Raw genomic sequence first — 55209 nt, 5'->3', positions numbered from 1 at the left:
CCTCGTCGAGCTGGAGGTCCGCGAGTTGCTGACCAAGCACGGCTACCCGGGCGAGGAGGTGCCCGTGGTCCGCGTCTCCGGGCTGCGCGCGCTCGAGGGCGACCCGGCGTGGACCCAGGCGATCGTGGACCTGCTCGACGCGGTGGACACCTACGTGCCCATGCCCGAGCGGCACCTGGACGCGCCGTTCCTGCTGCCGGTGGAGAACGTGCTCACCATCACCGGCCGCGGCACGGTCGTCACCGGCGCCGTCGAGCGCGGCACGGTGCGCGTCGGGGACCGGGTGCAGGTGCTCGGCGCCGACGTCGAGACGGTCGTCACCGGTCTGGAGACCTTCGGCAAGCCGATGGACTCCGCGCAGGCCGGCGACAACGTCGCGCTGCTGCTGCGCGGCGTCGCGCGCGACGCGGTGCGCCGCGGGCACGTCGTCGCCGCGCCGGGCAGCGTCGTGCCGCGGCGGCGGTTCACCGCCGAGGTGTACGTGCTGTCCGCCGCCGAGGGCGGCCGGCGTACGGCCGTCTCGACGGGCTACCGGCCGCAGTTCTACATCAGGACCGCGGACGTCGTCGGCGACGTCGACCTCGGCGCGACGGGCGTCGCCAGGCCGGGCGACACCGTCGCGATGACGGTCGAACTGGGCCGCGAGGTGCCGCTGGAAGTGGGGCTCGGCTTCGCGATCCGCGAGGGCGGGCGCACGGTCGGCGCGGGCACCGTCACCGGGCTGGACTGACCCGGCGCGGGCCGGGCCCGGCCCGCCGCCCGCCTTCCGTACCCGCGCATCCGCGCATCCGGGTACGGAAGGCGGGCCTCCTCCGCCACAATGGCCGGTGTGGAGGAGCCCGTCCCCGTCGTCGCCGCCGTGGACGGCGGCACCGCGAGGCTGCTGCCGGACGTCGACCGCCCCCGCGCGTACCTGCTCACGGTCGAGGGCGCCCCGCAGTCGTATGTGGACCTCGACGACGCCACGCACCTGGAGTTCGAGTACGCGCGCCGCCTCGCGCACGTCGTGGACCTCGGCTTCCCGCCCGGCCGCCCGCTGGACGCCGTGCACCTCGGCGGCGGCGCGCTGACCCTGCCCCGGTACGTGGCGGCGACGCGCCCCGGTTCCCGGCAGGAGGTCGCCGAATCCGACCGCGGGGTGATCGCCCTGGTCGCCGGGCATCTGCCGCTGCCGGAGGACTGCGGCGTCACCGTACGGCCCCTCGACGCCCGCGCCGCGCTGGAACAGCGCCCGGCGGCGAGCTGCGACCTGGTCATCGCCGACGTCTACGGCGGTGCGCGGGTGCCCGCGCACGTCGCGTCGCTGGAGTTCGTCTCCGCCGCCGCCCGCGCGCTGCGCCCGGACGGGCTGTACGTCGCGAACCTCGCCGACAGCGCGCCGTTCCGCTTCCTCGGCTCCCAACTGGCCACCGCCGCGGCCGTCTTCCCCGAGCTCTGCCTGATCGCCGAGCCGTCGGTGCTGCGCGGCCGCCGCTTCGGCAACATCCTGGTGGTGGCGGCGGAGCACGGCGCCAAGGCCGGTCGCGGGCTGCCGCTCGCGGAGCTGGCCCGGCGCACCGCGGCCGACCCGTTCCCCGCCCGCGTCGAGTACGGGCCGGCGCTGCGGCGGCTGATGGCGGGCGCTCAGCCGGTCGGGGACGCCGACGCCGTGCCGTCGCCCGAGCCGCCGGACGGCGCCTTCACGATCGGCTGATCCACCGGCTGCTCCCCGTCCGCGGCGCCGCCCGTACCGTTCCCGGCGTCCGTGCCGCCGCCGCGGTCCGTGCCCGCGGATCCGGCCGCCGCCTGTTCCGTACGCCGCCGCAACTGCCGTACGTCCGGCACCGACAGCACCGCCGCGGTGAGCGCGACCACCAGCGCCGCGCAGCCCCACAGCGCCGCCGACCGGCCCACGAGGTCCTGCACCGGCCCGGCGAGCGCGGTGGTGACCGGGATGAGCGCGATCGAGCCCAGCCAGTCGTACGACGAGACCCGCGACAGCTTGTCCTCGGGGATCTCCTGGTGCAGCGCCATCATCCACGCCACCGCGAAGACCTCGATGCACGCGCCGGAGACGAACATCACCGCCGCGAGCCACGCCACCGGCAGCGGCACCGCCAGCGCAGCGGGCGGCAGCGCGAACGGGAAGACGCACAGAACCCCGGCGAGCAGCACCCGCCGCGGCTTCCAGCGGGTCATCACCAGCGCCCCGGCCAGCGTCCCGGCGGCGAAGGCGCCCATCGCCAGGCCCCACGGCTCCGCGCCGCCCAGGTGCTCGCGGGCCACCAGCGGCCCGTAGACCGCCTCCGCGGCGGCCACCACGGCGTTGACGACCGCGAACTGCAGCACGATCGACCACAGCCAGGGCCGCCCCGTCACCTCCCGCCAGCCGACCTTCAGATCCGCGACGATGCTGCCGCCGGGCCGCCGCTCGGGGATGCCGCTGACGTCGAGGAAAGCCCGCAGCGCCGCGGCGACGGCGAACGCGGCCGCGTCCACGGCCAGCACCCACCCCGGCCCCACGGCGGCGACCATGGCGCCGCCGAGCGCGGCCCCGCCGATGCCGGCGCCGTTGATGCCGACGCGGAAGAGCGCGAAGGCGCGGCCCGCCTGCTCGCCGGTGACCGAGGAGAGCACCATGCCCTCGGCGGCGGGGGCGAAGAACGCGTGCCCCGTACCGCCGACCGCCGACAGCAGCACCATCTGCCAGACCTGCGCCTGGTCGGTGATCACCAGCGCCGCGAAGACGCCCTGCGAGGTGCAGTTCACGGTGTTCGCGACGACCATGACGCGGTGCCGCGGGATCCGGTCGGCGACCGCGCCGCCGAGGAGCACGAAGACGATCAGCGCGGTCGTCCGCGCCGCCGCCACCAGGCCGACGTCGGTGGCGGAGCCGCCGGCTTCGAGGACCGCGAACGCCGAGGCGATCAGCGCGCCGGAGGCGCCGAGGTTCGTGATCACCGCGGCGAGGGAGAGCAGCGTGTAGTTGCGCCCGGCCCAGCGGCGGCGCGGCCCAGGAGCGGAGGCGGCGGAGGCCCGTACGGGATCCGGCGGGGAATCGGCGTCGGGCGCGGGGGGACGGGTCACCCGCGGACTATGCCGGGCCCGCCGCCGCGCCGCAACCGGAATTCGCCGCGGTCAGCCCTCCAGCGGGCGCAGGCTGTCCATGATCTTGGCGATGGTGTCCTCGGGCACCTCGTCGTCCACGCCCGTGTCGGTGTAGAGCACCCAGGTGGCGAACTCGCCGTTGACGTCGGTGTAGGTGAACGCGACGACCTTGCCGTCCGCCGAGCACTTGGTCTCGCGCGGCACGCCGGTGACGGTCGCGGTGGCCATGTGCCCCTTCAGGCCGTGCTTGCTGGAGAACGCCACCGGCTCGGTCTGCTTGACGGTCGCCTTCTTGCTGGTGTTGAAGGCGGCCTCGGCCCAGGCGCCGGCCTCGTTCTCGACGGCCTCCTTGGTGTTCTTCGCGCCGATGCCGCCCTTGGTGCCGGCGCCCGCGCGGCTGGCGTACTTGCAGATGCCGTCCTTGTAGAGCGCGGCCCCCGTCATCGACACCAGCGGTCCCGAGTCGTCCTCGAAGCCGATGGTCATGGTCGGGGACTGCACCTCCCACTCCGGCGGCACGTCGTAGACGTTGTGGCGCTTGGCGTTGTAGACGGCCTTCCAGCCGGAGACGACCGGTTCGATCTTCTGGTCGTCGGCGACGCCGCGCGGGTTGTCGGGGTCGTCCTGCAGTACGGGCTTCTCCGACGGGGACGGCGAGGCCGACGCGGAGGGCGAACCGCCGCCGCCACCGGGACTCGCCTTGCCTCCGCCGCCGTCGTCCTCGTTGAGGAGCACCACGCCTGTCACGGCCGCCGCGGCGATCACGGCCACGGCGCCGATTATGGCGACGGCGACGCGGGGGGTCGTGCCGCTCTTGCCGGGCACCGGCGCACCGGGCTGCGTGCTCTGGCCCCACTGCTCCTGCTGGTGCTGCTGCTGTCCGTCGTAGCCCTGCGGGCCGTGCGGGGCGGGCTGTTGCTGATACGGGTTCGGCTGCTGGTGCTGCTCGCCCCCGGGCTGCTGTCCTGGCCACATGCGGAACAACATAGCTGGCGACGGGGAGTGGCCACACTTATTACCCGTTGGTAACGTGGCCGCATGTCAGACACCATGCCGCCGCTGGGCGAGCTCCTTCAGGCATCGGTTCCCATGGTCCGCACGCTCGGCCTGATCTACGACGAGATCACGCCGGAGTCCGCCACCCTCCGCTTCCCCGACCGGCCCGAGTACCGCAACCACGTCGGCGGCCCCCACGCCGGCGCGATGTTCACCCTGGCCGAGTCGGCGACAGGCGCCGTCGTACTCGCCGCGTTCGGCGACCAGATGGAGCGGGCCGTGCCGCTGCCGGTGCGGGCCGAGATCGACTTCCTGAAGGTCGCCAGGGGCGACGTCACCGCCAAGGCGCGGCTGGGCCGGCCGATTGCCGAGGTCGTGGCCGAACTCGACGCCGGGAAGCGGCCGGAGTTCCCCGTCGAGGTCGACATCGTCCGCGGGGACGGCGCCGTGAGCGGGCGGATGACGGTGCTGTGGACGCTGCGCCCCCACGACTGAGGGCCGCGGTCGCGGCCCCGGCCGCCGCGGGTGCCGAACGCACCGGCGGCCGGGGACCTCGCGGCTCAGCCGCCCAGGGACTCGCGGTGCACCTGCGTCAGGGCCACGTAACCCGCGCCGTTGAGGCGGATGTGCTCGCGCTCCTCGTCCGTCAGCGGCCGCTTCACCTTCGCCGGCACTCCGGCGACCAGCGAACCCGGCGGCACCTCCATGCCCTGCGGCACCAGCGCCTGCGCGGCCACCAGCGAACCGGAGCCGATCACGGCCCCGTTGAGCAGCGTCGCGCCCATGCCGACGAGCACGTCGTCGCCGACGGTGCAGCCGTGCACCACCGCGTTGTGGCCGACGGTCACGCGCTCGCCGATGACCACGGGAAAGCCCGGGTCGGCGTGGACCGTGCAGTTGTCCTGCACGTTGCTGCCCGCGCCCAGGGAGATCGACTCGCAGTCGCCGCGCAGCACGGCGTTGTACCAGACGCTGGCCTCCGCGCCGAGGGTCACGTCCCCGACCACCACCGCGGTCGCGGCCACGTACGCCTTCGGGTCCACCGCGGGCTCCCGCCCGCCCACCGCCGCGATCAGCGGCTCCGGCCGTCCTGACATGTCGTCCGCTCCCGGTGCTCGCGGCGGCCCGCGCCGCCCGCCGTCATACGTCCTGGTGAGCCGCCGGCGGCCCGTCGCCGTCCGGGGCCGCGGCCGCGCTCGCTCAGAGCGTAGGCGAGAGACGGGAGGGGTACGGTGACCGGGTGCCGAACCCGCAGCGCGACTCCGTGACGAGCAGGCTGCTCTCGCGCGCCGTGCACCGCGGCTGGCGGTGGGTGCGGAGCACCGGCGCGGTGAGCGCGGCGCGCCCCGGCCCGTACCGCTTCCGGCGGCTCGGCGCCGGCACGGTCCTCGCCTTCCCGCAGGGCACGATCTTCGGCGAGCGGCGGATCGAGCTGGGCGCGCACTGCATCATCGGCGAGCAGGTGACGCTCACCGTCGGCCTCGCGCCGGACGCCCCGCTCGGCCCGGACACCGCCGTACGGCTCGGCGACGGCGTCGTGCTGGGCCGGGGCAGCCATGTGATCGCCGACCTGCCCGTCACCATCGGCGACGACGTCTTCTGCGGCCCGTACGTGTACGTCACCTCGACGAACCACAGTTATGACGACCCGCACGAGCCGGTCGGCAAGCAGTGGCCGCGCTCCGCGCCGGTGGAGATCGGCGCGGGCAGTTGGCTGGGCGCGGGCGCGCTGATCCTGCCCGGCGCCCGGCTCGGCCGCAACGTGGTCGTCGCCGCCGGGTCCGTGGTGCGCGGCGAGGTGCCGGACCATGCGGTCGTCGCCGGCGCGCCCGCCCGGATCGTACGCCGCTGGAACCCCGAGTCCGGCTGGCACCCGCCGCTGCGCCCCGCGCCACCGGGCACCCTGGAGACCGCGACATGACCGCGACCGGCCGGCACCCGGGGAGGGGCGCCGTATGAGCACGGACCGCAAGCTGTGGATCGTCCTGGTCGTCGTGCTGTCCCTGCACGCCTTCGGGCTGCTGCTCTACACGATCCGCAACCACTTCTGAGCCGCGCCCGGCGGCGCGAAGCGCCTCAGCCCGACGCCAGCAGCACCGTCCCGGCCAGCGCCAGACCCGCGCCCGCCGCCTGCACGGCGCGCAGCTTCTCCCGCAGCACGCCCCGCGCCGCCAGCGCCGTGACCACCGGATACAGCGACGACAGCACCGCCGCCAGGGTCACCGGGCCGTGCTGCGCGGCTATCGCATACGTCCCGTTGGCCGCGACGTCCGCCAGGCCCACGAACACCAGCCCCGGCGCCGCCGCCCGTATCGTGTCCCAGCCGCCCTCCGGCAGCGCCGCGCCGCCCCGGCGCACCGCCGCGTACAGCGCGGCCCCGCCCACCACCACGTTCACCGCGCGCTGCACGAACAGCGCGAGGAAGAGCCCGGTGACCGTCGTGGACGCCTCGGCGATGAAGGCGAAGACCGCCCCGAAACCCGCCGCCGCGCCCAGCGTCAGCAGCAGCGTCCGCCGCGCCACCGGGGCACCCCGCACCGGACCGGACGCCAGCACCACACCGGCCAGCGCGAGGGCGCCGCCCGCGTACTGCACCGGGCCCGGCCGCTCCCCGTACGCCACGAGGCCCACGCCGAACGGCACCAGCACGGCCATCGAGGCGAGCGGCGAGACCACGCCCATCGGCCCGCGGGCCAGCGCGCTGTAGAAGCAGATCATCGCGACCGGCCCGGCGACGCCGGCCGCGACCGCGAACCACAGCAGTGGACCGGCCTCGCTCCAGGCGCCGGTCGCCACCACCACGCCGCCCAGCACCACCGTCGCGGCGATCTGCGAGAGCACGACCACGGTGAGGGCGGGCGTGCGCCGGCTCAGCACCCCGCCGCCGAAGTCGGCCAGCCCGTAGAGGATGCTGGTGGCCAAGGCGAAGAGTGCCGTCACGACGAAGCCCCCCGAGTACACTGTGATGAACGCTGTGGTTCTCTGCAGTGTAGTTCAGTGCACTGGACGACCGCATCAAAAATATTGGACGGAGTTGGACGGAGCCTTGGCGGATTTCGACGTCCTCACCCACGCGCTCGCCAGGAACCTCAAGCACTGGCGCAACGAGCGCGGCTTCACCCTGGACTCGCTGGCCGGCCGCTCCGGCGTCAGCCGCGGGATGATCATCCAGATAGAGCAGGCGCGTACGAACCCCAGCGTCGGCACAACGGTCAAACTCGCCGACGCCCTCGGCATCAGCATCACGACGCTGCTGGACTACGAGCACGGCCCCGAGGTGCAGCTCGTGCCGCCGCACCGGGCCGTGCGGATGTGGACGACGAAGGCCGGCAGCGCCAGCCGGCTGCTCGTCGGGACGCAGAGCCCCGGCCCGTTCGAGATGTGGTCCTGGCGGCTCATGCCCGGCGACGGCAGCGGCTCCGACCCGCACCCCGCGGGCACCACCGAGCTGCTGCACGTGACCGCGGGGGAGCTGACGCTCGTCGTCGCCGGCACCGCGCACCTGGTGCCCGCCGGCACGTCCGCGAGCTTCGAGGCGAGCGCCCCGCACGCGTACCGGAACGAGGGCCGGGACCCGGTGGAGCTGGTGATGGCGGTCTCGGTACCGCCCGCGCGCTGAGGCGGGTTAAGGTCACGGACATGCGCGCACCCATCGGAGCCTTCGACGACGCCGCCCCCGCCACCGAGCGCCTCGACCTGCTCGCCGGCCCCGTCGCGGCCGCCCTGCGCGGCTGGCAGGGCGCCGTCCCCGCCGCCGAACTGGTGCACGTCGACTCCGACCCCGAGCTCGCCGATACGGCCGTCTTCTGCGAGGCGTACGGGCAGGAGCTGCTGGAGCAGTCCGCGAACTGCGTCGTCGTCGCCGGGAAGCGCGGCGGGAACGTCACCCTCGCCGCCTGCGTCGTGCTCTCCACCACCCGCGTCGACGTCAACGGCACCGTGCGGCGCCATCTCGGCGTGCGCAAGGCGTCGTTCGCGCCCGCCGGCACCGCCACCGCGGAGACCGGCATGGAGTACGGCGGCATCACGCCGGTCGGGCTGCCGGAGAGCTGGCCGATCCTCGTGGACGCCCGGGTCGCGGACGCGCCGCACCTGGTCGTCGGCAGCGGCCGGCGGCGCGGCAAGCTCATCGTGCCCGGCAAGGCGCTGGCCGGACTGCCGGGCGCCGTGGTCCTCGACGGACTCGGCGCCTGACCCGTCCCCCGGCCTCCGCTCAGCCGAGCAGGGGGATCTCGATGGCCGGGCAGCGGTTCATCACCATGTCCAGACCGGCCGCGCGCACCCGTTCGTACGCGCCCTCGTCGATCACGTCGAGCTGGAACCAGACCGCCTTCGCGCCGACCGCGACCGCTTCGTCGGCCACGCCGCCGGCCAGGTCGCTGTTGACGAAGACGTCGACCACGTCGACGGGGAAGGGAATGTCCGCGAGTGAGGCGTACCCCTGCTCGCCGTGCACCGTCTCCGCCTTCGGGTGCACCGGGACGATGCGCTTGCCGAAGCGCTGGAGGACCCGGGACACGCCATAGGCCGCGCGTGAGGGGTTGCCGGACAGACCGACCACCGCCCAGGTGTCGCCGGTCGAGGTCAGAATCCTGCGGATGGTCTCCTGGTCTGCGTACATGATCCTCACAACGACGCGGGCCCGGCCCGGATTCCCGCGGGCGGCCGGGCGTGGGGACGGCGGGAGCGCGGCTAGGGTGGCGGGATGCGCGAGGGGTACCTGACCGTCGCCCGGGCGGGCGTGCACGAGACCGAGGTGAACCGCTCCCGGTTCGTCTGCACCCTCGCCCCCGCGGCCACAGAGGCCGAGGCGCAGGCCGTCCTCGCCCGGGTGCGCGCCGCGTACCCCGACGCCACGCACCACTGCTTCGCGTACGTCATCGGCGCCGACGCCGGCGTGCAGAAGTCCGGCGACGACGGCGAACCCGGCGGCACCGCCGGGCTGCCCATGGTGCAACTGCTGCTCCGCCGCGAACTGCGCTACGTCGTCGCCGTCGTCGCCCGCTACTTCGGCGGCACCAAGCTCGGCGCCGGCGGCCTCATCCGCGCCTACGGCGGCGCGGTCGGCGCCGCCGTGGACGCGCTCGGCACCGTGACGCGGCTGCGGATGCGGCTGGTCACCGTCACCGTCGACCACGGGCGGGCCGGCAAGGTACTCGGCCACCTGCACGCCGCGGGGCGCGACGTACGGGGCGTGGCGTACGGCGAGAGCGTCGCGATCGAGGTCGCCGTGCCCGCCGCGGAACTGGACGCCTTCCGCTCCTGGCTGGCCGACGCCACCGCGGGGAGCGCCGAACTCCGGCCCGGCGACGAGGTGTACGGCACCGGGTGAGACGCCTGTGCAGAGCCGGGTTGTCGTACCCCGCCGCTACAGTCGGGCCTCATGCGCTTCCTGCACACCTCGGACTGGCACCTGGGCCGCTCGTTCCACCGGGTGAGCCTGCTCGACGCCCAAGCCGCGTTCCTCGACCACCTCGTCGCGGTGGTGGCCGAGCGCGGGGCCGAGGCCGTCTTCGTCGCCGGGGACGTCTACGACCGCGCGGTGCCGCCGCTGGCCGCCGTGGAGCTGTTCGACCGGGCGCTGCACCGGCTGGGGGCGCTCGGCGTGCCCGTCGTCATGATCTCCGGGAACCACGACTCGGCGCGCCGGCTCGGCGTCGGCGCCGGGCTGCTGGACCGCGCGGGCGTCCATCTGCGCACCGACCCCGCGGGCGTCGGCGAGCCCGTCGTGCTGCGGGACGCCGCGGGGGACGTCGCGTGCTACGGGCTGCCGTATCTCGAACCGGCGCTGGTACGGGAGGAGTTCGCCACCCCCCGCGGCGGGCACACAGCCGTCCTCTCCGCCGCCATGGACCGGGTGCGCGCCGACCTCGCCGCCCGCCCGGCCGGCACCCGCTCCGTCGTCCTCGCGCACGCCTTCGTCACCGGCGGCCAGGTCTCCGACAGCGAACGGGACATCACCGTCGGCGGCGTCGCCTCCGTGCCCGCCTCGGTCTTCGCCGGCGTCGACTACGTCGCGCTGGGCCACCTGCACGGCTGCCAGACCCTCGCCGAGCGCGTGCGCTACTCGGGCTCCCCGCTCGCGTACTCCTTCTCCGAAGCCGCCCACCGCAAGTCGACGTGGCTGGTGGACCTCGACGCCGCCGGCGCCGTCACCGCCGAGCGCATCGACGCGCCCGTGCCCCGGCCGCTGGCGCGGCTGCACGGCCGGCTGGCGGACCTGCTCGCCGACCCGGCCCTCACGCCGCTCGAAAGTGCCTGGGTCGAGGCCACGCTCACCGACACCGCCCGCCCGCACGAGCCGATGGCGCGCCTCGCGGAGCGCTTCCCGCACGTCGTCAGCCTCGCCTTCGCCCCCGAGTCCGCGGACGGCACGGCCGCCGACGCGTCCTACGCCGACCGGCTCAAGGGCCGCGACGACCGCCAGATCGCGGAGGACTTCGTGGCCCACGTCAGACCCGGCGCGATCGCGACGGCCGACGAACGGGCCGTGCTGCACGCCGCGTTCGATGCCGTGCGCGCCGCCGACGCACGCGAGGAGACCGCCAGGTGAGGCTCCACCGGCTCACCGTCGCCGCCTTCGGCCCCTTCGCCGGCACGCAGGAAGTCGACTTCGACGCCCTGTCGGGCGCCGGCATCTTCCTGCTCCAGGGCGCCACCGGCGCCGGCAAGACCTCCGTCCTCGACGCCGTCTGCTACGCGCTCTACGGCGGCGTGCCCGGCGTCCGCCAGGGCGGCACCCTGCGCAGCCACCACGCCGAGCCGCACACCCCGACCGAGGTCGCGCTCGACTTCACCCTCGCCGGCCGCCGCCTGGAGGTCACCCGCAGGCCCGCTCAGCCCCGCCCCAAGCGCAACGGCACCGGCGTCACCACGGAGCGGGCCACCAGCCTGCTGCGCGAGCACGACCCGGCGGCCGGCGAGTGGCGCGGCCTCAGCCGCTCGCACCAGGAGATCGGCGAGGAGATCGGCCGCCTGCTGGGCATGACCCGCGAGCAGTTCTGCCAGGTCGTCCTCCTCCCGCAGGGCGACTTCGCGCGCTTCCTGCGCGCCGACGCGGAAGCCCGCGCGAAGCTGCTCGGCCGCCTCTTCGACACCGGCCGCTTCGCCGCCGTCGAGGACCACCTCGCCGAGCTGCGCCGCCGCTCCCAGGAGGCGGTACGCGACGGCGACGAGCGGCTGCTGCACCTCGCCCACCGCATCCGGCAGGCCGGCGGCCCGGCCACTGCCGGCGACCCGGAAGACTGGTCGCCCGACGATGCCAAGCCGGGCGAGGCCGGCCTCGCCGACGGCGTGCTCGGCTACGCCGCCGTCGCGCGCGCCACCGCCCGCGAGCTGGCGGACGCCGCGGAGTTGCGCTTGCGCACCGCCGAGTCCGCCCACGCGGCGGCCGAGAGCCACCTTCAGGACGTACGCGAACTCGCCCGGCTGCAGCGGCTGCACGCCGACGCCCGGCAGCGGCAGCAGGCCCTCGCCGAACGGCGGCAGGAGCGCGCGGCGCTCGGCGAGAAGCTGCGCCGCGCCCGTGACGCCGCGGCCGTGGCGCCCGCCCTGGAGCTGCGCGACCGGACCGCCGCCGCGGCCCGCCAGGCCGCCGCGGCCGAGGAGGCGGCCCGCGCCGCGCTGCCCGGCACCGTCGCCGGCGGCGGCCCGGACCAGCTCGACGCGCACGAGGCGCGCACCCGGCAGGAGCTGGGCGCCCTCGACGCCGCCCGCGCCGCCGCGGCCCGCAGCGCCGCGATCGCCCGCGAACTCGCCGCGCTGGACGAGGAGTCCCGCGCCGACGAGGACGTGCTGCGCGAGGCCGCGGGCTGGCTCGACGACTGGGATACCCTGCGCGGCGGCCTCCAGCGCCGCGTCGACGAGGCCCAGGGCGCGGCCACCCGCGCGGAACAGCTCGCCGCGGAACACGAGGGCGCGCGCCGCCGCCTCGACGCCGCGGAGCGCCGCGACGAGCTGGCCGGAAGGACCGATGAGGCCCGGCGCGCGCACCTCGACGCGGGCGAGCGCGCCGGGCAGGCGCACGAGACCTGGCTGGAGCTGAAGGAGCGGCGCCTCGACGGCATGGCGGCCGAGCTGGCCGCCCGGCTGGCCGACGGCGAGCCCTGCCCCGTCTGCGGCTCCGCCGCGCACCCCGCGCCCGCCACCGTGGACGGCGCCCACGTCGGCGAGCGCGAGGAGAACGAGGCGCTGGCCGCGTACCGGGCCGCCGAGCGCGTCCGCGAAGAGGCCGCCCGCAGGCTCGACTCGCTGCGCCAGGCCCGCGACGCCGCCGCCGAGGCGGCGGGCGAGGAGAGCAGGGAGGCGCTGGCCGCCGCCGTCGCGCGGCTGGCCGGGGAGCTGAGCCGGGCCCGGGAGCTGGCCGCCGGCGCGCTCGCCGTACGCGAGCAACTGGACCAGGCGCACGAGGAGCACGCCCGCCGGGTGCGCGGCCGGCAGCAGGCCGAGAGCCGCGCCGCCGCCCGCGCCTCCCGCGCCGACGCGCTCACCGCCGAACGGGCCGCGCGCGACGCCGAGGTGCGCGCCGCCCGCGGCGGCGCCGCCGGCGTCGAGGAGCGCGCGGAACAGCTCACCTCGCTGGCCGACCGGCTCGCCGTCGCCGCCCGCGCCGCCCGAGAGGCCGCGGCCGCCGCCGAGCGCGGCAAGGACGCCGACGCGCGCGTCGCCGACGCCGCCTACCGCGCCCGCTTCGAGACCCCCGAGGAGGCCGCCGCGGCGCTCCTCGACCCGGCCGCGCTGCGGGACGTGGAGGCGCGGCTGGAGGCGTGGCAGGCCGAGGAGGCGGCCGTCGCCGAGGCGCTGGCCGAGCCGCGCGCCGCCGCCGCTGCCGCCCGGCCACCCGCCGCGGTCGGCGCCGCCGAGGAGGCGTTCGCGGCCGCCGCCGCCCGGCTGCGTACCGCCGCCACCGCCGGGGACACCGCGCGCGAGCGGTGCGACGCCCTCGCCGGGCTCTCCGCCGAGGCGGCCGACCGGGTGCGCCGGCTGGCACCGTTGCGTACGGAGCACCACCGGGTGGCCCGCCTGGCTGCGCTCACGGCCGGCACGTCCGCGGAGAACGAGCGGAAGATGCGGCTGGAGTCGTACGTGCTGGCCGCCCGGCTCGAACAGGTCGCCGCCGCCGCGACGGCCCGGCTGGCGCGGATGTCCTCCGGCCGGTTCACGCTGGTGCACTCCGACGAGCGCGCCCACGGCCGGGGGCGCCACGGCCTCGGGCTGCACGTCGTGGACGCCTGGACCGGCACCGAGCGGGACACCGCCACGCTCTCCGGCGGCGAGTCGTTCTTCGCCTCCCTCGCCCTCGCCCTCGGCCTGTCCGACGTGGTGGCGGAGGAGGCGGGCGGCGTCCGGCTCGACACGCTCTTCATCGACGAGGGCTTCGGCAGCCTGGACGAACAGACCCTGGACGAGGTGCTGGACGTCCTCGACGCGCTGCGCGAGCGGGACCGCACCGTGGGCATCGTCAGCCACGTGCCGGAGCTGCGGCGGCGCATCCCGGCGCAGTTGGAGGTCGTCAAGGGCCGCTCGGGCTCGTACGTACGGCACCGCACGGCCGCGGACCGCTGACGGGCGCCGCCCCGCCCCGTGCACGCGCCCCGGCGCCCGTACGGCCGCGACCCCGAGGGCCGCGGCCGTACGCCGTCCTACCGCCGCGTCACAGCGCCGACAGCTCGGCCTCCAGGTCGTCGAGACCGAGCGAGCCCTGCGACAGCGCGGCCATGTGCCACGCCTTCGCGTCGAAGTCCGCGCCGCGCGCCTTGCGCGCCGCGTCCCGGCCGCGCAGCCAGGCGCGTTCGCCGATCTTGTAGCCGATCGCCTGCCCCGGCATCGACAGGTAGCGCGTCAGCTCGCTCTCCACGAAGTCCGCGGGCCGCCCGCTGTGCATCCCGAAGAACTCCTGCGCCAGGGCCGGCGTCCACCGCTCGCCCGGGTGGAAGGGGGAGTGGTCCGGGATCGGCAGCTCCAGGTGCATGCCGATGTCGACGATCACGCGCGTGGAGCGCATCATCTGTGCGTCCAGGTAACCGAGCCGCTGTTCCGCGTCGGTGAGGAAGCCCAGCTCGTCCATGAGCCGCTCCGCGTACAGCGCCCAGCCCTCGCAGTTGGCGCTCACCCAGCCGAGCGTCGACTGGTAGCGGGAGAGCTGGTCCTTGACGTACACCCACTGCGCGAGCTGCAGATGGTGCCCGGGGACGCCCTCGTGGTACCAGGTGGAGACCAGGTCGTAGACCGGGAAGCGGGTCTCGCCCATCGTCGGCAGCCAGGTGCGCCCGGGGCGGGAGAAGTCCTCGGCGGGCGGCGTGTAGTACGGCGCGGCGGCGCCGCCGGGCGGGGCGATCCGCGACTCCACCCGCCGCACGGGACCGGCCAGGTCGAAGTGCGTGCCGTCGAGCGCCTCGATGGCCTCGTCCATGATCCCCTGCAGCCACTCGCGGACGGCGTCCTCGCCCTCGATGTGGGTGCCGTGCTCGTCCAGGTGCTTCAGCGCCTCCCAGGGGGTGGCGGCGCCGGGCAGGATCTTCGCGGCCTCGGTCTTCATCTCGCCGAGCAGCCGGTGGTATTCCGACCAGCCGTACGCGTACGACTCGTCCAGGTCGAGGTCCGCGCCGTTGAAGAAGCGCGACCAGCGGGCGTAGCGCTCGCGCCCGACGACGTCGGGCGAGCCGGCCGCTGCGGGCGCGTACACGTCGCGCATCCAGTCGCGCAGCGCGCTCACCGCGGCGGTGGCCTCGCCCGCGGCCGCGTCCAGTTCCCCGCGCAGCGACTCGGGCCCGGCGGCGGTCAGGTCGCCGAACCAGCCGCGCTCCCCGCCCGACCACTCGGTGAGCTGGCCGACGAACGTCGCCGTCGCCCGCGGCCCGCCGAACAGGCCCTTGTCCACGCCCGCGGCCAGCGACCGCCGGTAGCCGTCGAGTGCCGCCGGGACCGCGCGCAGCCGGGCGGCGATGTCCGACCAGTCGTCCTCGCCCGCGGTCGGCATCAGCGTGAAGCACTCGCGCATCAGGTGCACGGGGGAGTGGATGTTGCTGACGGCGCGCAGGCCCTCGTCCGCGTCGTGCACGGCGAGTTCGGCGCTCAGCCGCTCCCGCAGCAGCCGCGCGCAGCGCCGCTCCGCGTCGCTGTCCGCGCCGGGCTGCCGCTCCGCCTCGTCCAGGGCCGCAAGGGTGGCGCGGCCCAGCTCCGCCACGGCCTGTTGGCCGTCGGGGGAGAAGTCGGGGAGAGTCCGGGAGCTCTCCGGCACGCCGAGCATCGTGCCGCTGATGGGGTCGAGGTCGATCAGGTCGTCGACGTAGGCGTCCGCCACCTGCCGGGGCATTCGCTGGTTCGTGGAGTCGGGCATGCGGGCCATCCTCGTACACGGGGGCGGGCGCCGTCATCACCAAAACGGCCTCGTGCCCTACGGAGGCAGCAGCGGCCCGCACTCCCAGTGCTGGAAGACCAGCCGCGTCTCCACCCGGGCCACCTCCCGGCGCGAGGTGAACTCGTCCAGCACCAGCCGCTGCAGGTCCGCGGCGTCGCGTACGGCGACGTGCAGGAGGTAGTCGTCGGGCCCGGTGAGGTGGAAGAGCGCGCGGGACTCGGGCAGCGAGCGGACCCGCTCGACGAAGGGGCCGATCAGGTCGCGGCGGTGCGGGCGGACCTGCACCGACAGCAGCGCCTCCAGGCCGCGCCCGAGCCGCGCGGGGTCGATCGCGAGCCGGTGGCCGGTGATCACGCCGGCGCGGCGCAGCCGGGCCACGCGGTCCAGGCAGGTGGAGGGCGCGACGCCGACGGCGGCGGCCAGATCGCGGTTGCTGGTCCGGGCGTCGTTCTGCAGCACCCGCAGAATCTCCAGGTCCACCGGATCGAGAGCGGGTGAATCGGGCATCGGCCGAACGTAGCACGGGCATCGCCCGCCCGCGCCCGTACGAGCTTCAGCATCGGGGCATGGAGACCCCGACGCGTTCACTCGCCACCGAGGCCGTGCACGCCGGGCGCGAAGACCTCGCCGCCCTCGGCCTGCACGCCGCCCCGCTCGACCTGTCCACGACCTACCCGTCCCCGGACAGCAGGGGCGAGGCCGCCCGTATCGACGAGTTCGCCGCCACCGGCGCCCCGCTCGAAGGACCGCAGGTCTACGGCCGGCTCGGCAACCCCACCGTCGCCCGCTTCGAAGAGGCCCTGGCCCGGCTGGAAGGCACCGAGTCGGCCGTGGCGTTCGCCAGCGGGATGGCCGCGCTCAGCGCCTGCCTGCTGGTACGCGCCGGCCTCGGGCTGCGGCACGTCGTCGCCGTCCGGCCGCTCTACGGATGCAGCGACCACCTGCTCGACAGCGGGCTGCTCGGCACCGAGGTGACCTGGACCGACCCGGCCGGCGTCGCCGACGCCCTCCGGCCGGACACCGGTTTGGTGCTCGTCGAGACCCCCGCCAACCCCACGCTCGCCGAGACGGACCTGCGGGCCGTCGCGTACTCCTGCGGCTCGGTCCCGCTGCTCGTCGACAACACCTTCGCCACCCCCGTCCTGCAGCGCCCCGCCGAGCACGGCGCCCGGCTCGTGCTGCACAGCGCCACCAAGTACCTCGGCGGCCACGGCGACGTGATGGGCGGCGTCATCGCCTGCGGCGAGGAACTGGCCGGCGCCCTGCGCCGGATCCGCTTCGCCACCGGCGGCGTGCTGCACCCGCTCGCCGGTTACCTGCTGCTGCGCGGCCTGTCGACCCTTCCGGTACGGGTACGGGCCCAGTCCGCCACCGCCGCGGAACTCGCCCGCCGGCTCGCCGGCCACCCCGCGGTGACCCGGGTGCGCTACCCGCGGCTCGGCGGCGCGATGGTCGCCTTCGAGGTGCGCGGCGACCCGCACGCGGTCATCGGCGCCGTCCGGCTGATCACCCCGGCGGTGAGCCTCGGCAGCGTCGACACCCTCATCCAGCACCCGGGTTCGATCAGCCACCGCATCGTCGACCCGGCCGACCGCCGCTCGGGCGGCATCGGTGAGCGGCTGCTGCGGATGTCGGTCGGCCTCGAGGACGTGGACGACCTGTGGGCGGACCTCGGCGCGGCGCTCGACGCGGCCGGGGAGCCGGACCCGGCCGCGGAGGCGGGCCGCGCCGCCGTCAGCGCGGTCCGGCCGGACCCACCGGGGTGGTGAGCCGCTCGTCGAGGCGCGCGGTGACGACGAGCGTGGCGCCCTCGACCTGGTACTCCAGCGGGACGCCCGCCTTGCGCAGGGTGGCGTCCATGGCGGCGTCCAGCGACCGCGTCACCACGTACACGCTGCCGTAGCCCATGCCCGCGGCCGTCCTCAGCAGCCGGCGCAGCAGGTCGGTGCCGAGGCCGCGGCGCTGCCAGGCGTCCTCCACGAGCACCGCCAACTCGGCCTCGTCGTCGTCCCACAGCAGGTGCCCGAGAGCCACCAGCAGGCCGCCGGCCGTCTGCACCGCCAGCGTCCGGCCGAAGTGCGGGCTCAGCAGATGCCGCAGATAGCCGTCGGCCTCCTCGGGCGGGCCCTGGTAGCGCATGGCCAGGGTCCGCCGGGAGCAGCGCCGGTGCAGCGCCAGCGCGGCGTCGTGGTCCTCGGGCCCGGCCTCGCGGACCGTGAGGGGGCTGGCCGTCCGCGGCCCCGGCGCGTCCCGGCGGCGCGGCGGGCGCGCCCCCGGACGGCGGTCCGGCACGGGGTGGGCCCTGCCGTCCGCCCGGAGGACGGCGGCGATCGTGTACGGACCGGGCGCCGCGGACGCGCGCCGCGGGCCCTGCCCCCTCGGTGCGGTGTGATCGGCCATGAACTCCAGCTTTCCGGACGGGTATTGCGTGATCAAGAACGAGCTGTGACCGGATGGTAAAGGGTGAATCGGACCTATGAGGGCAGTTTTCAGCCGACGTTCGCGAGCCGCCGCAGCACCCGGCCGCAGCGCCGGGCGTACCCGCGCTGGAAGACGCCGAGGAGCGGTCCCATGGTTGCCACCCACCGCGCGGCCGGACGGCTGTACGCCGTGACGGTGAGCCAGACGACGCCGTCGTCCGCCCACTCCACGACGAACGCCTCCTCACCCGTCTCCGGGTGCCCCGGCAGCGTTCCGTACCCGAACCCGCCGCGCCGCTCGCCCCGTTCCGCCCACACCACGCGGCAGGGCGCGAGGATGCGCAGCGGGCGCCGGCCGAGGCCGACGACGAGCCGCACGCCGGGCGCGGCGCGCGGCCCCTCGGCGTCGATGGTGACCCCGACCGCCCGGTGCATCCGGAACGTCAGCACCGCCTCGGTCGCCGCCCGGTACGCCGCCGGTCCCGTGCCTATGCGGGTGCGTACGGCGAAGGAGTCGAAGCCCGCGGGACTGCGGCCGTCGCGGGTGGCGCCGACCGGGGCGTACGTGAGGTCGTCCACGCCCCGCAGCGTACGCGCCGGCCGGCGACGCAGCCGCCGCGGGGCGTCCGCGGACGTTCCGGCTACTGCCCGACGAGCCCCGGCTGCAGCACCTTCGTGAAGAGCACCGCGCCGCCCTCCTCGCGCAGCCGCACCGTCAGCTCGCGGCTGCCGCCGTCGATCAGCACCTCGCCGTAGAACTGGAAGCCCTGGCTCGGCGCCACGTTGCCCGTCTGCGGCGCCTTGAGGAAGACCCGCTCGGGTCCGAACGTGCCGTCGAGCGCGCTACCCGGGAAGGCGCCCGCGTGCAGCGGCCCGGTGACGAACTCCCAGAAGGGGGCGAAGTCCTTGAACCCCGCCCGCGCCGGGTCGTAGTGCTGCGCGGAGGTGTGGTGCACGTCCGCGGTCAGCCACACGGTGCCGGTGATCCGCCGCTGCTTGATGTGCCGCAGCAGCTCGGCGATCTGCAGCTCACGCCCCAGCGGCGCGCCGGGGTCGCCCTGCGCGACGGCCTCGACGTTCGTGCCGTCCGGCACGACCAGGCCCAGCGGCATGTCGGAGGCGATGACCTTCCACTCCGCGCGGGAGCGCTGCAGCTCCCGCTTGAGCCAGGCCAGTTGCTCGCGCCCGAGGATGCCGTGGACGTCGTCGGGGGCGAGCCCGTCGGAGTTGGCGTTGCGGTACGTGCGCATGTCCAGCACGAAGACGTCGAGCAGCGGCCCGTACGAGACCTTGCGGTAGACCCGCCCGGCGCCGTCGGAGCCCAGCGTGGGCACCGGGAAGTACTCGGCGAACGCGCGACGGGCGCGGGCCGCGAGCACGTCGGCGCGGCGCTCCGTGTAGCGCGCGTCGGTGAGGATCTCGCCCGGATACCAGTTGTTGACCACCTCGTGGTCGTCCCACTGCACCACGATCGGCACCTGCGCGTTGAAGCGGCGCACGTTCTCGTCGAGCAGGTTGTAGCGGAAGTTGCCGCGGTACTCCGCGAGCGTCTCGGCGACCTTCGACTTCTCCTCGGTGACCAGATTCCGCCACACCGTGCCGTCGGGCAGCGGAACTTCGGCGCTCAGCGGCCCGTCGGCGTATACGGTGTCGCCGCTGTGCAGGAAGAAGTCGGGGTCGAGGCCCTGCATCTCCGCATACACCCGGTAGCCGCCGCGGTCGGGGTTGATGCCCCAGCCCTGTCCCGCGACGTCGCCCGACCAGACGAAGCGCACGTCCCGGCGGCGCCCCGGGGCCGTACGGAACGTGCCCGCGACCGGCTCGCCGGAGCGGCGCGGGTCGTCCGCGTCCTCCAGCACCACGCGGTAGTGCACCTGCTCACCGGGCGGCAGCCCGTGCAGCCGTACGGTGCCGGTGTAGTCGGTGCCGGGACCGAGCAGCGGGCCGCGGCGGCGCTGCACCGTGCGGAACGAGTCCGTCGCGGAGGTCTCCACGACCATCCGCGCCGGGCGGTCGGCGCGCACCCACACGGTGCCGCCCTGGGCCGTCACGTCGCCCACCTGTACGCCCCACGCCGCCCCCGGCCGGCCGGCGAGCGCCTGCGCGGGCGCGCCGCCGGACAGCGTGGGCACCGCCAGCGCGGCGGAGGCCGCGAGGCCGCCGCGCAGCACCGACCGGCGCGCGGGGCCGCCGCTCGCTCTCTCTCCCGTGTTCACCTGGTCTCCCGTCGACGTGCGGATCTCGTGCGCCGTCAGACCTACCGGCGTGTGTTGCCCGTGGCACGAACGACAAGTGAACAACTGCCCCTGCGATGCGGGAAGTGCGCCGCGCGGGGGGAGGGCGTCCGGGAGCGGCCGGATTGGACAGGAGGGTGTTTCTTCAGGTGATATGGAGGGGTGGCTTACGGCACCGAGCTAGACGTCTTCGAGGAGCACCGATCCGTCCTGATGGGCGTGGCGTACCGCATGCTCGGCGCCTTCGCCGACGCCGAGGACGTGGTGCAGGACACGTGGCTGCGCTGGTCGGCCGCGGACCGCGACCAGGTCCGCGACGCGCGGGGCTACCTCGTGCGCATCACCACCCGCCTCTCCCTCGACCGGCTGCGCCAGACCCAGGCGCGGCGTGAGGCGTACGTCGGCTCCTGGCTGCCGGAGCCGCTGGCCACCGACCTGCTCGGGGACACGCCGCCGGACGGCTCGGAGCGGGCGCTGCTCGCCGAGTCGGTGACGCTGGCAATGCTCGTGGTGATGGAGTCGCTGTCGCCGCTGGAGCGGGCCGTCTTCGTGCTCCGGGAGGCGTTCGGCTTCCCGCACGCGGAGATCGGCGCGATGCTCGACCGCTCCGAGGAAGCCGTGCGCCAGCTCGCCGGCCGCGCCCGCCGGCACGTCACGCAGCGCAAGCCGCGCTACGACGTGGACACCGCAGCACAGCGCGACATCACGGAACGGTTCCTCCAAGCCGCCGCCGGCGGCGACCTGGAGGGGCTGATGGCGCTGCTGGCCCCGGACGTGGACGTGATCTCCGACGCCGGCGGCAAGGCGAAGGCGCCGCGCCGCGTCATCGAGGGCGCCGACAAGACGGCCCGCGTCTTCATCGGCACGTCGGGCGGCCGCTACGAAGTGCCGGAGCCGGAGCTGGTGTTCCGCGAGATCAACGGCCAGCCCGGGCTGCTGCTCCTGTCGAAGGGCGAGCCGGACACGGTCATGGTGCCGCAGTTCCGGGACGGCCTGATCGCCCGCGTCTACCTCATCCGCAACCCGGACAAGCTCCGCGGCGTCCGCACCTAGCCGCCTCCGCCTCGGCGGCGGAGGCAGCCGGGGCGGCCGGACGCGGGCCTAGAGACCGCCGGAGACCCGCAGTACCGCGCCCGTGGTGTACGACGCCTCCGCGGAGAGCAGCCACGCGACCGCGCCGGCGATCTCCTCGGGTTCTCCGGGGCGGCGCATGGGCACCCGCTCCGGGTTGCGCCACGGCCGCTCGGGGTCGCCCATCGCCGCGTGCATGTCGGTGACGGTCATCCCGGGCTGAACGGAGTTGACGCGTACCCCCTCGGGCCCCAGCTCCTTGGCCAGGCCGACCGTCATGGTGTCCACGGCGGCCTTGCTCGCCGCGTAGTGGACGTACTCCCCGGGGCTGCCGAGGGTGGCCGCGCCGGAGGAGATGGTGACGATCGCGCCGCCGCCGCCACCGTGCCGGGTGGACATCTCGCGCACCGCGCGCCGGGTGCAGGTGAACGTGCCCATGACGTTGACGTCGAGCACCCGGCGCATGACGTCGAGGGACGTCTCGTCGAACCGGCCCAGCGGCCCCGTGATCGCGGCGTTGTTCACCAGCGCGGTCACCGGCCCCAGGCGCTCGCGCGCGGTGTCGAACAGGGCGTCGACCTGCTCGGGGTCGCTGACGTCCGCCCGTACGGCCACGCACGCCACCCCTTCGGCCCGCGCCTCCGCCGCCACCCCCTCCGCGGCGGCCTCCGCCCGCTCGTACGCGAGCGCCACGCCGTGACCGGCGCGGGCCAGTCTCCGCACGATCGCCGCGCCGATGCCGCGGCTGCCCCCCGTGACCACCGTGACCTGGTCCATCGCTGCCTTTCCGCCGTCCGTCGGATCGCCGGACGGACCGTACCCCAGGGGCATTGGTCTTGACCAAGTCCGGGTGGCGTCCTACTGTCGGCGAGAGATACTGCAACAACCTTTCATAAACAACCGCGCATAAAGGCGGCCAGGCCGACGGGGATTGCGAGGATCAGGTGGGGACCACGCAGCCGGACACCGTGACCGAGCTGAAGTACTGGCATCTCAAAGGTGTGATCAGCGAGGCGCTGGAATCGGAGTTCTCGGTAGGGGAGATCCTGCCCAACGAGCGCGAGCTGGCGGCCCGCTTCGGCGTCGCCCGCGCGACCCTGCGGCAGGCGCTCGACCAGTTGGAGCTGGAGGGCCGGCTGCAGCGCAGGCGGGGCGTCGGGACGACCGTCGCGCCGCCGCGCGTCGGCGTGCCGGTGGGCTCCCCGCGCGAGATGTGGCCGGGCGAGGCCGACGACGGCTGGGAGGCCGTCGACGCCGCCGCGGTCGCGGCCCCCGCGGCCGTCGCGCGCATGCTCGGCACCGACGCGACGGAGCCGGTGCACCGGGTGCACCGCTCCCGCAGCCGCAACGGGCAGCCGGTCGCGGCCGAGCTGATCTACGTGCCCGGCGTCTCCGCGCCCGGCTTCAGCCGCGGCGACTCCTCCGTCGGCGCCGCCCGCGCCCGCGCCGTGCTCCACGAGCTGCACCGGCTGCCGCTGGAGGGCCAGGACCGCACCGTCGAGCTGGGCTCGGCGCGCGCGGAGGACGCCCGCGAGCTGGACCGGCTGCCGGGCGCCCCGGTGCTGGTGGTCACCACGCGCTACGTCTCCCGGGGGCGCACCGCCGCCGTCGCGGTCTCCACGTACCGCGCGGACACCTGCCGGCTCACCCTCGACGCGGACGCGGCGGTGCTGGCGAGCTGAGCCGCCTCCCGGAGCGTACGGACCGGGCGGGACGCCCCGCGCGGAGCAGGAAGCGGCGGCCGGACGGCCGGGCCGGGAGCGCACACCCCGTCCGGCCGGCGGCCCGCCGGCTCACCGCCGCGCCGTGACCGTGCTCTCCACGGCGAACAGCTCCTCGTCCAGGTGGTCGAGGGCCAGCCGCAGCGCGCCCGTGGCCACCGCCGCCTCGCCGAGCAGCGACAGCACGACCTCCGGGGGCCTCAGGCAGTAGCGGGCCAGCTCGGCGTGGAGCGGCTCCAGCACGTCGTCCACGCCCGCCGCCCAGCCGCCGATCACCACCAGCTCCGGGTCCAGCGCCAGCACCAGCGCGGCCACGTCGTGCACCAGCCGCTGCATGAACCGGTCCACGGCCCGGCGCGCCCGCTTGTCGCCGCCCTGCGCCAGCGAGAAGACCTCCGCCACCGCCGGCTCGTCCAGCGGGTGCAGCGGCTCCCCGGTGACGCTGAGGAGCTTCTCCGGCGTCGCCTCCCGGCCCAGCAGGTGCAGCGCCCCGATCTCGCCCGCCGCCCCGCCGAAGCCGCGGTGCAGCCGCCCGCCGATCAGCGACCCGGCGCCGGGGCTCAGTCCGGCGCGGACGAAGACCACGTCCGCCGAGTGCCGCGCGGCGCCCTTCCAGTGCTCGGCGACCGCGGCGGTGTTCGCGTCGTTCTCCACCAGCACCGGGCAGCGGAACGAACGCCCCAGCCGCTCGGCGAGGTTGAGGCCCGTCCAGCCGGGCAGCGCCGTGCTCAGCCGCACCGTGCCGTCCGCCTCCACGATGCCGGGGCTGCCGACGCCCACCGCGCGCAGCGTGCTGCGCGCCACGCCGTTCCTGCGCAGGACCTCCTGCACCACGGTCCGTACGTTCGCCAGCCGGTCGTCGGCCTCCGCGGCCTCGTCCACGGTGCGCAGCGCCGAGCCGCGCAGCCGGCCGTCGAGGTCGGAGAGGAGGACGGAGACCCGGTGCGGGCCGATCTCGATGCCCAGCAGATGGCCGGACTCGGCGTGGAAGCGGAACTTGCGGGCGGGCCGGCCCTGGCGCCGGGTCGTGCCCTCCTCGGCCGGGGCCTCCACCACCAGGCCGCTGGCGGCCAGGCCCTCCAGCACGCCGTCCAGGGTGGGCCGCGAGAGCCCGGTGGTCCGCACCAGTTCGGTCAGCGTCGCCGAGCCCGCGTCGCGCAGCGCGCGCAGGACGACGGCGGAGTTGATCCGCCGCAGCAGGGACGGATCCCCGCCGGTGAGCTGCGCCAACGTCAGCCTCCCTGAGCGTGCTTCCGGATAGCGGATCGTATCCGCTATCCGGCCGCGCCGGGAGCGACGAACCCCGACTCGTACGCCGTGATCACCGCCTGCGTCCGGTCCCGGGCTCCCAGCTTCGCCAGGAGCGCACTGACGTGCGATTTGACCGTCTCGGTGCCCAGCACCAGCTCCGCGGCGATCTCGGCGTTCGTCAGCCCGCGGGCGATCAGCCGCAGCACCTCGCCCTCCCGTTCGGTCAGCCGGGCCGCCGCCAGCGCCGCGCGCGCCTCCTCGTTGCCGTGCCCGGCGGCCAGCGACCGCAGCGCGGCCGGGAAGAGCAGCGACTCGCCCTCGGCGACCAGCCGCACCGCGTGCACGATCTCCGCCGGCCGGGCCCGCTTGAGCAGGAACCCGTCGGCGCCGGCGCGCAGCGCCCCGTACACGTACCGGTCCTCCTCGAAGGTGGTCACGACCAGGATCTTCGGCGGCTCGGGGAAGGCGCGGAGCACGGCGCGGGTGGCCTCGATGCCGTCCATGAGCGGCATCCGTACGTCCATCGCGATCACGTCCGGCGCCAGTCGCCGTACGAGGGGGATCACGGCCGCGCCGTCGGCGGCCTCGCCGGCCACCTCGATGTCCGGCTGCGCTTCGAGGATCGCCCGCAGCCCGGCGCGGACCAGGGCGTCGTCGTCGACGAGGAGGACGGAGACGGGCACGGCGTCAGCGTATCGGCAGGGTGACCCGCACCCGCCACTCGCCGTCGGACGGGCCCGCGACCGCCTCGCCGCCGAGCAGCGCGGCCCGTTCGCGGATCCCGCGCAGACCGCTGCCGCCCGGCCCGGGAGGCGCCGCCGCGGCGGACAGCCGGTTGCGTACGTGCAGTTCGAGACCGCCCGCCGAGGCCGCGATACGGACCCTGACCGGCACCGGGCCCGCGTGCCGCAGCACGTTCGTCAGGCACTCCTGCACGATGCGGTAGCCCTCCCGCGACACCGGCCCCGGCACCGACTCCAGCGGCCCCTCGATCTCCGCGCTGATCTCCGCCCCCGCGCCGCGCGCGGAGGCCACCAGCCGCTCCGCCTCGGCCAGCCCGGGCCGCCGGGACGGCGGCGCACCCTCCTGCCGCAGCAGCCGCAGCACCCGCTCCAGGTCCTCCAGCGCCTCCCGGCCGGTGTCCTCGATCGCGCCCAGCGCCCGCTCCGTGAACTCCGGCGACCCCGCCTCCCGCGCGGCCCCGGCCTGCACCACGGCGACGGTCAGCGCGTGCCCGATGGTGTCGTGCAGTTCGCGGGCGAGCCGGTTGTGCTCCAGCAGCCGTTCGGTGCGCTCCTCCAGCGCGGCCAGCCGCTCGGCGGCCGAGGGCCCGAGCAGCCGGGGCGCCAGCGCCGCGATCAGCACGCCGAACCCCCAGCCGGCCGCCAGCAGGGCCGGCACCACGACCGCGATGAGCAGCGGGTACGACCCGTGCCACTCGCCCGGCAGCGGCAGGACCTCCTCGTCGAACGAGGACCAGTGGTGCGCGGAGGTCAGTGCGACGGTCAGGAAGATGCCCTGGACGCCCACCACGGCGGCCAGCAGCCCCACCCACATCCGCAGCACCAGCCAGACGAACACCCGGCCCCGGTCGGCCCACGAGACGGCCGGCGTGCGTGCGAGCCCCGGGTCCGGCTGCGCCTCCGTGCCGTGCGGACCCGGGTACAGCAGGAGCCGGGCCTGCATCGTCTCCAGGAGCCGGGTGGCGGGGATGGTCGCCGCGACGGCGAGCAGCGGCACCGGGCCGAGGGCGAGGACGGCGTAGCTGACCACCGTCGGCACGTCCTCCACGCCCCACACGAAGGCGCCCAGCAGCGCCAGCGTCGCGGCGATGAACAGGTGCAGCCAGCGCGTGTACGTCACCGCCCGCAGCACCGGCCGCAGCGGGCGCAGGAGGTGTCGGGGAGAAGGTGGCACGCCGACCATCGTGCCAGCGGCCTCCGCCCCGCGGCTCCCCCGCGCGGGGGAGGGGCGACCCGCGCGCGGGGGAGGCCCCGGCGCCGTCCCGACCGGCAGCGTGGCCCGTATGACAGCAGCAACAGCCATCGAGGTCCGCGAACTGACCAAGGACTACGGGGACGTCCGCGCGCTCGACGCCGTGACCTTCACCGTCCGGCCCGGCCGGGTCACCGGCTTCCTCGGCCCCAACGGCGCCGGCAAGTCCACCGCCATGCGTCTCGTCCTCGGCCTGGACCGGGCCACCTCCGGCACCGCCACCGTCGGCGGCCGGCCGTACCCGGAGCTGGCCGAACCGCTCCGGCACGTCGGCGCCCTGCTCGACGCGCAGGCAGCCCACGGCTCCCGCACCGGCCGCGCCCACCTGCGCGCGCTGGCCGCGAGCAACGGCCTGCCGGACGCCCGCGTCGACGAGGTGCTGCGGCTGACCGGGATCGAGTCGGCCGCGGGCCGCCGGGTACGGACGTACTCGCTCGGCATGCGCCAGCGGCTCGGCATCGCCGGCGCGCTCCTCGGCGACCCGCCCGTGCTGCTGCTGGACGAGCCGTCGAACGGGCTCGATCCCGAGGGCATCGTGTGGATCCGGCGGCTGCTGCGCAGGCTCGCCGACGAGGGCCGCACCGTGCTCGTCTCCAGCCATCTGATGGGGGAGACCGCCGCGTTCGCCGACCACCTCGTGGTGCTCGGCCGCGGCCGGCTCCTCGCCGACGCGCCGCTCGCGGAGTTCGTCGAGGGCAGCTCCGGCGGCCTGGAGGAGGCGTACCTCCGGCTCACCGCCGGCGCGGCGGAGTTCACCAGCGAGACCCGGGAGGTCTGAACGATGACTGCCACCGCCGTGCTCCGCGCCGAGTGGATCAAGATCACGACGCTGCGCGGCACCGTGTGGTCGCTGGCGTGCGTGCTACTCGTCACCGCCGGCTTCGGCATCCTCGCCAGCGCCGCCCTCGGCGGCGCGGAGACCGTCGACGGCGACTTCGACCCGCTGTTCTCCGTCCTCACCGGGGTGGGCCCGGGGCAGATCGCCGCGATCGCCTTCGGCACGCTCGCCGTGTCGTCCGAGTACCAGAGCGGGCTGATCCGCGCCACGCTGGCCGCCGTGCCGCGGCGCGGGCTGCTCTACGCGGCCAAGCTCGCGCACGTCGGGGGGCTCACGTTCGCCGTCGCGCTGCCCACGACGCTGCTGTCGTTCTTCATCGGCGGCGCCGCGCTCGGCGACCGGGCCCTGGGCCCCGGCGACGACGGCGCGCTGCTCGGCGTCGTGGGCGGCGCCGTCTACCTCACGCTCATGGCGCTGCTCGCCGCGGGGCTCGCCGCCGTGCTCCGGAGCGGCATCGCGGTGCTGGGCATCCTGATCCCGTTCGTGCTGGTGGTGTCGATGGTGCTCGGCGTCGGTTCGTCGGCGGGAGTCGCGGACTACCTGCCGGACCGGGCCGGGCAGCAGGTGCTCTTCGCCGACCCGCCGGGCGGCCTCCAGCCGCTCGCCGGGCTGGCCGTCACGGCGCTCTGGGCGGGGGCGGCGGTGCTGGCCGGCTGGTGGACGCTGCGGCGGCGGGACGCGTAGCGCCGCGGTCGGCTACGGGGCCGGGGCGGGCGGCGTCACAGGATCCCCCCGGGCGCGTACCCCGCCGCCTCCGGATGCCGCTTGACGACCTCCTCGACCCGCGCCGCCACCGCCGCCACCTGCTCCTCGGCCGCGCCCGTGAACGACAGCCGGTCGGCCATCAGCGCCTCCAGCCGGTCCCGGTCCAGCGGGATGCGGGCGTCGGCGGCGAGCCGGTCGAGGAGTTCGTTGCGCTCGGCGCCGCGCTCGCGCATCGCCAGGGCCGCGGCGACCGCGTGCTCCTTGACGACCTCGTGCGCCTCCTCCCGGCCGACCCCGGCCCGTACCGCCGCCATCAGCACCTTGGTGGTGGCCAGAAACGGCAGATAGCGGTCCAGCTCGCGGGCGATCACCGCGGGGAAGGCGCCGAACTCGTCCAGCACCGTCAGGAACGTCTCCAGCAGCCCGTCGAGCGCGAAGAACGCGTCCGGCAGCGCCACGCGGCGCACCACCGAGCAGGACACGTCGCCCTCGTTCCAGGTGTCGCCGGCCAGCTCCGCGGTCATCGAGGCGTACCCGCGCAGGATGACCATGAGGCCGTTCACGCGCTCGCAGGAGCGGGTGTTCATCTTGTGCGGCATCGCGGACGAGCCGACCTGGCCCGGCTTGAAGCCCTCGGTGACCAGCTCGTGCCCGGCCATCAGCCGGATCGTCTTCGCCAGCGACGACGGCGCGGCGGCGACCTGCACCAGCGCCGCGACCACGTCGTAGTCCAGCGAGCGCGGGTAGACCTGGCCGACGGAGGTGAAGGCGCGGGCGAAGCCCAGGTGGCCGGCAACCCGGCGCTCCAGCTCCGCCAGCTTCGCGGCGCCCTCGGTGCCGCCGCCGAGGAGGTCGAGCATGTCCTGCGCGGTGCCGACGGGGCCCTTGATGCCGCGCAGCGGATAGCGCGCGAGCAGGTCCTCCACCCGGCCGTACGCGGTCAGCAGTTCGTCGGCGGCGGTGGCGAACCGCTTGCCCAGCGTGGTGGCCTGCGCGGCGACGTTGTGCGAGCGGCCGGCCATGACCAGCCCGGCGTGCTCGCCGGCCAGCCTGCCCAGCCGCGCCAGCACGGCGACCGCGCGGTCGCGTACCAGCTCCAGGGACTGCCGCACCTGGAGCTGCTCCACGTTCTCCGTGAGGTCGCGGGAGGTCATGCCCTTGTGGATCTGCTCGTGCCCGGCGAGGGCGTTGAACTCCTCGATACGGGCCTTCACATCGTGCCGCGTGACCTTCTCGCGCTCGGCGATCGAGGCGAGGTCGACGTCCTCCAGCACCCGCTCGTAGTCGGCGACCGCGCCCTCCGGCACCTCGATCCCCAGCTCCCGCTGGGCGCGCAGCACGGCGAGCCAGAGCTGCCGCTCCAGGACGACCTTGTGCTCGGGGGACCAGAGGGCGGCCAGCTCCGCGGAGGCGTAGCGGGCGGCCAGGACGTTGGGGATGCGCGGCTTGTTCACGTGGGGAGATTCTACGGGCCTGCCGGGCGGGGTGCGGACGGCGGCCGGTGCCGGTGCCGGTGTCAGGCGTCGTACGGCAGCAGCTCCGGGCGCTTCGGCGCGCGGCCGTCGCCGGAGGAGCGGCCGGTGAGCCGGCGGTGCACCCACGGCAGCAGGTGCGTACGGGCGAAGCGGGCGTCCGCGGTGCGGCGGGTGAACCACGGCGGCCGCGGCGCAGGGGGCGGCAGCGGGCCCGTCCAGTCGTACGCGGGGGTGCCGCCGAGCGTCTGCCAGACGGCCTCGCCGACCCGGCGGTGGCCCTCGGGCGTCAGGTGCAGCCGGTCCTCGTCCCACAGCCGTACGTCGCGCAGCACGTGGGCGCCGTACAGGTCGACGACCAGCGCGCCGTGCCGTGCGGCGAGGTCGTCGACGTGCGCGAAAAGCTGCTCCATCCGCGGCCTGACCCGCTCCAGCACCCGGCCGTCGCGCCCCGGGCTACGCATGAGCACGAGCTGCTTGCAGCTCGGCGCCAGCTTCGCCACCGCCTCTTCCAGCACGCCGCACACCCGGTCCATGTCGCAGCGCGGCCTGATGGCGTCGTTGAGGCCGCCGACGAGGGTGATGACGTCGGCCTCCATGGCGGCGGCCCGGTCGACCTGCTCGTCGAGGATCTGCCGGATGAGCTTGCCGCGGACGGCCAGGTTCGCGTACCGGAAGCCGGGCTGCGCCGCCACGAAGCGGGCCGCGAGGAGGTCCGCCCAGCCGCGGTAGGAGCCGTCGGGCCGCAGGTCGGACATGCCCTCGGTGAAGGAGTCGCCGACCGCGACGAAACTGGTGTAGCGCGCGTTCACGTCCGCCGATCCTACTCGCCGCCGCGGGCGTCGCCGCCGGTGCCCGTACCGCGGGTCACGACTCCCGGCCGACCAGCTCGCGGAGCACGTCCTCCATGGTCACCAGCCCCGTCACCCGGCCTTCCTCCCCGGTCACCGCGGCCAGGTGGGTGCGGCTGCGGCGCATGGCGGTCAGCACGTCGTCCAGCGGCGCGCTCGCCCGCACCCGGGCGATGCGGCGCATCGCCGTACGCGGGAACGGCGCCTCGCGGTCGGCGGTGCCGAGGGCGTCCTTGACGTGGAGGTAGCCGAGGATCCGGCCGCTGTCGTCGACCACCGGGAAGCGGGAGAAGCCGGAGGCGACGGAGAGCGCCTCCAGCGCCTCCGGGGTGACGCCGACGGGCGCGGTGACCACGTGCCCGGTGGGCACCACCACGTCGCCCACGGGGCGGCGGCCCAGCTCCAGGGTGTCGCGCAGCCGCTCGGCGGAGCGGTCGTCGAGCAGCGCGGCCTCCGCGGAGTCCGCCACCATGCGGGCCAGGTCGGCGTCGGAGAACGACGCGGCGACCTCGTCGCGGGTCTGCACGCGCAGCAGCCGGAGCAGCGCGTTGGCGAAGGCGTTGACGGTGAAGACGACGGGGCGCAGCGCGCGGGTGAGGGCGACCAGCGGCGGGCCGAGCAGCAGCGCGGAGCGCACCGGGTCGGCCAGCGCCACGTTCTTCGGCACCATCTCGCCGAGCAGCATGTGCAGGTACGTCGCCACGGCCAGCGCGATCGCGAAGGAGATCGGGTGCACCAGCCCGTGCGGCACCCCCACCGCGTTGAAGACCGGCTCCAGCAGATGGGCGATGGCCGGTTCGGCGACGACGCCGAGGACCAGCGTGCACAGGGTGATGCCGAGCTGGGCCGCCGCCATGAGCGTGGAGACGTGCTCGAGACCCCAGATCACGCGGCGCGCACGGCGGTCGCCCTCCTGGGCGTACGGCTCGATCTGGCTGCGCCGCACGGAGATGAGCGCGAACTCCGCGCCGACGAAGAAGGCGTTGAGCACCAGCGTCAGCAGGCCGATGATCAACTGGACGACGGTCATCCGGGCTCCCCCCTGCCAGCGGCCGGACGGCCGCCGCTGCCCCTACCGCCCGCGCCGGTGCCTTCGTCTCCGTCGTCGTCCGGCTCGGCGCCCGGTGGCGGGGCGTGCAGCAGCACGCGCGCGGCGCGGCGCCCGGCCGCGTCCACGACGTCCAGCCGCCAGCCCCCCACCTCCAGCGCGTCCCCGTCGACGGGGATGCGGCCCAGCTCGGTCGCGACCAGCCCGGCCAGCGTCTCGTACGGGCCCTCGGGCACCCGCAGTCCGATCTCCGCGAGCTGGTCGGGGCGCACCCCGCCGTCGGCGTCGAAGAGCATCCGGCCGTCCGGGCCCGCGCCACTGGGCAGCAGGTCGGGCGTCTCCAGCGGGTCGTGCTCGTCCCGCACCTGGCCGATGACCTCCTCCACGACGTCCTCCATGGTGACCACGCCGGCGGTGCCGCCGTACTCGTCGATCACCACCGCCATCGTGCGCTTCTCCGTCAGCCGGTCCATCAGATGGTCGACGGGCAGCGTCTCGGGCACCAGCACCGGCTCGCGCAGCAGCCGGGTCAGCGGGTGCTGGGCGCGGCGGTCGGCGGGGACGCCGAGGACGTCCTTGACGTGCACGTAGCCCAGGACGGTGTCCAGGTTGCCGCGGTAGACGGGGAAGCGGGACAGACCGGTGGCGCGGGAGGCGTCGACGACGTCCCCGGCGGTGGCGTCGTCCTCCAGCGCGACGACCTGCATCCGGGGCGTCATCACGTTCTCCGCGGTCAGTTCCGCGAGCCCCAGCGTACGGACGAACAGCTCGGCGGTGTCGGCCTCCAGCGAGCCCTTCTTCGCCGAGTGCCGGGCCAGCGCCGCGAGTTCCTGCGGGCTGCGGGCAGAGGCCAGCTCCTCGGCCGGCTCCAGGCCCATCAGCCGCAGCACCCGGTTGGCGGTGTTGTTCAGATGGCGGATGAAGGGGCGGAAGACGCCGCTGAACGTGCGCTGGAAGGGCGCGACGCGCTTGGCCATGGCCAGCGGGCGGGAGATGGCCCAGTTCTTGGGCACGAGTTCGCCGACGACCATCAGCACGACGGTCGAGAGCGCCGTGCCCAGCACGATCGCGACGCTGGAGGTGGCCGAGTCCGGTACGCCCGCCGCGCGCAGCGGGCTGTGGAGCAGCGCGGCGACGGACGGCTCGGCGAGCATGCCGACGACGAGGTTGGTGACGGTGATGCCGAGCTGTGCGCCCGAGAGCTGGAACGTGAGGCCGCGTACGGCCTGGAGCGCACCGGCCGCGCCGCGCTCGCCGCGGTCCACGGCCCGCTCCAGCTCGGCTCGCTCCACGGTCGTCAGCGAGAACTCGGCGGCCACGAACAGGCCGCAGGCCAGGCAGAGCGCCAGGGCCAGGACCAGCAGCAGCACCTCGGTCATCGGGTCACCTCCGTCTCATGATCACGCAGGGTCGCGGGGGGCGCGCGGCGACCGTGGTCAGCCGGCGGCCAGCGGCTTCACCCAGCGGCTCCACTGCTCCTGGCGGACGTAGCCCCCGGCGTGCCAGGCATGGTGCGCCCGCTCGTTGCGGTTCAGCACCATCGCGTCCGCGCGCCGGCCGCCGAAGGCGGCGAACCGCTGCTCCGCCGCGGCCAGCAGCGCCGTGCCGACGCCGCGGCGCCGGTGGCCGGGGTGCACGGCGAGCCGGTACAGATGGCAGCGCCAGCCGTCGAACCCGGCGATGACGGTGCCCGCCAGCTCTCCGCCGCGCTCTGCCAGCAGCAGCGCGCCCGGGTCGCGCTCCAGCAGCCCGGCGACGCCCGCCTCGTCGTCGCTGACGGACGTGCCCTCCGCCGCCGTCTTCCAGAACGCGAGCACCGCCGGCACGTCCGCGGGCTCCGCGGCCCGGATGTGGAGATCGTCCATGCCCGGCATCCCATCACCGGGTGCCCGCCCGCGTCGACCGTATTCGGCACACGGCCGGGCCGCGGCCGCCGGTGGGCCGGTCCCTGACGGGCCGTCCGGCCGGGCGGCGCGCGGCCGCCCGGCCCGCCCGGTCCGTACGGGCACGCCCGGACCGGACGGCGGTCACTCGTGGGCGATGGCCGCCAGCACGTTGAGCCGGGAGGCGCGCAGCGCCGGCAGCAGCGCGGCCAGCAGGCCGACCAGCACCGAGCCGATCACCACGGCGAGCTGCACCGTCCAGTCGATCGCGAAGGCGCGCATGCCCTCCAGCGCCAGCACCTCGTGCACCCCGGCGCCCCACGCCAGCCCCAGCACCAGGCCGAGCAGCGCGCCGAACACGGCGATCACGACGGACTCCAGCCGGATCATCCGGCGCGTCTGGCGTCTGGAGAGCCCGATGGCCCGCAGCATGCCTATCTCCCGGGTCCGCTCCACCACCGACAGCGCCAGCGTGTTCACCACGCCCAGCACCGCGATGACGATCGCCAGCCCCAGCAGCGCGAAGACCAGATAGAGCAGCACGATGATCTGCTCCCGGATCAGCTCCTTGAAGTCCGCCTGGTCGCGCACCTTCACCTGCGGGAAGGCTTCGAGCCCGCTCTCCAGCGACGCGCGCAGCTTGTCGACGTCGGTGCCGCTCGCGGCGTTGACGAAGACCACGGCCTCCTGCCCGCCGGGCAGGTACTTCTCCAGCGTCTCCATGCCGAGGAAGAAGCCGCCCGCCGCGCCGAACCCGCCGCTCGTCTCCTGTTTGGTGAGCGCCCCGACCGTCAGCTCCGCCTCCTTGCCGTTGGGGAACTCGACCCGGAGCGTGCTGCCCATGCGTATGCCGTGGTCGCGGGCGAACTGCCGCTGCAGGCCCACGTGCCCCGGCGCGAGCGCGTCACCGGTGCTCCCCTGCGCGTACTCCAGCCGGCTGACCTGGTCCAGCTCCTTGTCGAAGGCGCCGGCGCTGGTGCTGGTCTTCTCGCCGTTCGGGAGCGTCACCCGCATCGGCGCGAACCGCTGGCGCACGACGAGGCCCACGCCGTCGGCCTCCTCGACCCGCTCGGTGACCTCGCGAGGGAACGGGCCGAAGCTGTCGCTCTGCACGAGGAAGTCGGCGCCCAGGGTCCGGTCGATCTCCTCGTCGAAGGACTTCGTCATCGACGCGGCGGCCACGGACATGCCGCCGACCAGGGCCAGGCCCACCATCAGCGCCACGGCCGTGGCGCCGGTGCGGCGCGGGTTGCGCAGCGCGTTGCGCTGGCTGAGCGCGCCGACGGAGCCGAAGATCCGCGGGAACCAGCCGCCCACCACCCGGATCACCGGCCGCACCAGCAGCGGCCCGGCCGCGACCACGGCGAGCATCGTCAGCACCACGCCGCCCACCAGCCACACCGCGGAGTCCCGGGTCCGGTCCGCCGTGGCGCAGAGGTAGAACGACAGCGCCCCGGCGGCCCCGAGCACGGAGCCGAGCGCCGCCCGCACCCGCATCGGCCGGCCGACCTCGGCGATCTCCAGGTCGGCGAGCGCCGCCATGGGGGAGACCCGCGCCGCACGCCGCGCCGGCAGATACGCTGCGACGAACGTGACGCCCACGCCCACCGCGTACGCGAAGACCGGCGTGACCCAGCTCACGACCATCTCCGCCGCGTCCAGGTTCATCCCCAGCAGGCCCATCGTCTCGATGAGCCCGACGGCCAGGCCGATGCCGCTGAGCAGCCCGAGCGTGGAGCCCGCAAGACCGAGCAGCAGCGCCTCGGTGAGCACCGAGCGGCGGACCTGCCGCCGGTCGGCGCCCAGCGCACGCATGAGCCCGAGCTCCCGGGTGCGCTGCGCGATGAGCATCGAGAACGTGTTGACGATCAGGAAGATGCCGACCAGCACGGCGATCCCGGCGAAGCCGAGCATCACGTACTTGATGATGTCGAGGAACGTGCCCAGTTCCTCCGCCGCCGACTTCGCCTGCTCGTCGGCGGTCTGCACGGCGTAGTTCCCGTCGAGCGCCGCCTTGACGCGCTTCTTCAGCGCGGCGTCCGACACCCCCGGCGCCGCGTCCACGGAGACCGACGTGGCCAGCGCCGGGCCCGCGGCCTCCCCGTCCCGCAGTTCCGGGTTGTCGAGCAACTGGCGCTGGGCGGCCGCCGTGTCGAGATAGACCACCGTGGCGCCCGGGTTGGTGGTGGTGAACTTCGCGATGCCGACGACCTCGACCTCGAACCTGCCGGGCTGCGCGAGCACGTTGAGCGTGTCGCCGATCCCGATGTTCTTGCGGTCGGCGGTGTCCTTGTCGAGCAGCGCCTCGCCGGCTCCGGCCGGCTCGCGGCCGTCCGACAGCTCCACCGGGCTGCGATCGCTCACGTACCAGTTGGTGGCGATCGTCGGGGGGCCCGTGGTCCGGCCGATCGGCTCGTTCTCCGCGTCGGTGACGGTGAGGTTCTCCACCTCGACGTCGAGGTGGACGGCCTGCACCCCCGGCACCTTCGCCACCTCGTCGGCGACCGACGCGGGCAGCGTCGGCACCAGCCCGGAGCCGAACCCGCGGTTCTGCTCGAACGCCTCCTTCGGCGAGACCGCGACGTCGGCGGCGGTGGAGGCGAAGAGCCGGTCGAACGTGCGGCTGACGGTGTCGGAGAAGATGAGGCTGCCGGAGACGAACGCCACCGACAGCAGCACGGCCAGCGCCGACAGCAGCAGCCGCCCCTTGTGCGCGAAGAAGCTGCGCAGAGTCGCCTTGAGCACGCCCGCCTCAGCTCTTCCTGATGCCGTCGAAGCGCTTCATGCGCTCCAGTACCGCCTCGGACGTCGGCTGCGGCATCTCGTCCACGATCCGGCCGTCGGCCAGGAAGAGCACCAGGTCGGAGTGGGCGGCGGCGCCCGGGTCGTGGGTCACCATCACCACGGTCTGCGCGAGCCGGTCCACCGCCTCCCGCAGGAAGCCCAGCACCTCGAAGCCGGAGCGCGAGTCGAGGTTGCCGGTCGGCTCGTCGGCGAAGATCAGCTCGGGCCGGGAGGCCAGCGCCCGCGCGCACGCCACCCGCTGCTGCTGGCCGCCGGAGAGCTGCGAGGGCCGGTGGTCGAGCCGGTCGCGCAGGCCGAGCGTGTCGATCACCCGGTCCAGCCACCCGGGGTCGGGCTTGCGGCCCGCGATGTCCATCGGCAGCGTGATGTTCTCCAGGGCGTTCAGCGTGGGCAGCAGGTTGAACGACTGGAACATGAAGCCGATCCGGTCGCGGCGCAGCCGCGTCAGCTCCCGCTCGCCCAGGCCCGTGATCTCCTCGTCGCCCAGCCAGATCCGCCCGGAGGTCACCGTGTCGAGCCCGGCGAGGCAGTGCATCAGCGTGGACTTGCCGGAGCCGGACGGGCCCATGACCGCGGTGAAGCGGGCACGGTGGATCTCCACGTCCACCGCGTCCAGCGCCACGACCGCCGTCTCGCCGCTGCCGTACGTCTTCGTCAGCCCGCCGGCGCGGGCCGCGACCCCGGCGGGCCGTTCCGCTTCGCGTCTGTCGAGTGCCGCCGGTGTGGACAATGCCTTCCCCCATCGGGCTGTGAGCCGGGCGCCGGGTGCGCGTTCCTGTCTTCCCGCCGTACGCCGTGGGTGCGCGGCGGGGACGTGCTGCGAGGCTGCGCGATCGATCGGATCCGCGCCGCCTGCCAGCGAGACTAAGCCGCCGCGGAATCCCGCGCATCCCTCCCGGGTGGCACCTGTGGACAACCCACTACTCCCGCGGGAGGACCGCCTTCTCCTGTGTCCGGCGCAGCCGCCGTCAGCCGCGGAGCGCAGTGCCCAGGACGTGGTACGAGGCCGGGGTCGGCGGCCCCTTCTCCGGCATCCGCACCCGCCGGTACGGGCCCAGCGTGAACCCGGCGGCGGTCAGCTCGCCGAGCACGTCGCGGCCGGAGTGGCAGCCGCCGAGCAGCAGCGGCCACACGGTGCGGTCCGCCGCCCGCTGCACCGCCCGCATCACCCGTCCGCCGGCCCGTCCGTGCTCGTAGAACCGCAGCTCGCCGCCGGGACGCAGCACCCGGCGCAGTTCGCCGAGCGACCGCGGCACGTCCGCGACCGAGCAGAGTACCAGCGAGGCGACGGCGGCGTCGCACGACCCGCTCTCGACCGGCAGCTCCTCCGCCGTCCCCGGCAGCACGTCCACCCGTACGTCCGCGCGCAGCGCCGCCTCGGCGGCGAGCCGGCGCAGGTGCCGCTCCGGCTCGATCGCGACCACCTCGGAGACGGCGGGCGGGTAGTGCGCGAAGTTCAGCCCGTTGCCCGCGCCGATCTCGACGACCCGGCCGGAGAGGCCGGTCAGCACTTCCCTGCGCAGCTCGGCGACCCCGCCGTGCTGCTCGGCGGCGACGCTGAGGCGGGCGTAGAAGCGCGCGAAGTACGGGTGGTGCACGGCGTCCTGCGCCGCGCGCGTCGGTGAGGGCATGCAGGCCTCCTGACGTGGGGGTCAGTGCGATTGTCCCCTCCCGGACCCGCCCGGGGCCTGCCGGGCGCGGAAGCCGTCCGCGTCCCAGTGCCCGCCGAGCGCGGGCGCCAGCCACCCCGGGGCGGCGGCGCGGAAGGTCTCCGGGCCGTACGCGCCGGCGCCCTCGGGCACCGCGCCGAGCAGCGGCACCCGCGCCGTGGCCGGCAGGTCCGCCAGGTTGCACCGGGCCGCCAGGTCCGGCGCCGCCGGCCAACTGCCGATCACCGCGCCCGGGCACGCGAGACCGCGGCGGCGCAGCGCCTCCGTGGTCAGCTCGGTGGCGTTCAGCGTGCCGAGCCCGGCGGCGGCCACGACCAGCACCGGCGCCGCCACCAGCCGTGCCACCTCCGCCAGCGTGCCGCCCGCGTCGTCCAGCCGCACCAGCAGCCCGCCCGCGCCCTCCACGAGCACCAGGTCGTGGTCGTGCCCCAGCTTCTCCACCATCCCCGCCGCGTCCGCCGCCGTCAGCGGCGGCAGCCCCGCGCGCCGGGCGGCCGTCGCCGGGGCCAGCGGCTCGGGGAAGCGGGCCAGCTCCACGGCCCGTATGCCCGGGACGAGACGCGCCGCCTCGTCGGCGTCCCCGGGCTCGCCTTCCGCCACGCCGGTCTGGGCCGGCTTGAGCACGGCCACCGAGCGGCCCCGTGCCAGCGCCGCGGCGGCCACGGCGGCGGTGACGATCGTCTTGCCCACGCCGGTCGAGGTGCCGGTGACCACGAGCACGCTGCCCATCGCGTCGCCCCCGCCCGTCAGCCGGCCGCCGCCGCGGCGCGCACGGCGGCGCAGATCCGGGCGAGGTCGGCGTCCCCTGTCACGTACGGCGGCATGGTGTAGATCAGATCCCGGAACGGGCGCAGCCACACCCCCGCCCCGACCGCGGCCCGGGTGGCGGCGGCCATGTCCACGTCGTGGTCCAGTTGGACGACGCCGATGGCGCCCAGCACCCGTACGTCCCGGACCCCCGGCAGCTCCGCCGCCTCTGCCAGGCCCTCCCGCAGCCCGCTCTCGATGCGCTTGACGTCCTGCCGCCAGCCGCCGTCGGCGAGCAGGCCGAGCGAGGCCAGGGCGACGGCGGAGGCCAGCGGGTTGCCCATGAACGTCGGCCCGTGGGCGAGCACCGGAACCTCGCCCCGCGAGATGCCCTCGGCGATCGCGGGGGTGCACAGCGTGGCGGCCATCGACAGATAGCCGCCGGTCAGCGCCTTGCCGACGCACATCACGTCCGGGGTGACGCCCGCGTGGTCGGCGGCGAAGAACGCGCCGGTGCGGCCGAAGCCGGTGGCGATCTCGTCGAACACCAGCAGCACGCCGTGTTCGTCGCACGCCTCGCGCAGCACCCGCAGATAGCCGGGCGCGGTGAAGCGCATCCCGCCCGCGCCCTGCACGACCGGCTCCACGATCACCGCGGCCAGCTCGTCGGCGTGCCGCGCGACGAGGTCCCGCAGCTCGCGCTCGTACGCACCGTCCACCGGAGCGTCGAAGCCCGCGGGCGGCACTCCGGCGAACAACTGCCGCGGCAGCACGCCGGACCACAACTCGTGCATGCCGCCGTCCGGGTCGCAGACTGACATCGGCTGCCAGGTGTCACCGTGGTAGCCGCCGCGCCAGGTCATCAGCCTGCGCTTGCCCGGCAGCCCGCGCGAACGCCAGTACTGCAGGCACATCTTCACCGCGACCTCGACCGACACGGAGCCCGAGTCGCTGAGGAACACGTGCTCCAGCGGCTCCGGCGTCACCTCCACCAGCCGCGCCGCGAGCCGCACCGCAGGCTCGTGGGTGAGCCCGCCGAACATCACGTGGCTCATCCGCTCCAACTGCCCGCGGGCGGCGGCGTCGAGCGCCGGGTGGCGGTAGCCGTGGATGGCGGACCACCACGACGACATCCCGTCGACCAGCTCCTCCACGCCCCAGGCGGGCTGTGCCAGCCGCAGGCGTACGCCCTCGGCGGAGTCGACGACCAGCGGCTCCTGCCGCCCCGGCATGGGCCCGTAGGGGTGCCAGACGTGCTCGCGGTCGAGGTCGAGCAGCCGCCGCGGCGGCAACGGCTCAGGCATTGGGCGGCAGTTCCGTGCCGGCCCCGCGGCGGCGTACGGCCACGAGGTCCGTACGCGCCTCCCGCGGCGGCTCGTCCGCGGCCGCGGGGCCGCCGGCGGGCCCGGCCTCCGGAGCCGGTCCGTCCGCCGCCCGGTGCGGCGGCAGCGTGGTGGTTCCCGCGTCCTCCACCTCGAACCCGGCGTCCGCGATCATCTCCAGGTCGGCCTTGCCCGCCTGCCCCTCGCTGGTCAGGTAGTCGCCCAGGAACACCGAGTTGGCCAGGTGCAGCGCCAGCGGCTGGAGCGTCCGCAGGTGGATCTCCCGGCCGCCCGCCAGCCGCACCTCCACGTCCGGGCAGACGAACCGCACCATGGCGAGGATCTTCAGACAGCGCTGCGGGGTGAGATCCCACTCCCCGGCCAGCGGCGTGCCCTCGAACGGGATCAGGAAGTTCACCGGCACCGAGTCCGGGTCCAGCGCGCGCAGCGCGAAGACCACGTCCACCAGGTCCTCGTCGCTCTCGCCCATCCCCGCGATCAGCCCCGAGCAGGCAGACATGCCGGCCGCCTGCGCCTGCTGCACGGTCCGCACCCGGTCCTCGTAGCCGTGCGTGGTGCAGATGTCCGCGTACGTCGCCTCCGAGGTGTTGAGGTTGTGGTTGTACGCGTCCGCCCCCGCCGCCTTCAGCCGCTCCGCCTGGCCGTCGGAGAGCAGCCCGAGGCAGGCGCAGACCTCCACGTCCCCGTTCTGCTCCTTGATGGCGGCGATGGTCTCCGAGACCCGGTCGACGTCCCGGTCCGTGGGCCCGCGCCCGCTGGCGACGAGGCAGACCCGCTTGGCCCCGCCCGCCACCCCCGCGGCAGCGGCCTCGGCCGCCTGGCCGGCCTTCAGCCACGTGTACTTGAGGATCCCCGCCTCGGAACCCAGCCGCTGCGAGCAGTACGAGCAGTCCTCGGGGCACAGCCCCGACTTGAGGTTGACCAGGTAGTTGAGCTTCACCCGGCGGCCGAAGAACGCCCGGCGCACCTTCCCGGCCGCCGCGACGACGTCGAGCACGTCCTCGTCCGGGGTGCGCAGCACGGCCAGGGCCTCGTCACGGGTGGGCGCCTCGCGCCGCAGCCCCTTGTCCACCAGCGTCGAAAGCAGGTCCATGGCGCCGATCCTCGCCCACCGCACCGGCCCGGGCCAATGGGGCACCGCACAACAGCCACTCTGGTCTTCTGTGCTCATCGCCACACCGCCACGCGCCCCCGCGCGCACTACGGTGCACAAACAGCCCGCCGAGCCGAGGAACCGCATGCCCCGTCACGCCTTCGACTGGATCGACGCGCAGGCCGAGGAGCGGCGGCGCGCCGGTCTCGTACGCACCCTGCGCCCCCGCGCGCACGACGCCCCGCTGCTCGACCTGTGCGGCAACGACTACCTCGGCCTCGCCCGCCACCCCGAGGTCACCGCCGCCGCGGCAGCCTCGGCGCGCCGCTGGGGCGCGGGCTCCACCGGCTCCCGGCTCGTCAGCGGCAGCACCGCGCTGCACGCCGAGCTGGAGGCCGAACTCGCCGACTTCTGCGGCTTCGAGGCCGCGCTCGTCTTCTCCTCCGGGTACGGGGCAAACCTTGCGGCCGTCACCGCTTTGAGTGACCGCGGCACCCTGGTGGTCTCGGACGCGGGCAACCACGCCTCTCTGATCGACGGCTGCCGGCTCTCCCGGGCCGACGTCGCCGTCGTCCCGCACGCCGACGCCGAAGCGGTGGCCAAGGCGCTCGACGGCTTCGACGGGCGCGCACTGGCGGTCTCCGACGGGGTCTTCTCCGTCGACGGCGACGCCGCGGACCTGGCCGCGCTCGCGGCGACCTGCCGCGCGTACGGGGCGGGGCTGCTGGTGGACGACGCCCACGGGTTCGGCGTCCTCGGGCCCGGCGGCCGCGGCTCGCTGCACGCGGCGGGGCTGGCGGGCGCGGCCGACGTCGTCGCCACCGTCACGCTCTCCAAGGCGCTGGGCAGCCAGGGCGGCGCGGTGCTGGGTCCCGCGCGGGTGATCGAGCATCTGGTCAACACCGCCCGCACGTTCATCTTCGACACCGGCCTCGCCCCCGCCGCCGCGGGCGCCGCCCAAGCAGCGCTGCGCCTGCTCCGCCGCGAGCCGGAGCGGGCCGAGGCGGCCCGGCGGGTGGCGGCGGCGCTCCACGGCGGGCTGACGGCCGCCGGGCTGACGGCCGTACGCCCGGACGCGGCGGTGGTGTCGGCACGGGCCCCGGCGCCGGAGGCGGCCGTGGCATGGGCGGCGGCGTGCCGCGAGGCGGGGGTGGCGGTCGGCTGCTTCCGCCCCCCGTCGGTCCCCGACGGCATCTCGCGGCTGCGCCTGACCGCCCGCGCGGACCTCACGGAGGAGCAGGTGGACACCGCGATCGGGACGGTCGTACGCACCGCGCCCGCGCCCTAGGCGTGCGCGGCCCGCGCGCCCCCGGTGAACTCGCCGTCCTTGACCGCCGCGACGAACGCCTGCCACGCCTCGGCCCGGAACAGCAGCGCAGGGCCCTCCACATGGGTGGAGTCCCGCACGGCGAGCAGCCCGGCGGATTCCGGCCCCACGGGATAGGCGGCCTCGACGCAGTTGTTCGCCCCCGTACTGTGCGAACTGCGCCGCCAGCGGAGGCCGTCGAGTGCCGTACTGCAGGAGACGTACCGAGGCATTGAGGTCATGGTGCCTCCTTTGCGCCCGCGCCGAGCGCGGCTATGAACGACAGGGACTCCTCGTGCGAAAGGGCGCTTGCCTGCAGCGAAGCAAAGGCCGTCTCATACGCCCGTAAGTCTTCTTTCCTTTCGAGGTGAAGGCTACTCATCAAATGGTCGACAACGACCACGTCGAGATCAGAACTGCGCGAATAAGAGAAGATAACGAAAGGTCCGGTGAGGCCCACGTGCTCGCCGGCGGAAAAGGGCAGGATCTGGACGCGTACGTGCGGAAGCGCCCCCATCCGCACCAAGTGGTGCAACTGCTCCGCCATCACCCCGGGACCGCCCACGTGCCGCCGCAGCACCGCCTCGTCGAGCACCGCGTGCAGATGCGGCGGGCGCGTCTCGCGCAGCACCGCCTGCCGGGCTATCCGCACCTCCACCAGCGATTCGACCTCCCGCGGCGCCGCGCCCGCGACGGCCGCCCGGGTCACCGCCAGCGCGTACCGCCGCGTCTGGAGCAGCCCCGGGACCACCGACGTCTCCAGGGTGCGCACCGTGGTCGCCTCCGCCTCCAGGCTGATGAAGTCCCGGTACGCGGCCGGCAGCAGCTCGCGGTACTCGCTCCACCAGCGGTCCTCCCGGCCCGCGTGCGGCGCCGTGGCCAGGGTCTCCAGCAGCGTGCGCAGCTCGGGCTCGGTGACGCCGTAGGCGTCGAGCAGCCGGGCGACGTCCGCGGCCTTGGCCGCCGACCTGCCCGTCTCAATCCGGCTGATCTTCGACTGGTGCCAGCCGACCAGCTCCGCCGCCTTCCCGCTGGTCAGTCCCGCACTGCCGCGCAGCCTGCGCAGCTCCGCGCCCAGCTTGGCCCGGCGTACCGCCGGCTCATTGCGCATGACGCCCCTCCCGGCCGCTCGGCCGAACGCGTGACAACTGGCCAGTCTGCCGCCCAAATACTGTCTCTTGCGGCAGAGTTCACCGCTTCGAGCGACAGATATATGCATAACTTGGTGGCGGGCTCGCGCTCCGGGCACGATCGATGGCACCGTGGCGCGAACAACAACCTGAAGCGGTCCTCGACTTCACCGGGCACGCGTCGGAGTCCGGCACACGCGTGCGAAAGGGACGGCGTCGCAATGGCAGACCAGCAGGAAGCATCCGTCACGCTGCCGAGTGAGGCTGCTTCTGTCACGCAGGCGCGTAAATATGTCACTGACATTCTCGGGAAATGGGGCCTCCCGGAAGGCACGGATGCGACCGACACCGTCCGGCTCGTCGTCTCCGAACTGGCCACCAACGCCGTCCAGCACACCCGCGGGCAGTCGCCGACCTTCACCGTGCGGATGGTGCTCGTGCGCCAGCAGTTGCGCGTCGGCGTCAGCGACAGCCACCCCCGCCGGCCGCGCCGGCTGCCGGCCGCCGTCCAGCAGGACAACGGGCGCGGCATGGTCATCGTCCGCTGCCTCGTCGCCGAGTCCGGCGGCCGGCTGTCCGTGACGCCGACGGACGACGGCGGCAAGACGGTGTGGATCGCCCTGCCCTGGCGGCCAGCCTCTGTGGCCTGACGCACACGGCCCAGGGCCGCCGTCGCGCACGCCGCTGGTCCACCCTGGAGGCATGACCGACCAGCCCGTCAGCCACGAAGACGTCCACGCCGCCGCCCAGCGCATCGCGGGAGGGGTCCGCCCGGTCGCCGTCGCGCCCGCGGGCGCCGGGGTGGCACCGGACGCCGAGGTGTGGTTCGCCCTCGAGTTCCTCCAGCACACCGGCTCCTTCAAGGCGCGCGGCGCGCTGAACTTCACCGCCGCCCATGCCGCCGCCGGCACCATGCCGGACGCCGGCGTGCTCATCGCCTCCGGTGGCAACGCCGGCCTGGCCTGCGCCTGGGCCGCCGCCCGGCACGGCGTCCCCGCACACGTCTTCCTGCCCGCCACCGCACCGGAGTTCAAGGTCGAGCGGTTGCGCGGCCTCGGCGCCGACGTACGGCTGACCGGCCGTACGTACGGCGAGGCGCTGGCCGCGTCGCGCGCGATGGCCGCCGAGACCGGCGCGCTCGTCTCGCACGCCTACGACCACCCGCTGATCTCCGCGGGAGCCGGGACGCTGCTGCCGGAGATCGCCGCGGCGGTGCCCGGCGGGGTCGACACCGTCGTCGTCGCGGTCGGGGGCGGCGGGCTGTACGCGGGCGTGGCGGCGGCCGCCGCGCGGCAGGGGATCGGCGTCGTCGCCGTCGAGCCGGAGAACTGCCGCGCGCTCAGCGCGGCGCTCGCGGCCGGGGAGGTGGTGGACGTCCCGGTCGACTCGATCGCCGCGGACTCCCTGGGCGCCTCCCGCGTGTCGGGCGACGCGCTGGCCTGGGCGCGGCGTCCCGGCAGCACCTCGGTGCTCGTCGCGGACGCCGACATCGCGGCGGCCCGGCGGCGGCTGTGGGACGAGCACCGGCTCGTCGTCGAGCACGCCGCGGGTACGGCGCTCGCGGCGCTGACCACGGGCGCGTACAAGCCGCGGGCGGGCGAGCGGGTGGCCGTCGTGCTCTGCGGCGCCAACACCGACCCCGGCACGCTCTGACGCTCAGCGCCCCTTGCCGTCCTGCCTCGCCGCACGCGCGGCGATGCTCCTGCTCAGACCCCACGGCAGCGCCGCCCACAGGCCCGCGATGAACACCAGCACCGACGCGCCCGCCGCGACCCCGGCCGGGCGCCCCAGGACGACGTCCACCACGAGCAGGACGGCCCCGGACAGCGCGAACGCCAGCACCCCGAGACCCGCGGCCGCCAGCCGCGAGGAGACGTCGACGATGCGGCGCTTCACGTTCCGCCGGAACAGCCCCCGGTGCACGGCCGCGGGCGCGGTGAGCAGCACCGCCGCGGCGACGGAGAGCAGCAGGGTCGTCACGTACGTGCCGCGCTGCAGCGAGTCCAGCTCGGTGAAGCGCTGGGTGAAGGCGAGGGTCAGCAGGAAAGCGAAGAGGATCTGTACGCCCGTCTGCGTCACCCGCAGCTCCTGGAGCAACTCCACGAAGTTGCGGTCGTCCCGCTCCAGCGCGGTCTCATGGCGCGCGTACGTCGTATCCGCAGCCGTATCCGGCGCCCGCGCGGCAGGTGCCGCCGTGCCGTGCCCGTCGTCGTTCCGGTCTCGGTCCATGCCCTTCCCGGTTGCCCGCTCCGCCCGTTCTACTCCTCGTCTACCACCAGCAGCGCCTCCGCGCCCGCCGGCCGGAACCCGGCGGCCAGGAACGCCCGTACGCTCGCCGCGTTGCCCGGGGCCACCTGCGCCCACAGCGGCTCGCCCGGCGGGACCAGGTGCCGGGCCGCCGTCGCCAGCCGCCGCCCCAGCCCGCGCCCCTGCGCCTCCGGCTCGACCTCCACGGCGGCCTCCCAGCGCCCGGCGACGCCGCGGCCCAGCAGCACGGTGGCGCCGGGGACGGTCCAGGCGCGTACGCCGTCGCGGTGACGCAGGGCGCGGCGCAGCCGGGGGTGGGTGCCGTCGGCGTCGGGCGCGAGGGGCAGCGGCGGCGGGCCCGGCAGGGGGTCGGCGACCAGCAGGGCGTCGATGTTGTTCACGGTGCGGCCCAGGCGGGCGCCGAGAGCGCCGAGGAACGGCGGGTTGAGCGGCGCGGACAGGTCGTCCGCGGGCAGCAGGCCGCGTATCCACGCCGGGTCGGCGTCGGCGAAGACGACGTGGCTGCCGGTGAGGGCGAGGACGCCCGCGTCCCGCGGCGACGGCTGCGGGAGGACGGTGACCGCGCCGTCCGGCGGCGGGAAGTCGCCGCGGGCGGCCGCGGCCAGCAGCGCGGCGAGCCGGCCGCCGTCGGGGCCGCCGGTTCCGTACCCGGGCGTCGTCAGCGGTGCGGGTTCGACGGGCTGTGGAGGCATGGCGGCTCGCTCTCGATGGGCTGCGGGCGGAACGCGGTCAACCTATCCGGCCGTACGCCGCCCGCCCCGCCCGCCCGTCACGGCGCCCCGCCGGGCCCCTGCGGCCCGGGCGGCACCGCCACCAGCCGGGTGCGCCGCTCCCCGTCGAGCACCCGCAGCGCACGCGCCATGGTCGCCGCGTGGATCTGCGTCTCGCGCCGCTCGTGCATGAGCGCCAGCGCGTCCCGCAGCCCGACCGCGGTGCTCACCAGCGCCTGAGCGGCGCGCAGGCCGGTATACGTGTCCGTGCCGCGCGCCGGGTTGATCCTGCCCAACTGGTCGACGGCGTCCAGATAGCGGTCGATCACCTCCGACTCCGCGCGCGTGAGCGCGGGCAGCGGCGGCAGTTCTGGCGGCAGCACGGTCGCTCACCTCCCGTAGTGCGCGGTGCGCGTGCCCTTGCGGCTCTCGGTCATCCGGTCGGCCAGCCCGTAGGCGATGGCCTGCTCGGCGTCGAGGATCTTGTCGCGCTCGATGTCCTCGCGGATCTGCTCGATCGGCGTCCCGGAGTGCCTGGCGAGCAGCTCCTCCAGCAGCGCGCGGTGCCGCAGCAGCTCCCGGGCGTGGATCTCCAGGTCGCTCGCCTGCCCCTCCACCGGTTCGGCGAACGACGGCTGGTGGATGAGCACGCGCGCGCCGGGCAGCACGTACCGCTTGCCGGGGGTGCCGGCGGCCAGCAGCACGGCGGCGGCGGAGGCGGCCTGCCCGAGGCAGACGGTCTCGATGTCGCTGGTGACGAACTGCATGGTGTCGTAGATCGCCGTCATCGCAGTGAACGAGCCGCCCGGCGAGTTGATGTACAGCGAGATGTCCTGGTCGGGGGCGGCGTGCTCCAGATGCATGAGCTGGGCCATCACGTCGTTCGCCGACGTGTCGTCGACCTGTGTGCCGAGGAAGACGATCCGCTCCTCCAGCAGCTTCGAGTACGGATCCTGCGTGCGCACCCCGCTGCTCGTCCGCTCGGTGAACTCCGGCAGCACGTAGCGCGCCGTGGGGCTGTCCATGGCCGTCGGCACCTCTCCCTCTCTGGGTTTCATGATCCTCGGTGCAAAATGTACAGGACGTACATCCGGTTATGCTGGGAGCATGGCGTACGAAATTCCGGTGACGCAAGCCCGCGCAGAACTGGCCGACTTGATCAACCGCGTGGTATACGGCGGCGAGCGGGTCGTGGTCACGCGTCACGGCCGGCCGCTCGTAGCCCTCGTTTCCGCCGCCGACCTGGAAAAACTCGACGAGTTGGAGAACCCGCCCGCCGAGGAGCAGGTCATCACCACCGTCTCCGGCGTCCACACCGCCCACCCCGCCGGATCTGCCACGGGCGAACGCCGCTTCGGCATCGCCGCCGAACACCGCGCCCCCGGCACCCGTGCGAGCGGGGAGGGCACCGCCTAGCCGCAGGAGGACGGCACGTCCACGTGCCCCTGTGCCGGGGGGAGCGAACGCGTCAACTCCCGTGCTGCGAGGCCAGGGTGGACCCCTCGGGCTCCGCGGCCGTCGACGGGGCGAGGCGGCGGGTGGCCGCGGCGACCGCGAAGGCCGCCACCGCGGCCCCGGAGACGCCGGTGGTCTCCGCGAGGAACGGCACGATGTAGGTGAGCGCGGCGTACGTGGACGCGAAGACCGTGGCGCGGCACGTTCGTGGCCGTGATCGTGCTCGCGGGCGCCGCCCTGGCCGCGGTCGCGTGCCGCGGGGGCGTTCCGAGGTACTCACGAGTCCTCCTTCTGACGTGGCGGCACCGGGTGTGCCGCCTGCTGCCCGTGGTCGGCGGCGTATCCGGGAACCGGACACGGCTGCCTGGTAGGAATCGGTGGGAGGCGGCGTGTCCGGTTCGGCGCGGTGGCTTCGACCAGGGGGTGAACGGCGGGACGAGGCGTTCCGCCCGGCGACGAGGAGCGAACCGTGAAGTACCTGCTGATGATCTACGCCTCGACCGAGGAGTGGGAGGCGCTGAGCGAGAGCGAGCACGCGCGGATGGACGCGGACTACGAGCAGTTGCTGGCCGATTGCACGGCCTCCGGAGAGTGGCTGGCCGGGGATCCGCTGGCGGGACCGCCGGCCGGCAGGGCGGTCCGGGTGCGGGACGGGCGGACGCTGGTCACCGACGGTCCGTACCTCGAACTCAAGGAGCACATGGCGGGGTACTGGCTCGTCGACTGCGAGTCCATGGACCGCGCCGTGGAGATCGCCGCCCGGTTCCCGGACGCGCGGCACTGGGGCGTCGAGGTCAGGCCGCTGCTCGGCCCCGGCGGCGCGGCCGACGACCTGTAGCCGTGGTGACGGACGCCCGGCTGGAGGCGCACCTGCGGGAGCTGCTCCCGCAGGTGCTGGCCGCGCTCACCCGGCGTACCGGCGACTTCGACCGGGCCGAGGACGCGGTGAGCGAGGCGATGCTGGCGGCAGCGGAACAATGGCGGGCCGAGGGCGTGCCGGCCGACCCCCGCGCCTGGCTGGTCACGGTCGCGAGCCGCCGCCTGACGGACATGTGGCGCGCGGATTCCGCGCGCCGGAGACGCGAACTCAGGGCCGCCGAGGCGGAGGCGCGGCTGACGGCTCCCGTGGAGTACGCCGCGGACGACACCGCCGACCTCCTCTTCCTGTGCTGCCATCCGGATCTGTCGCCGGCCTCCCAGGTGGCGCTCACCCTGCGGGCGGTCGGCGGGCTGACCACCGCCGAGATCGCCGCGGCGTTCCTGGTGCCGGCCGACACGATGACGCGGCGCGTCTCCCGCGCCAAGCGGGCGGTTGCGGCAGCGGACGGCGGATTCGGGGTCCTGGATGCCGCGACCAGGTCCGCGCGGCTGCCGAGCGTGCTGCGCGTGCTCTACCTGATCTTCAACGAGGGCTACTCGGCCGCCACCGGGGCGGAGCTGGCGCGGGTGGAGCTCTCCGGCGAGGCGATCAGGCTGACCCGCCGGCTCCGGGAGAGCCTGCCGGAGCAGTCGGAGCTGGCGGGCCTCCTCGCCCTGATGCTGCTCACCGACGCCCGCCGCCCGGCGCGGCTCGACGGCGACGGCAGGCTGGTGCCGCTGGAGGCACAGGACCGCGGGCTGTGGCGGCGGGAGCTGATCGACGAGGGCATCGCGATCCTCACCGAGGTCCTGCCGTGCCCGCCGACCGGGCCGTACCAGCTCCAGGCGGCGATCGCCGCCGTCCACGACGAGGCGGAGCTCGCGCGGGACACCGACTGGCCGCAGATCCTCGGGCTCTACGACCTCCTGGAGCGGCTCGACCCCAGTCCGATGGCGCGGCTCGGCCGCGTCGTCGCCCTCGCCATGGTCGCGGGCCCCCGGGCCGGCCTGACCGCCTGCGAGGAACTGGCCGGCGAACTGGGCGACCACCACCGGTGGTTCGCCGTACGCGCCCACCTGCTTCAGGACGCCGGCGAGGCGCGGGCCGCCGTGCGGGCCTTCCGCGAGGCGGCGCGGCGCACCGCGAGCCTGCCCGAGCGCGACTATCTGACCCGCCGCGCCGACCGGCTCAGCGCGGAGCAGAAGTGACGTGCCACGACCGCGGCGTAGGTCCGCGGGCCTCGGCCCGGCGGCCCGGCGAAGACCGTCCGGTCGCCCGATGCCGCCCGGACGGCGCCCGGGAAACGATGCCGGAGAACCAGCCGGAAGGAGCACACCCATGTCGTACCCCGAAGACCTCGTCTACCCCGAGCCCCGCTACCACGGTGAGCGGGGCGAGGTGAACGCCACGTTCCGGCCGGCCGGCAGCCCGCCGGACCTCACCTCGCCCGGCGGCTTCACCCGCTATCTCGCCACCGAGGAGTCGACGGGCGGCGAGTTCGGGCTGTACGACGTGCAGCTCGGCCCGCGCTCGCCCGGGGCGAAGACGCACTTCCACAAGGCCATGTCGGAGTCCTTCTACGTGGTCTCCGGCGAGCTGGAGCTGTACGACGGCGACAGGTGGGTGACGGGGCGCGGCGGGGACTTCCTGTACGTGCCCGTCGGTGGGCTGCACGCCTTCAGGAACGCCACCGACGACCCCGTCCGCGTGCTCATGCTCTTCTCCCCGGGCGCCCCGCGCGAGGAGTACTTCGAGCGGGTCGCGGAGATGTCGCGGCGCGGCGGCGAGGAGCTGAAGCAGTTCCGCATCCGGCACGACAGCTTCTTCGTGGAGGACTTCGAGGACGACGCGGAGTAACCGCCGGGTGCCCCCGGCCCGGGCGCGGTCCGTGGTGCGCAGGCACCAGGCGACGCCGCCGTCTGGTCCGGGCGCACCAGACGAGAACGGCCACGGCAGACGATGTCCCGGCAGCCGCCGGACGGGAGTGTGGGTAAGGCGCGGGATCCCCGCGCTTTCCCCCTTCCTACGGGTGTCTGGAGTGATCGAGAAGTGGCCACTTTTCTGTACCGGATCGGGCGGTGGGCCTTCCGGCGGCGCCGGCTGGTCGGCGGCACCTGGCTGGTCGCCCTGGTGCTGGCCGGGGCCGCCGCCGCGGCGGCGCCGGCCGGGGAGGAAGAGGACCTCTCCATGCCCGGCACCGAGTCGCAGGAGGCGTTCGACCTGCTCGACGAGCGCTTCCCCGAGAGCAACGCGCAGGGCGCCGAGGCCCGCCTGGTGTTCCAGGCGCCGGACGGGCAGCGGGTGACGGCCCAGGAGCACAAGGCGGCCGTCGCGGACGCGCTCGACTCGCTGGCGGGCGGTGGCCAGGTCGCGTCCGCCACCGACCCGTACGAGGCCGGTGACGTCAGCAAGGACGGCACCATCGCCTACTCCACGATCACCTACACCGCGGACGCCGTGGACCTGACCGGGCCGGCGAAGAGCGCCCTGGAGGACGCCGCGGACCAGGCCAGGGACGCCGGGCTGACCGTGGAGATCGGCGGTTCCGCGCTGGACGCGGAGGAGGAACCGGGCGGGACGACGGAGATCATCGGCGTGGCGGTGGCCGCCGTGGTGCTGGTCCTCGCCCTCGGCTCGCTGGTCGCCGCCGGGCTCTCCCTGCTGACCGCGTTCGCGGGTGTGGCCATCGCCTTCGGCCTGGTCTCCGCGCTGGCCGTGCCGCTGGGCCTCACCTCCACCGTCGCCATCCTGGCGCTGATGCTGGGGCTGGCGGTCGGCATCGACTACGCGCTCTTCATCACCTCCCGGTTCCGCGACGAACTCGCCCGGGGCAGCGAGCCGGAGGAGGCCGCCGGCCGGGCGGTGGGCACGGCCGGGTCCGCCGTGGTCTTCGCCGGCGCGACGGTCTTCATCGCCCTGGTCGGCCTGGGCGTCGTCGGCATCCCCGAACTCACCAAGATGGGCATGGGCGGCGCGGGCGCCGTGGCGCTCGCCGTGCTCGTCGCGCTCACGCTGGTGCCCGCGATGCTCGGCTTCGCCGGCCGGCGGGTGCTGTCCCGGGCCGCCCGCAAGGCCGCCCGGCGGGCCGGCGAGCGCCCGCACGCGGTGCCTCCCGCATCGGGCCGGCCCGGTCTCGGCGTCCGCTGGGCGCGCTTCGTCCTGCGGCGTCCCGTGGCCGTGCTGCTGGTCGCGGGACTCGGCCTCGGCGCCGTCGCCGTACCGGCGCTGGGCCTCGAACTCGGGCTGCCGGGGGACGAGTCCAAGTCGGTCGAGACCACCCAGCGGCGCGCCTACGACCTGCTGTCGGAGGGCTTCGGCCCCGGCTTCAACGGCCCGTTGACCGTGGTCGTCGACACGTCGGAGGCCGCGGACACCGAGGCCGCCACCGGACGGGTCGCGGAGACCGTGCGGGACCTGGACGGCGTCGCGTCGGTCGGGGACCCGGTACTCGACGAGGCCGGGGAGACGGCCCTCTTCACCGCCGTCCCCAAGACCGCGCCGAACAGCGGCGAGACCAAGGACCTGGTGAACTCGATCCGGGACGAGGCCGCCGGCGTCGAGGCCGACATGGGTGCGGAGGTCCTGGTCACCGGCACCACCGCGATGAACATCGACATCTCGGCAGCCATGTCGGACGCGCTGCTGCCGTATCTGACCGTGGTCATCGGCCTGGCGGTGCTGCTGCTGACGGTGGTCTTCCGTTCGATCCTGGTCCCGCTCAAGGCCGCCCTCGGCTTCCTGCTGTCGGTCGGCGCCGCCTTCGGCGTCCTCGTCGCCGTCTTCCAGTGGGGCTGGGGAGCGGACCTCCTCGGCATCGAGCAGACGGGCCCCGTCATGTCGCTGATGCCGATCCTCATCATCGGCATCGTCTTCGGCCTCGCCATGGACTACGAAGTCTTCCTCCTCACCCGGATGCGGGAGACCTACGTCCACGGCGCGTCGCCCGGCGAGGCGATCGTCCACGGGTTCCGGCACAGCGGCCGGGTGGTGGCCGCCGCGGCGATCATCATGATCAGCGTGTTCGCCGGATTCGTCGGGATGAGCAGCCCGACCATCCAGACGATGGGCGTGGGCCTGGCCGCCGCCGTCGCCTTCGACGCCTTCGTGGTCCGGATGGCGATCGTGCCCGCGGTCCTGGCGCTGCTCGGCCACCGGGCCTGGTGGCTGCCTCGTATCCTGAACCGTGTGCTGCCGAACGTGGACATCGAGGGCGAGGCGCTGAGCAGGCGGGCCCCCGCTCCGGTGAGCGGGTCGGTGCCGCGGCTCCCCGCCGGCCGGTACTGACCGGCATGACGAACCCGGGCGACGGCGGCCGGCGACCGCGCCGTACCCGGTGGCGGGAAGCGGCGGTCACGGCGACGGCGTTCACGCTCTGCCTGCTCGGCGGCGTGGTGCAGGTCGACGACACGCTGACCGCGCCGCCCGCCGCCGCCTACCTCATCGCCGTGGTGTCCTGTGCCGTGCTGCCCGTACGGCACAGGGCGCCACTGGCCGCGCTGGCGGCCACCACCGCGGCCGGGTTGCTGGTCCCGCCGCTGGGCCTCCTGCTGAGCCCGCCGATCATGGCCCCCGCCGTGATCGCCGCCTACGCGTACGCGCTCCACGCCCGTACCGAACGGCGCGCCGCGGTCGTGGTGTCGCTCGCGTCCGCGGCGCTGCTGCTCGCCGCCACCCCCTGGTTCGAGGAGCTGTCCTGGCAGGACGCGAGCCGGATGGGCTCGGTGGCGGCGTTCCCGATGGTGGCAGGCGTCCTCGGGCACTCGGCGCACAACCGGCGGGCCTACCTGGCGGCCGTGGAGGAGCGGGCCAGGCGGGCGGAGAAGAGTCGGGAGAGCGAGGCGCGCCGCCGCGTGGCCGAGGAGCGGCTGCGGATCGCCCGCGAGCTGCACGACCTCGTGGCCCACCAGATCACCCTGGCCAACGCGCAGGCCACGGTCGCGGCCCACCTCTTCGACTCCCGCCCCGAGCAGACCCGCAAGAGCCTCACGGAGCTGGTGAGGACCACCAGCGATGCGCTCGACGACCTGCGTGCCACGGTCGGGCTGCTGCGCCAGTCAGGGGACGCGGCCGAGCCCGCGGAACCGGCGCCCGGGCTGTCCCGGCTGCCCACGCTCCTCGACTCCTTCGGCCGCGCGGGTCTGGAGGTGTCGCTGGAGCAGGAGGGTACGGCCAGCGCGCTGCCGCCGGGGGTGGACCTCACCGCGTACCGCATCGTCCAGGAGGCCCTGACCAACGTGACCAAGCACGCCGGCACCGGCAGCGCGCGGGTGCGCCTTGTCTGGAACCGTGACCGCCTCACCCTCACCGTCGCCGACGACGGCCGCGGCGCCCGTACGGGCCCGGACGCCACGGCGCCCGAGCGCCAGCCCGGCTACGGTCTGATCGGGATGCGCGAACGCGCCACCGCGGTCGGGGGCACCTCTCCGCGGGCAGCCGTCCCGAGGGCGGCTTCCTCGTCTCCACCGAACTGCCCCTCCCGGCGGCCAGGGACACGGCGCGCGGAACGGGCGCCGACGAGGCAGGCGACGAGAGGCACGACGCGGCAGCCGACGCGGAAGAAACCGAAGAGACGGGAGAGGCGCAGTGACGCTACGGGTGCTGCTCGCCGACGACCAGGCGCTGCTGCGCGGTGCGTTCCGGATGCTTCTCGACACCGCCGACGACATCACCGTCGTCGGCGAGGCCGCCGACGGCAGGGAGGCCGTGCGCCTCACCCGCGAACTGCGCCCGGACGTGGTGGTGATGGACATCCGCATGCCCGACGTCGACGGCCTCACCGCCACGTCGGAGATCGCCGCGGACCCGGAGCTGCGCGGCAGCCGCATCCTGATCCTCACCACGTACGAGACGGACGAGTACGTGGCGCAGGCGCTGCGCGCGGGGGCCGGCGGCTTCATCGGCAAGGGCATCGGGGCCGAGGAACTGGTGGACGCCGTCCGTACGATCGCCGCGGGCGACACCCTGCTGTCGCCCGCCGCGACCCGCTCGCTGGTCGCCCGCTTCCTCGCCACCCCGGACGACGCCCCGCGGCACCACCCGGAACGGCTCGCCGTGCTCACCCCGCGGGAACGCGAGATGGTGGCGCTGGTCGCCACCGGCCTGTCCAACCAGGAGATCGCCGAGCGGATGTTCCTCAGCCCCTTCACCGTCCGCGCCCACGTGCAGCGCGCGATGACGAAGCTGGAGGCCCGCGACCGGGCCCAGCTCGTCGTCATCGCGTACCGCACGGGCCTGGTGCGGGCCACGCCCGATGGCGACGGCGACCGCCCGGCGTGAGCGTCACGGCCGCGCCGTGAACTCCGGCAGCGCCAGCGCCTCATGGGCGGGACGCGGGGGCGCGGCCGGCATCGTGCCGAGGCCGCGCAGCGCGGCGTTGCGGCGTTCCAGGGCGCGGGCCGTGGTGGGGAAGAGCGTGGCGTCGCCGACGTCGACCAGCGCCTGGTTCGCGGCGACGAAGTCGCGCAGGCCGCGCTCGTAGGCGGCGAACGCCCGCACGTGATCGGGGTGCGCGGCCAGCGCGTGGGCGAGCATGTACGCGCCGGCCAGCGCCAGGCTGGTGCCCTGTCCCGTCAGGAACGAGGGCGCGTACGCCGCGTCGCCGACGAGCGCGACCCGGCCGCGGGACCAGCGCGGCATCCGGATCTGCCCTGCGGTGTCGAAGAACGGGTCGTCCGCGGCGCGCAGGGCCCCGACGATCGCCGGAACCTCCCAGCCCGCGCCCGCGAAGGCTTCGGCGACCAGCTCCCGCTGGGCGTCCGGGTGCCGAAGACCGTCGAGCGGCGGGTGCGGCCGGTGGAAGGTGAGGAAGGCGTGCAGGTCGTCGTGCGCGCCGACCGCGTAAAGGGCGGCGGCCCTCCCCGGGGCGTTCCACATCACCACCTCGCGGGCGAGC

55 protein-coding genes and 2 pseudogenes (2 of these 57 cut by a window edge) are annotated in these 55209 nt (G+C 75.0%); 24 read left to right on the top strand and 33 right to left on the bottom strand.

Features of this window, described 5'->3' with window-relative positions:
• Together tuf and DMB38_RS01030 are read left to right on the top strand one after the other, a co-directional pair.
• Positions 1-730, top strand: partial view of an elongation factor Tu gene (gene tuf / locus DMB38_RS01035; RefSeq protein ID WP_125933534.1) — the 3' portion only. Its footprint begins 440 nt before the window's first position; only the last 730 of its 1170 coding nucleotides appear in the window; its start codon lies beyond the left edge, outside the window; the stop codon is at positions 728-730.
• A gap of 99 nt (positions 731-829) precedes the next feature.
• The gene (locus DMB38_RS01030; RefSeq protein ID WP_125933533.1) at positions 830-1693 is read left to right on the top strand and encodes a fused MFS/spermidine synthase; all 864 of its coding nucleotides are present in this window, start codon (positions 830-832) and stop codon (positions 1691-1693) included.
• On the opposite strand, the gene DMB38_RS01025 is transcribed toward DMB38_RS01030, so the two are convergent.
• The gene (locus DMB38_RS01025) at positions 1624-3066 is read right to left on the bottom strand and encodes an MFS transporter (protein ID WP_125933532.1); all 1443 of its coding nucleotides are present in this window, start codon (positions 3064-3066) and stop codon (positions 1624-1626) included. The genes DMB38_RS01030 and DMB38_RS01025 overlap by 70 nt on opposite strands.
• Positions 3067-3117: 51 nt before the next feature.
• Complete coding sequence (locus DMB38_RS01020) at positions 3118-4062, bottom strand: hypothetical protein (RefSeq protein ID WP_125933531.1); 945 nt, start codon at positions 4060-4062, stop codon at positions 3118-3120.
• Positions 4063-4125: 63 nt separating this feature from the next.
• Here DMB38_RS01020 and DMB38_RS01015 point away from each other — a divergent pair, with 63 nt between their 5' ends.
• Positions 4126-4578, top strand: a complete 453-nt coding sequence (locus DMB38_RS01015; protein ID WP_125933530.1) for a DUF4442 domain-containing protein — start codon at positions 4126-4128, stop codon at positions 4576-4578.
• A 65-nt stretch (positions 4579-4643) separates the two neighbouring features.
• Here the strand turns inward: DMB38_RS01015 and DMB38_RS01010 are convergent, their stop codons facing one another.
• Positions 4644-5180, bottom strand: a complete 537-nt coding sequence (locus tag DMB38_RS01010; RefSeq protein WP_125933529.1) for a gamma carbonic anhydrase family protein — start codon at positions 5178-5180, stop codon at positions 4644-4646.
• 143 nt (positions 5181-5323) lie between these two features.
• Between DMB38_RS01010 and DMB38_RS01005 the strand changes: the two genes are divergently transcribed.
• Positions 5324-6004: an acyltransferase gene (locus DMB38_RS01005; protein WP_125933528.1), complete on the top strand. Its 681-nt coding sequence runs from the start codon at positions 5324-5326 to the stop codon at positions 6002-6004.
• Positions 6005-6159: 155 nt separating this feature from the next.
• Here DMB38_RS01005 and DMB38_RS01000 read toward each other — a convergent pair whose 3' ends face one another.
• Positions 6160-7023, bottom strand: a complete 864-nt coding sequence (locus DMB38_RS01000) for an EamA family transporter (protein ID WP_164715902.1) — start codon at positions 7021-7023, stop codon at positions 6160-6162.
• 106 nt (positions 7024-7129) lie between these two features.
• On the opposite strand from DMB38_RS01000, the gene DMB38_RS00995 reads away from it, so the two are divergent.
• Both DMB38_RS00995 and DMB38_RS00990 read left to right on the top strand, forming a co-directional pair.
• Entirely contained in the window at positions 7130-7702 is a 573-nt protein-coding gene (locus DMB38_RS00995) for an XRE family transcriptional regulator (RefSeq protein WP_047014370.1), read from the top strand.
• Positions 7703-7722: 20 nt separating this feature from the next.
• Positions 7723-8277 carry a YbaK/EbsC family protein gene (locus tag DMB38_RS00990; protein WP_125933526.1) on the top strand — a complete coding sequence of 185 codons (555 nt, stop codon included), beginning with the start codon at positions 7723-7725 and terminating at the stop codon, positions 8275-8277.
• A gap of 19 nt (positions 8278-8296) precedes the next feature.
• On the opposite strand, the gene DMB38_RS00985 is transcribed toward DMB38_RS00990, so the two are convergent.
• Positions 8297-8704, bottom strand: a complete 408-nt coding sequence (locus DMB38_RS00985) for a CoA-binding protein (RefSeq protein WP_125933525.1) — start codon at positions 8702-8704, stop codon at positions 8297-8299.
• 84 nt (positions 8705-8788) lie between these two features.
• On the opposite strand from DMB38_RS00985, the gene DMB38_RS00980 reads away from it, so the two are divergent.
• The 3 genes from DMB38_RS00980 to DMB38_RS00970 are packed head-to-tail and all read left to right on the top strand — an operon-like array spanning position 8789 to position 13647.
• On the top strand, positions 8789-9415 hold the full coding sequence (locus DMB38_RS00980) for a YigZ family protein (RefSeq protein ID WP_125933524.1): 627 nt from the start codon (positions 8789-8791) through the stop codon (positions 9413-9415).
• Between the two features lie 51 nt (positions 9416-9466).
• Complete coding sequence (locus DMB38_RS00975; protein ID WP_125933523.1) at positions 9467-10636, top strand: exonuclease SbcCD subunit D; 1170 nt, start codon at positions 9467-9469, stop codon at positions 10634-10636.
• Positions 10633-13647 (top strand): SMC family ATPase, encoded by a 3015-nt coding sequence (locus tag DMB38_RS00970; protein WP_125933522.1) that lies wholly within the window; start codon positions 10633-10635, stop codon positions 13645-13647. The genes DMB38_RS00975 and DMB38_RS00970 overlap by 4 nt, the downstream gene beginning before the upstream one ends.
• An 88-nt stretch (positions 13648-13735) precedes the next feature.
• Here the strand turns inward: DMB38_RS00970 and DMB38_RS00965 are convergent, their stop codons facing one another.
• Together DMB38_RS00965 and DMB38_RS00960 are read right to left on the bottom strand one after the other, a co-directional pair.
• A complete protein-coding gene (locus tag DMB38_RS00965) occupies positions 13736-15421 on the bottom strand; it encodes a DUF885 domain-containing protein (protein ID WP_125933521.1) in 1686 nt (561 codons plus the stop codon).
• Between the two features lie 57 nt (positions 15422-15478).
• Positions 15479-15949: an Lrp/AsnC family transcriptional regulator gene (locus tag DMB38_RS00960; RefSeq protein ID WP_125933520.1), complete on the bottom strand. Its 471-nt coding sequence runs from the start codon at positions 15947-15949 to the stop codon at positions 15479-15481.
• Positions 15950-16008: 59 nt separating this feature from the next.
• Here DMB38_RS00960 and DMB38_RS00955 point away from each other — a divergent pair, with 59 nt between their 5' ends.
• Entirely contained in the window at positions 16009-17211 is a 1203-nt protein-coding gene (locus DMB38_RS00955) for a PLP-dependent transferase (RefSeq protein ID WP_125933519.1), read from the top strand.
• Here the strand turns inward: DMB38_RS00955 and DMB38_RS00950 are convergent.
• From DMB38_RS00950 to DMB38_RS00940, 3 genes and pseudogenes are all read right to left on the bottom strand, one after another.
• Positions 17177-17668, bottom strand: a pseudogene (locus tag DMB38_RS00950) (GNAT family N-acetyltransferase); the annotation flags it as partial. The gene DMB38_RS00955 and the pseudogene DMB38_RS00950 sit on opposite strands and share 35 nt — an antisense overlap.
• A 263-nt stretch (positions 17669-17931) precedes the next feature.
• Positions 17932-18441 carry a DUF1990 domain-containing protein gene (locus DMB38_RS00945; RefSeq protein WP_125933517.1) on the bottom strand — a complete coding sequence of 170 codons (510 nt, stop codon included), beginning with the start codon at positions 18439-18441 and terminating at the stop codon, positions 17932-17934.
• Between the two features lie 62 nt (positions 18442-18503).
• Positions 18504-20033 carry an alkaline phosphatase D family protein gene (locus tag DMB38_RS00940; RefSeq protein WP_125938730.1) on the bottom strand — a complete coding sequence of 510 codons (1530 nt, stop codon included), beginning with the start codon at positions 20031-20033 and terminating at the stop codon, positions 18504-18506.
• 225 nt (positions 20034-20258) lie between these two features.
• On the opposite strand from DMB38_RS00940, the gene sigJ reads away from it, so the two are divergent.
• Positions 20259-21149, top strand: a complete 891-nt coding sequence (sigJ, locus tag DMB38_RS00935; RefSeq protein WP_125933516.1) for an RNA polymerase sigma factor SigJ — start codon at positions 20259-20261, stop codon at positions 21147-21149.
• A gap of 48 nt (positions 21150-21197) precedes the next feature.
• Here sigJ and DMB38_RS00930 read toward each other — a convergent pair whose 3' ends face one another.
• A complete protein-coding gene (locus DMB38_RS00930) occupies positions 21198-21944 on the bottom strand; it encodes an SDR family oxidoreductase (protein WP_125933515.1) in 747 nt (248 codons plus the stop codon).
• 167 nt (positions 21945-22111) lie between these two features.
• Here DMB38_RS00930 and DMB38_RS00925 point away from each other — a divergent pair, with 167 nt between their 5' ends.
• Positions 22112-22849: a GntR family transcriptional regulator gene (locus DMB38_RS00925; RefSeq protein ID WP_125933514.1), complete on the top strand. Its 738-nt coding sequence runs from the start codon at positions 22112-22114 to the stop codon at positions 22847-22849.
• A 111-nt stretch (positions 22850-22960) separates the two neighbouring features.
• Here DMB38_RS00925 and DMB38_RS00920 read toward each other — a convergent pair whose 3' ends face one another.
• The 3 genes from DMB38_RS00920 to DMB38_RS00910 are packed head-to-tail and all read right to left on the bottom strand — an operon-like array spanning position 22961 to position 26056.
• Entirely contained in the window at positions 22961-24118 is a 1158-nt protein-coding gene (locus tag DMB38_RS00920; RefSeq protein ID WP_125933513.1) for an ROK family transcriptional regulator, read from the bottom strand.
• Positions 24119-24162: 44 nt separating this feature from the next.
• Positions 24163-24822 (bottom strand): response regulator transcription factor, encoded by a 660-nt coding sequence (locus DMB38_RS00915; RefSeq protein WP_047014345.1) that lies wholly within the window; start codon positions 24820-24822, stop codon positions 24163-24165.
• A 4-nt stretch (positions 24823-24826) separates the two neighbouring features.
• A complete protein-coding gene (locus tag DMB38_RS00910; RefSeq protein WP_240661885.1) occupies positions 24827-26056 on the bottom strand; it encodes a histidine kinase in 1230 nt (409 codons plus the stop codon).
• A gap of 109 nt (positions 26057-26165) precedes the next feature.
• On the opposite strand from DMB38_RS00910, the gene DMB38_RS00905 reads away from it, so the two are divergent.
• Together DMB38_RS00905 and DMB38_RS00900 are read left to right on the top strand one after the other, a co-directional pair.
• A complete protein-coding gene (locus DMB38_RS00905; RefSeq protein ID WP_125933511.1) occupies positions 26166-26912 on the top strand; it encodes an ATP-binding cassette domain-containing protein in 747 nt (248 codons plus the stop codon).
• A 3-nt stretch (positions 26913-26915) separates the two neighbouring features.
• Entirely contained in the window at positions 26916-27656 is a 741-nt protein-coding gene (locus tag DMB38_RS00900) for an ABC transporter permease (RefSeq protein ID WP_125933510.1), read from the top strand.
• Between the two features lie 35 nt (positions 27657-27691).
• Here the strand turns inward: DMB38_RS00900 and purB are convergent, their stop codons facing one another.
• From purB to bioB, 11 genes are all read right to left on the bottom strand, one after another.
• The gene (gene purB / locus DMB38_RS00895) at positions 27692-29131 is read right to left on the bottom strand and encodes an adenylosuccinate lyase (protein WP_125933509.1); all 1440 of its coding nucleotides are present in this window, start codon (positions 29129-29131) and stop codon (positions 27692-27694) included.
• A gap of 62 nt (positions 29132-29193) precedes the next feature.
• Positions 29194-29961 carry an SGNH/GDSL hydrolase family protein gene (locus DMB38_RS00890; protein ID WP_125933508.1) on the bottom strand — a complete coding sequence of 256 codons (768 nt, stop codon included), beginning with the start codon at positions 29959-29961 and terminating at the stop codon, positions 29194-29196.
• 55 nt (positions 29962-30016) lie between these two features.
• Positions 30017-31030: a hemolysin family protein gene (locus DMB38_RS00885; RefSeq protein ID WP_125933507.1), complete on the bottom strand. Its 1014-nt coding sequence runs from the start codon at positions 31028-31030 to the stop codon at positions 30017-30019.
• The gene (locus DMB38_RS00880; RefSeq protein WP_125933506.1) at positions 31027-32427 is read right to left on the bottom strand and encodes a hemolysin family protein; all 1401 of its coding nucleotides are present in this window, start codon (positions 32425-32427) and stop codon (positions 31027-31029) included. The genes DMB38_RS00885 and DMB38_RS00880 overlap by 4 nt, the downstream gene beginning before the upstream one ends.
• Before the next feature lie 57 nt (positions 32428-32484).
• Positions 32485-32913, bottom strand: coding sequence for a GNAT family N-acetyltransferase (locus tag DMB38_RS00875; protein WP_173534812.1), 429 nt, complete (start codon positions 32911-32913; stop codon positions 32485-32487).
• A 162-nt stretch (positions 32914-33075) separates the two neighbouring features.
• On the bottom strand, positions 33076-35676 hold the full coding sequence (locus DMB38_RS00870; protein WP_125933505.1) for an ABC transporter permease: 2601 nt from the start codon (positions 35674-35676) through the stop codon (positions 33076-33078).
• Between the two features lie 7 nt (positions 35677-35683).
• The gene (locus DMB38_RS00865; RefSeq protein ID WP_125933504.1) at positions 35684-36466 is read right to left on the bottom strand and encodes an ABC transporter ATP-binding protein; all 783 of its coding nucleotides are present in this window, start codon (positions 36464-36466) and stop codon (positions 35684-35686) included.
• A 238-nt stretch (positions 36467-36704) separates the two neighbouring features.
• Positions 36705-37367 (bottom strand): class I SAM-dependent methyltransferase, encoded by a 663-nt coding sequence (locus DMB38_RS00860; RefSeq protein WP_125933503.1) that lies wholly within the window; start codon positions 37365-37367, stop codon positions 36705-36707.
• A 21-nt stretch (positions 37368-37388) separates the two neighbouring features.
• Entirely contained in the window at positions 37389-38135 is a 747-nt protein-coding gene (bioD, locus tag DMB38_RS00855) for a dethiobiotin synthase (protein WP_125933502.1), read from the bottom strand.
• 17 nt (positions 38136-38152) lie between these two features.
• A complete protein-coding gene (locus tag DMB38_RS00850; RefSeq protein WP_125933501.1) occupies positions 38153-39457 on the bottom strand; it encodes an adenosylmethionine--8-amino-7-oxononanoate transaminase in 1305 nt (434 codons plus the stop codon).
• Positions 39450-40589: a biotin synthase BioB gene (bioB, locus tag DMB38_RS00845; RefSeq protein ID WP_125933500.1), complete on the bottom strand. Its 1140-nt coding sequence runs from the start codon at positions 40587-40589 to the stop codon at positions 39450-39452. The genes DMB38_RS00850 and bioB overlap by 8 nt, the downstream gene beginning before the upstream one ends.
• A 145-nt stretch (positions 40590-40734) precedes the next feature.
• Between bioB and DMB38_RS00840 the strand changes: the two genes are divergently transcribed.
• Positions 40735-41877 (top strand): 8-amino-7-oxononanoate synthase, encoded by a 1143-nt coding sequence (locus tag DMB38_RS00840; RefSeq protein ID WP_125933499.1) that lies wholly within the window; start codon positions 40735-40737, stop codon positions 41875-41877.
• Here the strand turns inward: DMB38_RS00840 and DMB38_RS00835 are convergent.
• Both DMB38_RS00835 and DMB38_RS00830 read right to left on the bottom strand, forming a co-directional pair.
• Positions 41874-42137 (bottom strand): DUF397 domain-containing protein, encoded by a 264-nt coding sequence (locus DMB38_RS00835; RefSeq protein ID WP_125933498.1) that lies wholly within the window; start codon positions 42135-42137, stop codon positions 41874-41876. The two genes, DMB38_RS00840 and DMB38_RS00835, sit on opposite strands and share 4 nt — an antisense overlap.
• Entirely contained in the window at positions 42134-43006 is an 873-nt protein-coding gene (locus tag DMB38_RS00830; RefSeq protein WP_125933497.1) for a helix-turn-helix transcriptional regulator, read from the bottom strand. The genes DMB38_RS00835 and DMB38_RS00830 overlap by 4 nt, the downstream gene beginning before the upstream one ends.
• A gap of 240 nt (positions 43007-43246) precedes the next feature.
• Here DMB38_RS00830 and DMB38_RS00825 point away from each other — a divergent pair, with 240 nt between their 5' ends.
• Together DMB38_RS00825 and DMB38_RS00820 are read left to right on the top strand one after the other, a co-directional pair.
• Positions 43247-43675, top strand: a complete 429-nt coding sequence (locus tag DMB38_RS00825; protein ID WP_125933496.1) for an ATP-binding protein — start codon at positions 43247-43249, stop codon at positions 43673-43675.
• Between the two features lie 52 nt (positions 43676-43727).
• Complete coding sequence (locus tag DMB38_RS00820) at positions 43728-44678, top strand: serine/threonine dehydratase (RefSeq protein WP_125933495.1); 951 nt, start codon at positions 43728-43730, stop codon at positions 44676-44678.
• 3 nt (positions 44679-44681) lie between these two features.
• Here the strand turns inward: DMB38_RS00820 and DMB38_RS00815 are convergent, their stop codons facing one another.
• The 4 genes from DMB38_RS00815 to DMB38_RS00800 all read right to left on the bottom strand — a co-directional run bounded on the left by DMB38_RS00815 (position 44682) and on the right by DMB38_RS00800 (position 47028).
• The gene (locus tag DMB38_RS00815) at positions 44682-45254 is read right to left on the bottom strand and encodes a DUF6328 family protein (protein WP_240661883.1); all 573 of its coding nucleotides are present in this window, start codon (positions 45252-45254) and stop codon (positions 44682-44684) included.
• A 29-nt stretch (positions 45255-45283) separates the two neighbouring features.
• On the bottom strand, positions 45284-45985 hold the full coding sequence (locus DMB38_RS00810) for a GNAT family N-acetyltransferase (RefSeq protein WP_125933494.1): 702 nt from the start codon (positions 45983-45985) through the stop codon (positions 45284-45286).
• Between the two features lie 77 nt (positions 45986-46062).
• Entirely contained in the window at positions 46063-46386 is a 324-nt protein-coding gene (locus DMB38_RS00805; RefSeq protein ID WP_047014326.1) for a hypothetical protein, read from the bottom strand.
• Between the two features lie 6 nt (positions 46387-46392).
• Positions 46393-47028 (bottom strand): ATP-dependent Clp protease proteolytic subunit, encoded by a 636-nt coding sequence (locus tag DMB38_RS00800; protein WP_047014325.1) that lies wholly within the window; start codon positions 47026-47028, stop codon positions 46393-46395.
• A gap of 82 nt (positions 47029-47110) precedes the next feature.
• Here DMB38_RS00800 and DMB38_RS00795 point away from each other — a divergent pair, with 82 nt between their 5' ends.
• Entirely contained in the window at positions 47111-47419 is a 309-nt protein-coding gene (locus DMB38_RS00795; protein ID WP_125933493.1) for a type II toxin-antitoxin system Phd/YefM family antitoxin, read from the top strand.
• A 52-nt stretch (positions 47420-47471) separates the two neighbouring features.
• On the opposite strand, the gene DMB38_RS00790 is transcribed toward DMB38_RS00795, so the two are convergent.
• The gene (locus tag DMB38_RS00790) at positions 47472-47738 is read right to left on the bottom strand and encodes a hypothetical protein (protein ID WP_125933492.1); all 267 of its coding nucleotides are present in this window, start codon (positions 47736-47738) and stop codon (positions 47472-47474) included.
• A gap of 189 nt (positions 47739-47927) precedes the next feature.
• On the opposite strand from DMB38_RS00790, the gene DMB38_RS00785 reads away from it, so the two are divergent.
• From DMB38_RS00785 to DMB38_RS00760, 6 genes and pseudogenes are all read left to right on the top strand, one after another.
• Positions 47928-48296 carry a YciI family protein gene (locus tag DMB38_RS00785; protein ID WP_125933491.1) on the top strand — a complete coding sequence of 123 codons (369 nt, stop codon included), beginning with the start codon at positions 47928-47930 and terminating at the stop codon, positions 48294-48296.
• Positions 48297-48298: 2 nt separating this feature from the next.
• Positions 48299-49525, top strand: coding sequence for a sigma-70 family RNA polymerase sigma factor (locus DMB38_RS00780; protein WP_125933490.1), 1227 nt, complete (start codon positions 48299-48301; stop codon positions 49523-49525).
• Positions 49526-49655: 130 nt separating this feature from the next.
• Positions 49656-50174, top strand: coding sequence for a cupin domain-containing protein (locus DMB38_RS00775; RefSeq protein WP_125933489.1), 519 nt, complete (start codon positions 49656-49658; stop codon positions 50172-50174).
• Positions 50175-50366: 192 nt separating this feature from the next.
• Complete coding sequence (locus tag DMB38_RS00770; protein ID WP_125933488.1) at positions 50367-52601, top strand: MMPL family transporter; 2235 nt, start codon at positions 50367-50369, stop codon at positions 52599-52601.
• 5 nt (positions 52602-52606) lie between these two features.
• Positions 52607-53904, top strand: a pseudogene (locus DMB38_RS00765) (sensor histidine kinase).
• A complete protein-coding gene (locus tag DMB38_RS00760) occupies positions 53901-54593 on the top strand; it encodes a response regulator transcription factor (RefSeq protein ID WP_125933487.1) in 693 nt (230 codons plus the stop codon). Before DMB38_RS00765 ends, DMB38_RS00760 begins: the two are co-directional and overlap by 4 nt.
• 3 nt (positions 54594-54596) lie before the next feature.
• On the opposite strand, the gene DMB38_RS00755 is transcribed toward DMB38_RS00760, so the two are convergent.
• Positions 54597-55209, bottom strand: the 3' portion of a protein-coding gene (locus tag DMB38_RS00755) for an FAD-dependent monooxygenase (protein ID WP_125933486.1). It continues 584 nt past the right edge of the window; only the last 613 of its 1197 coding nucleotides appear in the window; the start codon falls outside the window, past its right edge; the stop codon is at positions 54597-54599.

It is taken from the genome of Streptomyces sp. WAC 06738 (genome assembly GCF_003945505.1).
GTDB lineage: Bacteria > Actinomycetota > Actinomycetes > Streptomycetales > Streptomycetaceae > Streptomyces.
This window is presented reverse-complemented; position numbering and strand designations above follow the sequence as displayed.

Bases quoted from the DNA above. Each gene is read 5' to 3' on its own strand.
- bioB (WP_125933500.1), bottom strand. From the start codon at position 40,589: ATGGACCTGCTTTCGACGCTGGTGGACAAGGGGCTGCGGCGCGAGGCG.
- DMB38_RS00980 (WP_125933524.1), top strand. From the start codon at position 8,789: ATGCGCGAGGGGTACCTGACCGTCGCCCGGGCGGGCGTGCACGAGACC.
- DMB38_RS00800 (WP_047014325.1), bottom strand. From the start codon at position 47,028: ATGGACAGCCCCACGGCGCGCTACGTGCTGCCGGAGTTCACCGAGCGG.
- DMB38_RS00930 (WP_125933515.1), bottom strand. From the start codon at position 21,944: ATGGACCAGGTCACGGTGGTCACGGGGGGCAGCCGCGGCATCGGCGCG.
- DMB38_RS00825 (WP_125933496.1), top strand. From the start codon at position 43,247: ATGGCAGACCAGCAGGAAGCATCCGTCACGCTGCCGAGTGAGGCTGCT.
- DMB38_RS00850 (WP_125933501.1), bottom strand. From the start codon at position 39,457: ATGCCTGAGCCGTTGCCGCCGCGGCGGCTGCTCGACCTCGACCGCGAG.
- DMB38_RS00860 (WP_125933503.1), bottom strand. From the start codon at position 37,367: ATGCCCTCACCGACGCGCGCGGCGCAGGACGCCGTGCACCACCCGTAC.
- DMB38_RS00885 (WP_125933507.1), bottom strand. From the start codon at position 31,030: ATGACCGTCGTCCAGTTGATCATCGGCCTGCTGACGCTGGTGCTCAAC.
- DMB38_RS00985 (WP_125933525.1), bottom strand. From the start codon at position 8,704: ATGTACGCAGACCAGGAGACCATCCGCAGGATTCTGACCTCGACCGGC.
- DMB38_RS00835 (WP_125933498.1), bottom strand. From the start codon at position 42,137: ATGACCTCAATGCCTCGGTACGTCTCCTGCAGTACGGCACTCGACGGC.
- DMB38_RS00830 (WP_125933497.1), bottom strand. From the start codon at position 43,006: ATGCGCAATGAGCCGGCGGTACGCCGGGCCAAGCTGGGCGCGGAGCTG.
- DMB38_RS00795 (WP_125933493.1), top strand. From the start codon at position 47,111: ATGGCGTACGAAATTCCGGTGACGCAAGCCCGCGCAGAACTGGCCGAC.
- DMB38_RS00840 (WP_125933499.1), top strand. From the start codon at position 40,735: ATGCCCCGTCACGCCTTCGACTGGATCGACGCGCAGGCCGAGGAGCGG.
- DMB38_RS00960 (WP_125933520.1), bottom strand. From the start codon at position 15,949: ATGCCCGATTCACCCGCTCTCGATCCGGTGGACCTGGAGATTCTGCGG.
- DMB38_RS01020 (WP_125933531.1), bottom strand. From the start codon at position 4,062: ATGTGGCCAGGACAGCAGCCCGGGGGCGAGCAGCACCAGCAGCCGAAC.
- DMB38_RS00810 (WP_125933494.1), bottom strand. From the start codon at position 45,985: ATGCCTCCACAGCCCGTCGAACCCGCACCGCTGACGACGCCCGGGTAC.
- DMB38_RS00900 (WP_125933510.1), top strand. From the start codon at position 26,916: ATGACTGCCACCGCCGTGCTCCGCGCCGAGTGGATCAAGATCACGACG.
- DMB38_RS00975 (WP_125933523.1), top strand. From the start codon at position 9,467: ATGCGCTTCCTGCACACCTCGGACTGGCACCTGGGCCGCTCGTTCCAC.
- DMB38_RS00875 (WP_173534812.1), bottom strand. From the start codon at position 32,913: ATGGACGATCTCCACATCCGGGCCGCGGAGCCCGCGGACGTGCCGGCG.
- DMB38_RS00965 (WP_125933521.1), bottom strand. From the start codon at position 15,421: ATGCCCGACTCCACGAACCAGCGAATGCCCCGGCAGGTGGCGGACGCC.
- DMB38_RS00815 (WP_240661883.1), bottom strand. From the start codon at position 45,254: ATGGACCGAGACCGGAACGACGACGGGCACGGCACGGCGGCACCTGCC.
- DMB38_RS00880 (WP_125933506.1), bottom strand. From the start codon at position 32,427: ATGACCGAGGTGCTGCTGCTGGTCCTGGCCCTGGCGCTCTGCCTGGCC.
- DMB38_RS01015 (WP_125933530.1), top strand. From the start codon at position 4,126: ATGTCAGACACCATGCCGCCGCTGGGCGAGCTCCTTCAGGCATCGGTT.
- DMB38_RS00990 (WP_125933526.1), top strand. From the start codon at position 7,723: ATGCGCGCACCCATCGGAGCCTTCGACGACGCCGCCCCCGCCACCGAG.
- bioD (WP_125933502.1), bottom strand. From the start codon at position 38,135: ATGGGCAGCGTGCTCGTGGTCACCGGCACCTCGACCGGCGTGGGCAAG.
- DMB38_RS00905 (WP_125933511.1), top strand. From the start codon at position 26,166: ATGACAGCAGCAACAGCCATCGAGGTCCGCGAACTGACCAAGGACTAC.
- DMB38_RS01010 (WP_125933529.1), bottom strand. From the start codon at position 5,180: ATGTCAGGACGGCCGGAGCCGCTGATCGCGGCGGTGGGCGGGCGGGAG.
- DMB38_RS00820 (WP_125933495.1), top strand. From the start codon at position 43,728: ATGACCGACCAGCCCGTCAGCCACGAAGACGTCCACGCCGCCGCCCAG.
- DMB38_RS00775 (WP_125933489.1), top strand. From the start codon at position 49,656: ATGTCGTACCCCGAAGACCTCGTCTACCCCGAGCCCCGCTACCACGGT.
- DMB38_RS00955 (WP_125933519.1), top strand. From the start codon at position 16,009: ATGGAGACCCCGACGCGTTCACTCGCCACCGAGGCCGTGCACGCCGGG.